Genomic DNA, 56101 nt, shown 5'->3' on the forward strand with positions numbered 1-56101 from the left:
ACCGATTGCGCCATCATGCTGGAGGCGATGGCCGGTTTCGATCCCAAGGATGCGACATCGCTGGACATGCCCGTCCCCGATTGGTCGGCGGCATTGTCGGCAGATCTGCGTGGCAAGAAGGTGGGCATTCCGCGCGAATACCGTCTGGATGGCTTGAGCGCGGACGTTGCCAAAAGCTGGGACGATGGGATCGCCTGGCTGAAGGACGCGGGCGCCGAGGTGGTGGATGTGTCGCTGCCGCATTCGAAATATGCGCTGCCGACCTATTACATCATCGCCCCGGCCGAGGCCTCGTCCAACCTCGCGCGCTATGATGGCGTGCGCTATGGCCTGCGCGATCTGCCCGATGGCGCCAACCTGCAGGACATGTACGCCGCCACCCGCGCCGCCGGGTTCGGGCCAGAGGTCAAGCGCCGCATCCTGATCGGCACCTATGTGCTCTCGGCCGGGTTCTATGACGCGTATTACACGCAGGCGCAAAAGGTGCGCACGCTGATCGCCCGCGACTTCGAGGAAGCGTTCAAGCAGTGTGACGTGATCCTTGCGCCGACCGCCCCTTCGGCGGCCTTTGCGCTGGGCGAAAAGAGCGCCGATCCGCTGGAGATGTATCTGAACGACGTCTTCTCGGTGCCGGCGTCGCTGGCTGGCCTGCCCGCGATGAGCGTGCCGGCAGGCGTTGACGCGCAGGGCCTGCCGCTGGGCCTGCAGATCATCGGGCGTCCGTTTGACGAACAGGGTGTGCTGAACGCTGGCCTCGCGATTGAACAGCGCGCCGCATTCAGCGCCAAGCCGGAAAAGTGGTGGTAAGATGAGCAATTATCGCATTCAGGGCGCAACCGGCGAATGGGAGGTCGTGATCGGCCTGGAAGTCCATGCGCAGGTCACCTCCAACGCCAAGCTGTTTTCGGGCAGCGCCACGGCCTTTGGCGCCGAGCCCAACAGCCAGGTCAGCCTGGTGGACGCGGCCATGCCCGGCATGTTGCCCGTGCCGAACATGGAGTGCATCCGTCAGGCCGTGCGCACCGGCATCGCGATCAACGCGCAGATCAACAAATGGTCGCGCTTTGACCGCAAGAACTACTTTTACGCCGATTTGCCGCAGGGTTATCAGATCAGCCAGTTATATCACCCGCTGGTGGGTGAAGGCAGCCTGACGATCGAGGCGGACGAGAAGGCCGGTATCCCCGAGCCCAAGACCATCGGCATCGAGCGCATCCATGTCGAGCAGGACGCGGGCAAGCTGATGCATGATCAGCACCCGACGATGTCCTATGTCGACCTCAACCGTTCGGGTGTGGCGCTGATGGAAATCGTCAGCCGCCCCGATATGGCCAGCCCTGCCGAAGCGGGGGCCTATTTGTCCAAGCTGCGGACGATCCTGCGCTATGTGGGCTCGTGCGATGGCAATATGGATCAGGGCAGCATGCGCGCCGACGTCAACGTGTCGGTCCGCCGCGCCGGTGAGGCATTGGGCACGCGTACCGAGACCAAGAACGTCAACTCGGTGCGGTTTGTCATGGCCGCGATCGAGCATGAGGCCAACCGTCAGGTCGACGTGCTGGAGGCGGGCGGCACCATCGTGCAGGAAACGCGCCTGTTCGATCCCGACACCGGCTCGACCCGGTCGATGCGGTCCAAGGAAGACGCGCATGACTATCGCTACTTCCCCGATCCCGACCTGTTGCCGCTGGAACTGACTGACGCTTTTGTCGAGGAATGCCGCGCGTCCCTGCCCGAACTGCCCGATGCCAAGCGCGCGCGCTATGTCGATGGGCTGGGGCTGTCGGCCTATAACGCCGCCGTGCTGACTGCCGAGGTCGAGACGGCGCGCTGGTTCGAGGCACTGCTGTCCGCCACCGCCGCCGCCCAGAGCAAGGGTGAGGCTGACGTGGCCAAGCAGGCGTCGAACTGGCTGACCAGCGAGTTCTTTGGCGCGCTGAACAAGGCGGGCAAGGATCTGGCCTCCAGCCCGATCAGCCCCGAAGGCGCGGCCGAATTGCTGGCGCTGGTGGGCAATGGCACGATTTCCGGTTCGATCGCCAAGGCGGTGCTGGAAAAGATGCTGGAGACCGGTGAAGGCGCCAACGCCATCGTCGAGCGCGAAGGGCTGAAGCAGAACAGCGACACCGGCGCGATCGAGGCGGTGATTGCCGATGTGCTGGCCAAGAATACCGACAAGGTCGAGCAGTACAAGGGCGGCAAGGAGGCGCTGTTCGGGTTCTTTGTCGGTCAGACGATGAAGGCCATGCAGGGCAAGGCAAACCCCGGCATTGTCAATGAATTGCTGAAGAAGGCATTGGCCTGATCGGCTGAAACTGAGCGGTATTATAGCCAAAAGTGAGGGAGTGAGCCGGTGGCTTGCTCCCTTTCTTGTTTTGGGCGTACCGGGCATTTGCAAAATGTAATGCGTTGACCGTGCTTTATATTTTTATATGTTTGGCGCCTTGGTAACTGGGGGCGACACCGGATGCGTTTGATGGGCTGGGGCGGCGCGCTGTGCGCGGGCCTGACGATTTTTGCTGTGCCGATGGGCGCGCAGGGGCAAACGGCGCCCGCGCCAGCGGCCCCGGTGGTGGTGGCGCAGCCACAGTTGCGGATCGCACCGGGGGCCGCGGCCAATGACTTTGTCATCCCCGAAACCCTGCCGCCGATGCCGGCGCTCGATTTCGTTGAAAAGCCGGACTATCCGGTAGACCCCGACAAATATTTCTATTTCCACCGCGACGCCACCACGCTGGAGGACGCGCTGGCCGACATCCGCGAATGCGATGCGCTGTCCAGTGGGGCGAATGTTTATGCCGGTAACAGCGCTGCCATGGCCGGCGCGATGGCGCAATATGGCGTGTTGGCGGGGGGCATCGGTGGCGCCATCGGCAGCGCGATGGCCGATGCCATCTTTGGCTCGGCCCGGCGGCGCAAGGAGTACAAGGTGAACATGCGCAACTGCATGGGCTGGAAGGGGTATCAGCGCTATGCCCTGAGTGCCGAGCGTTGGGAGGTGTTCAACTTTGAGGAAGGGTTGGGCCGCAAAAAGGAAGACGTGCGCAATCTGGCGCTGCTGCAGCAGGCGATGGTGGCCAGCGGGCCCAAGCCCAAGACCAAGGAGTTGGGCCAATGAACGGTGTGATCAAGGCGTTGACGATGGGCGTGGCGCTGAGCGCTGCGGCATGGGGCGAGGTGGCGCAGGCTGAGAAAAGCGACCGTCCCGAACCAGCCAAGGCCATCGAGGCGAGCGCCATGGCTGCAGGCGGCTACAAGTTCAAGCCCGAGCGCGGCTATATCCTGATGTCGGCGCACAGCCGCGTGGGGTTTGGCACGTTCCTGCGTCTGCCCGATGCCCGCGACTGGAAGGCCTATGAGGCGGATCTGCAAAAGGCGTTGGTGCGGGCGCAAAAGGCCTATCCTTCGCTGGTGTCGCAGTGGCAGTTCGATACACAATTGGCCAAGGACAACCACAAGCCCCTGCCGCCCAAGCCCGTCGAGCCTACGCTGGCCGATGTCTCGGCCGAGCGTCCCGAAACGCGGAACATGGCGACGCTGGGGCCGATGTTCGTCTTTGCCAAGGATAAGGACCGCTTCAATTATCTGAGCGAGGTTGAGCCGGGGACCTATGTCTTTTTCGGGATGCTGTCGCAGGTGGAGCAGTTGCCCAGCGTGTGCATGTGCATGGGCACGGTGTCCTTCACGGTCAAGGCGGGTGAGGTGACCGATCTGGGCAATATGCTGGAACGCTTGCCGCAACTGCCGGAAAAGCCGACGGCTGGCATGGGCTCCGCGGCGATGCAGGCCAAGTTGTGGGCCAAACAGCGCGAGCGCAGTCAAATGGGCGAATTGTGGGGCGCGCCGGGGCTGCCCGCCGATTGGCGGGTGACGCGCGCCGAATTGTTCGCCTATGGCAAGATGAACAATCTGACTGGCGCGCTGATTGACCGCGTCGCGCCGATTCCGGGCATTCTGGCCTATCGCCATGACACGGTGATCGACGCGCGCACCGGTCAGGATGTGCCCAGCCCGACAATCATGACCCGCGCAAAGTTGAAGCACTGAATACGGAAATTGGTCTATTTCCTCTGAATAACAAAGATTTAAATCGCGGAATTCACTGCCGCCATCCCCTGTCATAGGGGGGGCGGCCATTTTGGGGTGTGCAATGAAAAAGATCTATACCGCCGCTTTGTGCGCAGCAACGCTGGGCCTGTCTGGTTGCGCTTCGACGCAGGCTGTGTTGAGCAAGCCGGTGACGCAGGTATTCCATTCGGACAAGAGCCAGAATGAAGTCGCCTTTTGCCTGGCGAACAAGAACATGACCGCGGCATTGGATCGTGATGACGGGTCCAAGGTTGTGTTGATCAAGAATGGCTATGGCGGCGTTTCGATGGCCTTTACCGTGTTCAAGGAAGGCACGGGCAGCCGCACCGAATACCGGCTGGAATTTGGCACGGTGGGCGGCGTCTGGAAGCAGTGCGTCGGCACGCCCGAAGGCCCCAAGCCGGCTGGTGTGAAGTAAAACTTCCCAGCTTGCCTGAGATGTAAAAGGGCCGGAGCGGCGTTGCTGCTCCGGCCCTTTGTATGCCCATGTGCCCTGCGCGCTTATTGCCCCGGCGGTGTGGCGATTTCCACCGGCAGGCCGGCGTCCTTCAACTGGGGCTCCACCTTTGCCCGGTCGCCGACGATGACAAACACCATGCCATCGGGTTGCAGATGCTGGGCCGCCATCGCGTCCAACTTGGCCGCGGTCACCGCGCGCAGACGGGCGGGCTGCGTGGTGACGTAATTGTCCGGGCGGCCCAACAGATCATTCGTCGCGATCGTGCCCAGCACCTGGGCGTTGGTTTCATACGCGCTGGGCAGGGACAGGATGTTGCCTTCGGTCACGCGCTGCAATTCCACCGGGGTCACCTTGGCCTTGGCCGGGAACGCCTTCATGTCGGCGATCATGGCGCGCAGCGCATCGCCGGTGCGGTCGGTCTGGACCGGCGCCGACAGGATCAGGCTGCGCTGGCCGAGCGCCAGACGCACCCCGGTCGATACGCCATAGGACCAGCCCTTGTCCTCGCGGATGTCGGTGTTCAGGCGCGAGAGAAAGCCAGCGCCCAGCACCTCATTGGCCAGATCCAGCGCTTCCATGTCGGCAGTGCGGCCAGTGATCGGCAGCACCTTGCCTCCCAGAATGACCGATTGCGGCGATTGCGGCCGGTCGATCAGCACGATGCGCGGGACAGGCGCCGGGGCGGGGCGGTCGATCGGCTTGATGCTGCGCGGGGTGGCGGGGGCCTGCCAATGGCCAAAGGCGGCTTCCAGTTGCGGGATCAGGTGGTCCATGGTGATATCGCCCACCACCGTGATCCGCGCCGCGTCAGGCCGCAACCAGCGCTTTTGCGCCGCGCGCAAGGCGTCGGGGGTGATGGCGCTCAGGCTTTGCGCGGTGCCCAGACCATCGCCGGACATGCCATAGGGGTGCGCCGGGCCAAACAGGATCGGGGCCAGCGTCATCGCTGCGATGCTGCGCGGGGATTTCAGCGCCTGCGCCAGACTGGCCAGCCGCTGTGCCTTGACGCGGGCGACATCGGCATCGCTCAGCGCGGGGCGGCGCAAGATATCGGCCATCAGTCCCAGCGAAGGCGACAGATTGGCCGCCAGCGCGTTCAACGTCACGCTGGACGTGTCCAGCGAGGTGCCGAGGCTGATACTGGCCCCCAGCCGCTCCTGATCCTCCTGCACCTGTGTGGCGTTGCGGGTCTGGCCCACGCCATCCTCGGCGCGGGTGCCCTCGTCCAGCATGGCCAACAACAGGCCCTGCGTGCCGGGCGTGTCCAGCGCATCGGCGGCCAGCCCCGCGTCAAAACTGATATGGACAATCACCTTGGGCACTGCGGTGCGGCGGGCCAGCACCACAGGAATGCCGTTCGACAGCGTGGCCCGTTGCAGCGCGGGGAAAGCCAATCGGCCCACCGGCGCGACAGGCGGTGCCTTGCGGGCGGGGCCGGTCTTGACCGGCGGGACAGGCTTGCGCGGGTCGGGGGTGGGAGCCGGGCGCGTGGCCTCGTCACCCCAACCGCCCATCGTGTCGCCGTTTTGGGTGCGCTCACCGGGCGTCACACCGATGGCCAGCACCGGGCGGCCCAGCCATTTGCGCATCGCGTCGCGCACCTGTTCCGGGGTGATGCGGGCCAGTTCGGTCAGCTCGGCCTTGTAATGGGCCGGATTGCGCGAATAGAGCAAGCCTTCGGCCAGCGTGGTGCCCTTGCCGCCAAAGCCGCCGACCACCTCCAGCGCGTCGATCTCGTGCGAGAGCGTGCGCGTGGCCGAGCGGCGGACCTCGTCGGGCGTTGGGCCATCGCGCAGGAAGGTGGCGATCACCGCGTCCAGCGCGGCCTCTGCCTGCGCGCGGTCAACGCCGGGGCGGATGTCCATGCTGACCTGCAACACGCTGACCTGCTCATGGGCTTCGGCCTCGGCGCTGACCGAGATGGCCATTTCCTTGCCGCGCACCAACGCATTGTCCAGCCGCGACGAGGCCAACCCACCCAGCACATCCATCCCCACCGACAGCGCCACCGCATCGCGGTCATTCAGGCCGGGGCCGCTCCACACGCGCAACAGGCGGGTGTTGGCCACACGGTCGGTCATTTCGCGGCGGATGGGGGCGGGCAGAGTCACCGGCCCCGCCTGTACCGAGCGCACCACCGGACCAGAACGGATCGCGCCAAAATATTTCTCGACCAAGGGCCGGGCGGTGGCCGCGTCGACATCGCCTGACAGCACCAGTATGGCGTTGTTGGGGGCATAGTGATCGGTAAACCAGCGGCGCACATCGGTCAGGCTGGCCGCGTCCAGATCCGCCATCGAGCCGATCGTGCTGTGGCGATAGGGGTGGCCCACCGGAAACAGCCCATCGCCGATCACATATTGCAACAGGCCAAAGGTCTGGTTGTCGCCCTGCCGCTTCTCGTTCTGGACAACGCCGCGTTGTTTATCCAATTTGTCCTGCGTGACGGCGGGCAACAGATGCCCCATCCGGTCGCTTTCCAGAAACAGCGCCAGTTCCAGCGCGCCGCTGGGCACGGTTTCGACATAGTTCGTCCGGTCATACCACGTCGACCCGTTGGTCGATGCCCCCACCGCTTCGAGCGGGACGTCAAAATCGGGGACGTTGGCGCTGCCGCCAAAGAAGAGATGTTCGTACAGATGGGCAAAGCCGGTGCGACCGCGTGGCTCATGCTTGGACCCCACACGGAAATAGGTGGTGACACCGATGATCGGCGCCTTGCGGTCGGTGTGGACCAGAACGGTCAGCCCGTTCTTCAGCACGAACCGTTGATAGGGAATGTTGACCGAGGCCACCAGCGAGGACAGCGGCGCAGGCGCCACGCTGATCGCGGCGGGCGTGGGGGCGGGCGCCGTTTGCGCCCATGCCGGTGCCGCCGCCGCGCCCACCAGCGCCAGCGCCGAAACGCTCAGCCGGACGGATTGCGAAACAGAGGAGAGGATCGAATACATGGCCAAGTCCTTTGGCGGGCAAGGGGCCGCCTATGCCATGCAGGCTATGCGGATGCGCGGCGATTGCCAACCGGGCATTGTGGGCGGGGGTGGTGATAACGCGAGACGGCGGCAGGATCGCCCCTGCCGCCGTCTCGCGTTTGACCCAAGGGAAGGCTGGATCAGAAGCCGTAGAGCGCGCCCATCATCACCTGATGGCGTTCGAACGTGACCCCGGTGTTGACGCCGTTGATGTTCAGTTCGCCATAGTTCGAATAGCGATATTCCAGACGCAGCCGTACCTTGTTCACCAGATATTCGGTGCCCACCGCCGCACGAACGCCGCCCAGCTGCTGGCTGGCGTGATAGGTCCTGGCGCCGGTGGCGTTGTATTCGTCATAGGTGCCCAGCACGTTGGAATAGCCCGCCTTGACATAGGTGAGCAGCGTGGGCGTCACGGCATAGCCCATTTTGAGGCCGACAAAGATGTCGCGGCCAACGCCCACCTTGTAGGTGTCAGTGCCGTCGAACAACGACAGGGAGGTGCTGGCGCCGGTGATTTCGGTTTCAAAACCGACGCGCATTTTGCTGGTGACGCGGGTATCCACGCCCACCACGCCGCCATAGGTGATGCCGCTGCGGCTGTCCGAACCGATCAGCGGGTGGCTGGCGGTGACATTGTCATAGCCCACCACCGGCCCGGCATAGAACTGCATGTCCAGATTGTCGTAATCAATCCGCGGCGCACCACCGGCCAGCGCCGGGCTGGCGGCCAGCATTGCGCTCGCGGCCAGAACCATGGCGGCGGGGCGAGACTTGAGGGAAATCGGCATCAGTTCAGTCCAGTGCGTGGTTTCGAATTGGTTTCCTTCCTATCGGTGGGTTTCTTAATGAATTGATATTACGTTGATTTTCGGATTTCTTTGGCACGTTTGCCGAAAATTTGATCCATGCCCTTGTGTGGCGGATAGGCAACACTATCTGGTGTGGTGAATGGAGGAGGACATATGAACCTCGAAAAGTTTACCGACCGCGCCAAGGGTTTTCTGCAAGCCGCGCAAGTGGTGGCTATCCGCCTGAACCATCAGCGCATCACCCCCGAGCACATGTTGAAAGCGCTGCTGGAGGACGAGCAGGGGATGGCCAGCGGCCTGATCCAGCGCGCCGGCGGCACGCCCGCGATCGCGCTGGCCGATGTTGACCGCGCACTGGGCAAGATCCCAGCCGTGTCGGGCAGCGGCGCGCAGAACCAGCCCGGTCTGGACAATGACTGCGTGCGCGTGCTGGACAGTGCCGAGCAGATCTCGGCCAAGTCAGGCGACAGCTTTGTCACGGTGGAACGGATGCTGTTGGCGCTGGCGCTGGCGACGACCACCGCCGCTGGGCAGGCGCTGAAGGCCGCCAATGTCACCCCGGCCGCGCTGGAGGCGGCGATCACCGCGTTGCGCGGCGGGCGCACGGCCGACAGCGCGGGCGCCGAAAACGCCTATGACGCGATGAAGAAATACGCCCGCGACCTGACTCAGGCCGCCCGCGATGGCAAGCTGGACCCGGTGATCGGCCGCGACGAGGAGATCCGCCGCACGGTGCAGATTCTGGCCCGCCGGACCAAGAACAACCCCGCGCTGATCGGCGAACCGGGCGTGGGCAAGACCGCGATTGCCGAAGGTCTGGCGCTGCGCATCGCCAATGGCGACGTGCCCGACAGCCTGAAGAACCGCAAGCTGATGAGCCTGGACATGGGCGCGTTGATTGCCGGTGCCAAATATCGCGGTGAGTTCGAGGAGCGGTTGAAGGCCGTGCTGGACGAGGTGAAGGGCGCGGAAGGCGACATCATCCTGTTCATCGACGAGATGCACACGCTGATCGGCGCGGGCAAGGGCGAAGGCGCGATGGATGCCAGCAACCTGCTCAAACCGGCTTTGGCGCGCGGCGAATTGCACTGCATCGGTGCGACGACTTTGGATGAATACCAGAAGCATGTCGAAAAGGACCCCGCGTTGCAGCGCCGGTTCCAGCCGGTGTTTGTGGGCGAACCCACCGTCGAGGACACCATCAGCATCCTGCGCGGGCTGAAGGACCGGTACGAGTTGCACCATGGCGTGCGCATCACCGATGGCGCGATCGTGGCGGCGGCGACCCTGTCCAACCGCTATATCGCGGACCGTTTCCTGCCGGACAAGGCGATCGACCTGATGGACGAGGCCGCCAGCCGCATCCGTATGGAGGTGGAGTCCAAGCCGGAAGAGATCGAGGTGCTGGACCGCCGCATCATCCAGTTGAAGATCGAGGAAATGGCGCTGGCCAAGGAAAGCGACAGTGCCTCGGTCGACCGGCTGGCGGCGCTGCGCGAGGAACTGGCCAATCTGGAGCAGAAGTCGGCGGAACTGACCACCCGCTGGCAGAACGAGCGCGACAAGATCGCCGCCGAGGGCCGGATCAAGGAGCAACTGGACGCCGCGCGTGTCGAGCTGGAGCAGGCGCAGCGCAATGGCGATCTGGGCCGGGCGGGTGAGCTGGCCTATGGACGCATCCCCGATCTGGAGCGCCAGTTGGCCGAGGCCCACGCCCAGTCTGAAAACGCGCTGTTGCGTGAGGAGGTGACCGCCGATGACATCGCCGGCGTCGTCAGCCGCTGGACCGGCGTGCCGGTCGACCGCATGCTGGAAGGTGAGCGGGACAAGCTGTTGCGCATGGAACAGGTCATCGGCCAGCGCGTCATCGGGCAAAAGGACGCCGTTACCGCCGTTTCGAAGGCGGTGCGCCGCGCGCGTGCGGGGTTGCAGGACCCCAACCGTCCGCTGGGCAGCTTCCTGTTCCTGGGCCCCACGGGCGTGGGCAAGACCGAGTTAACCAAGGCGCTGGCCGAATTCCTGTTTGACGATGCCAACGCCATGGTGCGCATCGACATGAGCGAGTTCATGGAAAAGCACGCCGTCTCACGCCTGATTGGCGCGCCTCCGGGCTATGTCGGCTATGACGAGGGCGGCGTATTGACCGAGGCGGTGCGGCGGCGGCCTTATCAGGTCGTGCTGTTCGACGAGGTAGAGAAGGCCCATCAGGACGTGTTCAACGTGCTGTTGCAGGTGCTGGACGATGGGCGGCTGACCGATGGTCAGGGGCGCGTGGTCGATTTCACCAATACGCTGATCATCCTGACCAGCAATCTGGGCAGCCAGTATCTGGCCAATCTGGAGGACGGGCAGGACGTCGAGAGTGTCGAGCCGCAGGTGATGGATGTCGTGCGGGCCCATTTCCGCCCCGAATTCCTGAACCGTCTGGACGAGATCATCCTGTTCCACCGTTTGGGCCATGAACATATGGCGCCGATTGTGGAGATTCAGGTGGGCCGCGTGCAGAAACTGCTGAAAGATCGCAAGATCACGCTGGACCTGACCGAGGGCGCCAAGCGCTGGCTGGGCCGGGTGGGCTATGATCCGGTCTATGGCGCAAGGCCGCTCAAGCGCGCGGTGCAACGCTATTTGCAGGACCCCTTGGCAGAGCGGTTGCTGGCGGGCGGCATCCCCGATGGCGCGGCAGTGCGGATCGAGGAAGGCGACGGCGCGTTGCAGTTCGACGTGATCTGAACGTCAGGGCGGCGGGGGTGGTTGGTCCATCCCCGCCGTTTTGCCATTTGCACCGCTGGCGCATCCGCGATAGGTAGGCAGGGTTTAGTCGATCGGTTAAATTTGCCGGTCGCCGCCTTGCCGCCGGGATGTAGCGCCAGATCATGACCGATGCCCCACCATCCCAAACGGCCCCCGCCGCTCCGGTTCAGGCGCGCGATCAGTTGCTGGACACCGCCAGCCACCTGATGCGCGAAGGGGACACGGTCGACATATCGCTCTCGGAACTGGCATCGGCGTCGGGGCTGAATTCGGCGCTGGTCAAATATTACTTCGGGAACAAGGCGGGGCTGCTGCGCGCCCTGCTCGAGCGGGATTTTGCCGCGATCCTGCGCGCCGTCGACACGCTGTTGGCCAAGGATGCCGATCCCGAGACCAAGCTGCGGCTGCATATGTCGGCGGTGGTGAACACCTTTTTCCGCACGCCCTATATTCACCGCCTGTTGATGCGCCTGATCCGGGAATGCGCGGCGGACGAAGGGCAGCGGCTGGCCGACACCTATCTCAAGCCTTTGATGAACGCCTATGAACGCCTGATTGGCGAGGGTGTGGCGGCCGGCGTGTTCCGCCCGGTGGACCCGCAGTTCTTTTACTTCACCGTCATTGGCGCGGCCGACCGTTTCTTCACCGCGCGCTATGTCCTGCGCTATACCTCTGGCACGGACATTCTGGACGAGGCATTGCGCGACAAATACCGAGCCCATCTGAACGATTTCGTCGTCGCGGGCATTCTGGTCCAGCGTTAGGGCGCATGCGCCGCAAATCCGTCACAATCGGCTGGCAGGCGGCAGGCGATATATCGACAAAGGACGACAGATGAGCGCGAAGGCTTGGCATATCGGCGTGATCGGCGGATCGGGACTGACCGAGGGCGTCGGATTGGACAATGCGCAACAGATCGCCGTCGACAGCCCGTTCGGCGCGCCCAGCGGCCCGGTGACGCAGGGGACGATCAACGGGGTAAAGTTCACCTTTTTGGCGCGGCACGGGGCCGGCCATGTGATCCCGCCCGACGCCATCAATTACCGCGCCAATATCGATGTGATGAAGCGTTGCGGCGTGACTGATCTGGTCTCGCTGTCGGCCATCGGGTCATTGCGTGAGGAATTTGCGCCGGGGCATTTCATTACCGTCGACCAATTGATCGACCGGACGCAGGGGCGCGAGGGCAGCTTTTTTGGCACCGGCATGGTGGCGCATGTGTCGCTGGCCGATCCGACCTGCCCGCGCCTGCGTGAGTTGCTGGCGCTGTCTGCGCATCAATGCGGGGCGGTGGTGCATCCGCGCGGCTGCTATATTGCCATTCAGGGGCCGCAATTCTCCACCCGCGCGGAAAGCGTGATGTACCGCCAGTGGGGCGCCGATGTCATCGGCATGACCGCCATGCCCGAGGCGCGTCTGGCCCGCGAGGCCGAGCTGCCCTATGCCATTTTGGGCATGGTGACCGATTATGACGCCTGGCGCGAAGAAGAGGAGGGGGTGGTTGCCTCTGAAGTGTTCGCCACGATGAAGGCGAATGGCGACATGGCCAAGGCCGCGCTGCGCCATCTGGCCGATCTGTTGCCGCCCGAACGCCCCGCCAGCCCGATCGACACCGTGCTGGACCATGCCTTTGCCACAGCGCCGGCAAAGCGCGATCCGCACGTGGTGGCGATGCTGGATGCGGTGGCCGGGCGGGCCCTGCGCAATTCCTGAACGGTACAGCAAAAAGGCGGGGTGTGTAGCCCCGCCTTTTCTGTCTGGTCTGTGGCCTTACTTTGGGTTGGTCGAACCGCTGCCAAAGGCGTCGGCGATCGAACAGGCCGCCGGGCCAAGGATCACCACAAACAGCACTGGCAGAATGAACAGGATCAGCGGCACGGTCATGATCGCTGGCAGACGGGCGGCCTTTTCCTCGGCGCGCATCATGCGTTCGTTGCGGAATTCGGCCGACAGCACGCGCAGGGCGGACGCCAGCGGGGTGCCGTATTTCTCGGTCTGGATCATGGTGGTGACCACGCCGCGCACATTGTCCAGCGCCACACGATAGGCCAGATTTTCAAACGCCTGACGCCGTTCCGACAGGAATGACAATTCGATCGCGGTCAGCGCGAATTCGTCGCCCAGTTCGGGATAGGCCCGGCCCAGTTCCTTGGCCACGCGGTTGAAGGCGGCATCGACCGTCAGACCGGCCTCGGCGCAGATCACCAGCAGGTCCAGCGCGTCGGGCAGGCCCTTGCGGATGGCGACGGTGCGCTTGGTCACCAGGTTCTGGACATAGATGTCGGGCCCCTTGTACCCGGCGATCACCGCCACGGCAAAGCCCATGAACTTTTTGAAATCCGACCATTCGGGGAAATAGTTCAAGGCATAGATCAACAGCGCCGCCAGACTGCCCAGCACGATCGGGGCCACCAGACGGCCCAGAATGACCGCAACGGCCCATTCCTTGTTGCGGATGCCCGCCTGCGCCAGCTTTTGCTGCGCCTCGGCCAACTGGCTGTCCTGCAACACCTTCAGCTTGTTCAGGAAATCGCGGATGGCGTCCGTCGCCTCGTTGCGATGGACGATCTGCGTGCGCTTTTTGGGGTTGGTCGAGACAATGCCCGCCTTCAACTGCTCGCGCCTTTCGTTCAACGCCTTGACGCGCTTGGTCATCGGATCGCGGATGGTGATCGCGGTATAGATGACAAACAGCACCAGCAGCGCGGCAAAGCCGGCCAGCACCGATCCCAGCACAAAGACATCGATGCCAAAGATCATCGGGTGGGGGGCAGGTTGCATGTCGATATTCCCCCGTCAGATTTCGAAATTGACCATTTGGGCCATGATGAACACACCGATCCCCATCCAGCACAGCCCGCCAAGGCCGGCGATCATCAGGCGTTGATCGGCAAAGAAACCGCCCAGATATTGCGGGTTCACCCAATAGATCATCATGAACACCATGAAGGGCAGCGCGCCGACGATATAAGCCGAAGCCTTCGATTCCGAGCTCATCGCCTTGATCTTCAACTTCATCTGGGCGCGCTTGCGCAGCACGTCGGCCAGATTGGCCAGCGTTTCGGCCAGATTGCCGCCGGTCTCGCGCTGGATGGCCAGCGTGATGCAGAAAAAGTTGAATTCAGGCATGTTCAGGCGGTCGGCCGTGTCCTGCAGCGCGTCGTCCATCGACTTGCCGATGCGGATGCGCTCGCTCACCAGCTTGAATTCCTCGCCCACCGGGCCGGGGATTTCGCTGGAGACAACGTTCAGCGTTTCGGTCACCGGCAGGCCCGAGCGCAGGCCGCGCACCAGCAGTTCGATCGCGTCGGGGAATTTGGAGGTAAAATTGTTGATACGGCGCTTGATCAGATGGTTGACCACCATATGCGGCAGACCCGCGCCCGCGCCCACACCCACCAGCAGCGCCAGCGGGAAAAAGCCTGTCTTGATCAAAATGAGCAAAGCCACCACGCTGCCCAGCCCCAGCGAGCCATAGCCATATTGCTTGAGCGTCCAGCCCGTGCCCGACTGGTGCAGCCGCAGCGAGAGCGCCGCGATGCGCGATTCCGATCCGGCGATCTGATGGGCTTGCGGCTTGCGGGCGGCGACGGCGCGACGGATCTGCGCCTCCACCTTGTCGTCGGCGTTTTCGCTCAACCGGCTGCGGACCGCCTGCAGGCGTTTGGCGCCCTGTTTGCTGGATCCGGGGCCCGACATCGCCAGCACCAGCAGCACCAGCGTGGCCATGCCGCCGATCGAGAGCAAAAGGAACTGGGTGGTATCCAGATTGGCGAACATGGGTGCGGGCTCATCTCAGGGCCCGGCCAGCCCGTTGCGGGGCGGGCCGGGGAATGCGGGTCAGGCGCCGCCGGGCACCTTGTCCTTCTTGGGGCTCAGCAGCGACTTGAAGTCCAGCTTGCCCAACAAGGATTTCTTTTCGGTTTTCATCAAGCTATCGCCATCTGGCCCACTGCCGGCCGATCGCACCGTCTGGGCGATCTCGCGCAGGACGGCGCCAGCCTTGGTGGCGCGGTTGGCCTCGGCAAAGGTCTGGCCCAGCTTGGCGGCATGGGTGGCGGCCTTGATGTCAAAAGGCACCTGGAAATTGATGTTCCGCTCGATCGATGCCTCGAAATCGGCCTTGCTGATCTCGGACAGGTTGGGGTGGACCTTGTTGACCACCACCACCACGGCCGCATGGCTGGCGTTGGCCTTGAGCCACGAGAGGATGCGGATCGCATCGCGCGCGCCCGACAGCGTCAGTTCGCTGACCACCACGATCAGGTTCATGTCGTTCAGCACATGCGGAAAGTTGATCAGCATGTTGCGCGGCAGATCGACCACTGTCATCTCGAACGCCTGGCGGAATTCCTCCTCCAGTTGCACAAAGGCGGCGCCGTCGGTCAGCAGCGGCTTGTTGATCGGGGCCTCTGCCGACAGGATCGACAGATTGTCATTGGCGCGGATCATCGCGCGTTCGATGAACAGGCCGTCGATGCGGCTGGGGTTTTCGATCGCGTCTGTCAGGCCACGGCCCGGCTCCAGATCCATGGCCAGCGCATCGGTGCCGAAATGGATGTCCAGATCCAGCAGCGCGGTCGGCAGCTTGTGATCGACCGAAAACAGCCACGCCAGCGAGGTCGCCACCGTCGAGGCACCCACCCCGCCGCGCGTGCCGATCACCGCGGTTGAGATGTGGTTCTGGGTCTGCACGCCTTCGGTGGCGCGCGGGGCGGCAAACACGGCCTGCGCCTGTTGCAGCGCGTCGCGCAGGGCGGCGGGCGACAGCGGCTTGAGCAGGTAGTCATGGATGCCGCTGGACAGCAGGTCGCGGTACAGGCGGACATCGTTCACCTGACCCACGGCGATCACCACCGTGCCTGGCTCGCACACTTCGGCCAGAGCGTTGATGTCGTTAAGCGGATCGCCGCTTTCCGACAGATCGACCAGCAGGATCGACGGGCTGGAGGCGATGGAGAGCGCCTGCACCGCATTGCGCAAACCGCCGCGCGTGCATTTTTCCGGCGCCCAGCCCATATCGGCGGCCAACGGCCGGACAATGTCCAGCGAGGCATCATCACACAGAAACGCCGCGAAACTGTCGCGTCCGCCCTGGCTTCCCACTTTCCACGGAGCATTCATCGTCTTAGCTCCCGCTCTTCTTCAGGCCGCCCTCGCCGGTGGGCTTGGCGGCGCGATAGGTGGCGATCGCCTTGTCCGAGGTCGTCCCTTCGGAATGGCTGTGCCCGGTGGCACCGCTCAACAGGTGATCGGGGTTGGCCACCATCGCGGCCAGATTGCTGTTGATCGCACAGCCATAGTTGGATGCCGTGGCGTTGCGCGGATTGGCTTCGGCGTTGGACTGCCAGTCGGGGCAGTGCGGCACCGTTGCGGTCGAGCGCGAGAGCACCACGCGGGCCGTCCCGGCGCTGACATAGCCCTCGGTGGCGGGGGCGTCAGCGGCCAGTTGCAACCCGCGCTTTTCGACCATCGCCTGAATGGCGGCGCGGGTCTGCGGGCTGCGCAGCGGGTCTTCGACCGCAACGCTGTCGCCATAATGCAGGTTCATCGCGCTCAACCAGCCATCCAGCCGCTTGAGCTCGGCATAGGGCAGGCCGCCCGTGCCGGTGTTCAGATCCAGCGTATAGCTGGTGCGGGTGACGACAGGCTGGTGCACGCTGTCCAGCAGGCGGTTGTTCGGCATCCCGGCACAGGCCGACAGCGCCAGTCCCAGTGGCAACATCAGCGCCAGACCCAGCCGGCGGCTGGAAAGCGGGGCGCGCAGCGAACGGATCATCGATTGGCTCATCTTCGTCTCGCTTACTGGATGCTGAAACCGGGGGCAGCGGCGGCCGCGCCGACCTTGCCCGGCGCGGGGGCTGGAATGGCGGGCGCGGGGGCCGGAGCCTGCGTCGGGCCGGGGCGCTGCTTGCCGCTGCGGCCGTCCGACAACATGTTGCCCAGCACGCGCTGCACTTCGTCGGGGTTCTGGAACCCATCGGTGGGCAAAGCGATGCGCGCATCATCCACCGGCTGCACCAGATAGGGGGTGATGATGATCACCAACTCGGTCTCGTTTTTCTTGAACGCGGTCGATTTGAACAGCGCGCCCAGCACCGGCGTATCACCCACGCCCGGCATCTTGCTGATCGAGTTGCTGCCGTTGTTCTGCATCAGCCCGGCGATCATGAAGCTTTGGCCCGAGCCCAGCTCGACGGTGGTTTCCGCCCGGCGCACCGTCAGCGAGGGCACCGTATAGCCGTTCAGCGTCACCGAATTCTGCGACGAGATGTCCGAAACCTCGGGGCGCACGCGCAGCGAGATGCGGCCATCGGCCAACACGGTGGGCGTGTACGACAGGCTGACGCCGTATTTCTTGAACTCGATGCCCACGGTGCCCAGGCTGCCGGCCAGCGGGATGGGGATTTCGCCACCGGCCTGAAATTCGGCCGTTTCACCCGACAATGCGGTCAGGTTGGGCTGAGCCAGCGTCGTCACCAGACCGGCCGTTTCGCCAGCGTCCAGCGCTGCCAGCATGTCCAGACCAAACAGCTTGCCCGCCGCCGCCAGCGTGGTCGAGCCCGACAATTGCGACACGGTGGTGTTGCCGCTCGAGGTCGCCGTGCCCATGCCCAGCGCGCCGCCCGGCGTGTATTGCGGATAGAACGAGCGGCCTTGCGCGATGCCGAACTTGAACCCGCTGGTTGAATCCGCGCTGGTCAGGTTGACGCCCAGGTTCTTGGAGAACGAGCGCGAGACTTCGGCAATGCGCACCATCAGGTTCACCTGCAAAGGCGTGGCCGTGCGGATGCGGCTGATGACGTTGACTTCCTTGCCCATATAGGCGGTGACCAGACGGGTCGCCTCGGCCGAATCCTCGGGGTTGCGGACGGTGCCGGTCAACAGCACCGTGTTGCCGCCGATCGTGGCGATCTGCACCTTGGCATCGGGCAGGGCCACGCGCAGCATCTGGTCGACGCTGTCGATATTGCTGCCCACGCGCACATTGGCCGACCACACCACTGCGCCGCTGGGGCCGCTGGCATAGATCGTCGTTTCGCCGCTGCTGCGGCCATAGACGTACAGCTGACGGTTCGATTTCACCTGCACGTCGGCGACCTTCTCGTCGGCGACGAACACGTCCTTCATGCCGGTGGGCAGGTTGATCAGCTGACCACGCCCGATCGCCAGGATCATGGTGTTGGTCGCCTCGATCGCGCCTGCCGGGCCTGCGGCGGCCGGCGGGGCCGGATGTGAGGGCACGGCCAGAACCGTGGCCGCCGCGCGCGCGCGAACCTTGCGGGCGGGGGCAGAGGTGGCGGCGTGCGGCACCATCAAGGCGCCCACGCCAATGGCGGTGAAGCAAAGGGTGGAAAGGCGGCTCTTCATCATTGTGGCCCCTGCATTCACTGCTGTGCGGTCGAAACGGGGGCACCCGAAGGCGCGCCGCTTGCGGCTGCGGACATCAGGCCACCCATCAGGCTGGCCAGCGGATTGCCATTGGCTGCGCCCCCATTGGGGTTGACCGTCGTGCTGCTGCTGCCGCGCATGACGCGCACGCCCGCATCGGGACGCGGCGCACCGGTCAGCCCGGCAAAGGCACCTGCGGCCGAGGGGCCAGCGGGCGGCACATTCTTGCGCTGAAAGCGCGAGACTTCACCGCCGGTGGTCAGCGAACCACCACCTTCGGAGGGCATGTAGAAGCTGCGGCGAGTCGCCCCGCCGGCCGGTTGGGCCGAGGCCGGGCCACCGGCATCGCCACGGGCGATCGCGCGGTCCAGTTCCTGCGGCGTATCGGCCAGCGCGCGCAGCGTCAGGCTCAACGAGCCGACCTGCTGGGCCACCTCGATCTTTTCAGCGATCTTGGGGGTCACTTCCAGCGTGACGGTGTTGAACTGGCGCACCAGCGTCTTGCCGTTGGCCGATTCGCTTTCGGTCGACTGGTCGGTGGCCAGCACCCGGACATTGCGCAAAACCGTCTCGGTCACGTTCAGCCCCTGGCTGTCGGCGCCGGTCGATTTGACGTTTTGCGAGAGCATCACGTCCACATGGTCACCGGGGAAAATGAACCCCGCGACGCCCGATTTGGCCGATACGGTGATCGTCACCGCGCGCATCCCCGGCCCCAGTGCGGCGGCCAGAAAGCCCCGGTCGCCGGGCGCCACCAGTGCGCCCTGGGTCAGCGGTTGCCCTGCCGTGATCGGATAGCGCACAACCGTGCCTACCAGCTTGTTCATGTTGACTTTTCCGTCAACAAAATACGCATCGCGCACCATGTTGTCGGGCCAGTCCTGAAAGCTGATCGCGTCAGCCGTGATGATCGTGCCGGGCGGCAGCGCGCGTTGCGCCACCAGCACCTTTGGCCCCTTGGGCGCGACGATCGGGATGGTTGCCTGCACCGAAGGCGCGGCAGAGCCGGCCAGCATGCTGCGGGCGGCGAGCGCTGTTCCGACCGCGATGACCATCGCGCCCATCAGCAACATCAGCTTCTTCTTATCCATGGCTTGACAAGCCCCTTAAGACACACCCGCAAAACACCGAGAATAATGAGGTAAATTGGTTAAGATCTGGTCACCCGATCAGGCCGCCTGAATGCGCAGCCGGCCAATAGTGATCAGCCAGCACGCACAGCCCGCCAATCGCGATCGCAATGCCATATGGCACCGCGATTCGGTCGCGCTGGCGGCGGGCGATGTGCCAGAAGGCCACCACCACGGTCAGGATGCCGCCGGTGATCGCCATGATCGTCAGCAGCTTTACAAACCACAACGGCTTGATCCACAGCGCCAGAACGGCCAGCAATTTGACATCGCCCCCGCCCATCACGCGCAGCGCGAACAGCACCGCCAATGCGGCAAAAGTGCCAATCGCCAGAGCCACTTGCCAGCCGATGTCGGTCCAGCCCATGCCACTGGCCCACCAGAAAACGGGGGCGGCCAGGGCAATGCCGGCATTCAGCCAATTGTGGATCCGCCGTGTGCGCAGATCGGTATAGGCGGCAATCAACAGGGCGATCGCCAGACCGGCCACCAAGACGTAGGAAAGGATGCCCTGCATAAAACCCCCTAATCGGAATGGGGATTTGCTGTAACGAATCAGGCTTACCAAATAGTAACCAACGCAGGCGGCGCAAAAACGGGATCGAGGGGGATTTGGCGTGACGCAGGGGGTATTGCGGGCCGGGCAGCGGTTGCCGGCGGGGGCGGTCGAGGGCTGGTGGCAGGCCACAGATGGCCACCAAATCCGCCGGATGGACGTGCCTGCGGGTGGTGATGGGGTGCTGGCGGCGCGTGGGCGTTTGCTGTTTTTGCCGGGCCGGGGAGACACTTACGAAAAATACGTAGAATCGCTTAGCCGGTGGCAGGCCGAAGGCTGGGCGATTACCGCGCTGGATTGGCGCGGACAGGGCGGATCGGGGCGGCTGGGAGACGATTCGACCACCGGCCACATCACCGACTTTGCCATATGGGTGCGTGATCTGGCTGATTTCTATGGGCAATGGGCCGGGCAGGCGGCGGGGCCAGTGGCGCTGATCGGCCACTCGATGGGCGGGCATCTGGCGCTGCGGGCGGTGGCCGAAGGGGCGGTGCGGCCCGATGCGCTGGTGCTGTCGGCCCCGATGCTGGGGTTTTACGCGCCCGGTGTGCCATGGGTGGCGCAATATGGGCTGGCGCGGCTGGCCGAGGCGGTGCTGGGCCCCACCCGCGCCGCGTGGTCGGGTTCGGAAAAGCCTTTTTCCTCAGCCTCTTCGCGGAGGCATTTGTTGACGCATGACGCCGATCGTTACGCCGATGAGGCATGGTGGATCGCTCAGCGGCCGCAACTGCGCATGGGTGGGGCCAGTTGGCACTGGATGGCACAGGCATTGCTGTCGATGCGCGGGCTGATGGCGGCGGGTGTAATGGAACGTGTTGATTTACCCGTACTTTTGTTAAGCGCCCCGCGTGATCGGCTGGTGTCGCACCGCGCCATCGTACAGGCCGCCACCCGTTTGCCGCAGGGGGAACTGGCGCTGGCCCGCGCTGACGCCGCACACGAATTCCTGCGCGAGGTGGACGCCATTCGTGACCCGGTAATGACCTGTATCTCCAGCTTTTTAGACCGCTTTACCGTCCCTGCCGCCGCCATGGGGTGATCACTTTTCGCACCTCTCCCCTTTGTCCGGGGTTGACCCGGCGGCCCGCTGCGGCTTGGGAAAGGGAATGGATCGGGCATACGACATCGTGATCGTGGGCGCAGGCATGGCGGGCGCCTCATTGGCGGCGGCGCTGGTGTCGCGCGCCCGTGACGCGGCGCAGGACATGCCCTCCATCCTGTTGATCGAGGCCGAAAAATTGCCCGGCTACCACACCACCGGGCGCTCGGCCGCATTCTGGATGGAAAGCTATGGCGGGGCGGGGGTACAGCCGTTGACCAGCGCCTCTGGCCCGGTGCTGCGGGCGTTGGGCGTGTTGCGGCGGCGGCAGGCGATCACACTGGCCCGCGCCGATCAGATTGTTGTCATTGATAGCTTTATCGACGCGTTTAAACGTGCCCAAGTCGACATCCGGCGCATCGATCGCGCGACCATTGAAACCATGGTTCCCGGTATCGGCGCGCAATGGGTGGCTGGCGCGCTGGAGCCGGAATGTTGCGACATCGATGTGGCCGCGCTGCATCAGCATTACCTGACGGTGGCGCGGCAGGGTGGTGTGGTGCTGGCCTGTGATGCGGGGCTGATCGCGGCGCGGCGTCAGGGCGATCAATGGGCGCTGACCCTGACCAATGGCCAGACCACACAGGCGGGCGTGCTGGTCAACGCGGCCGGGGCGTGGGCTGATGACGTGGCGCGGCTGGCGGGCGCCGCGCCGATCGGCATTCAGCCCTATCGCCGCACCATGGTGCAGGCCCGCGTCGCGCCGGTGGTGGGGGATGATCTGCCGTTGGTGCTGGATCTGGACGGCAGCTTTTACCTCAAGCCCGAGAGCGGGCGGCTGTGGCTGACCCCGCATGACGAGACGCCCAGCGCCCCCTGTGACGCCGCGCCCGAGGAGATCGACGTGGCCACCGCCATCGCCCGGATCGAGGCTGCGGGCGATTGGCGCATCACCCATGTCGAGCACAAATGGGCGGGCCTGCGCAGTTTCGCGCCTGACCGTCTGCCGGTGCTGGGCTGGGACGCGGCGCGGGGCGGAGGCGTGCCGGGGCTGTTCTGGTGCGCGGGGCAGGGCGGTTTCGGCATTCAGACCGCGCCTGCCGCCGCCGATCTGGCCGCCCGCCTGTTGCGGGGCGAGGGGCAGGGCGCCATCCCGGCAAAGCCCTATGATCCGGGGCGTTTTGGCTAAGGCGCGGCGGATCGGGCGGGGCTTGCGGTGGGGCGCAGGGACGCCCTTATTGCGGGGGCGCGGCGGTGGTTGCATGATGCCCCCTCGTGCCTTGCCTAATGGGAACCGCCATGCGCGTTTTTGCCGCCCTGTTTGCCCTGTTGTTCAGCGCCGCGCCCGCCCATGCGCAATATGCCGAAAAGCAATCGGCGCTCAGCCCGCCGCGCGGCTGCACCATTACCTTTCACGCCGGGCCAGAGGTCAAGAGCGTGATCGACACGCGCGGCTTCAATTTTCTGTATTACAGCGAATTGTGCAACTGGCTGCGCGACCGGTCGCTGGGCGTAGAGGTGGTGGGCGTGCCCAGCGTGCAGCAGGGCAGGGCCATTGGCTGGGTGACGGTGCGATTGCTGGATCTGAACACCTGGACGATCTCGCCGGGCTATCGCGCCACCACCTATGCGCGGATCGACACCACCACCTATGGCGCGCAGGGCGAGTTGATGCGGGCGGTGAACGCGGCGATGAACGACATGTACACTGACCGCGCCGGACAGCACCGCGAATTGCTGGACCGGATGAACCGCATCCGCAACACTATCCGCTGATCCGGGCCGCTTAACCCCGCTGCTTGGCGATGTCGAGGGCGGCGTCGCTGGCCAGTTTGTCGACGCGTTCGTTTTCGGCATGGCCATTATGGCCGCGCACCCATTGCCAGTCGATCTTGTGCGGTTTGGCCACGATCAGCAATTCGCGCCACAGGTCCTCGTTGGCGACGGGCTCCTTCTTGGCGTTGACCCAGCCCTTTTTCTGCCAGCCGAACACCCATTTGGTGATGCCGTCGATGACATATTTGCTGTCGGTGCAGACCGTTACCGCGCAAGGCTGGTTCAGTGCCGCCAGCGCGCGGATCACGGCGGTCATTTCCATGCGGTTGTTGGTGGTTTCCTTTTCGGCGCCCACCAGCTCCTTTTCATGGGTTTTGCCGCCCTGTTCCAGCCGCAACAGAGCCGCCCAGCCGCCCGCGCCGGGGTTGCCTTTGCACGCCCCGTCGGTGAAAATCGCCACCTGTTTCATGCCGCAGCAAAGATCGCGGCGTTACCCGGATTGGCGTAAAATTCCAGCCGCCGGGCAAAGGCCATCGGGTCCTTTTTCGTCACCATCGCATCGGGCGGGGTGTTGATCCAGTCATAGGCGCGGGTGGACAGGAAGCGCATCGCCGCCCCGCGCGCCAGCACCGGCAAGGCGGCGCGTTCGCCTTCGGTCAGCGGGCGCACGCTTTCATACCCCGCCAGCAGCGCGGCCGACACGCCCGCGTCAAACCGCCGCCCATCGGACGAGAAGCACCACGCCGCATGGGTTACCGCCACATCATAGGCCAGAATGTCATTGCAGGCGAAGTAGAAGTCGATCAGCCCGGCGACCGCGTCATCCTTCATCAGGACGTTGTCGGGGAACAGATCGGCGTGGACGATGCCGGTGGGCAGGTCGGCGGGCCAGCGCCGTTCGATCACGGCCATTTCGCGGGTGATCAGCCCGGCCAGTTCGGGGTGGATGTCATGCAGCGCGTCCGGGCCGCAAGCATCGGTCAATTCGCGCCACCCGGCCAGCCCCAGCGTGTTGCGCCGTGCCGCCGGAAAAGTCGCGCCCGACACATGCACCCGCGCCAGCGCCGCGCCCACGGCGCGGGCCTGCGGGGCGGTGGGGGTGCTGATCGAGGCGCCGTCCAGAAACTCGATCAGCGTCGCGGCCTTGCCCTGCACATTGCGGAACATCGCGCCATCGCGGTCATGCACGGTGCGTGGCACGGGGCATCCCTGTGCCGCCAGATGGTCCAGCAGGCCCAGGAAGAAGGGCAGCTCGGCCACTTCGGTGCGGCCCTCGAACATGGTCAGGATGAAGCGCGTGGCAGGCGCACCGCCCGCATCCAGAAACGCCCCGCCAGTGGTGTGGACGATCCAGTTGCTGTTCGACACGCCCTCGGCGATGCCCTTGATCGTGGTCAGTTGCCCGACGTCATATTGGCCGATCAGGGCGCGCGCGTCTTCGAAGGTCAGTTGGGTGTAAACGGCCATGTCGGCTTATTCCGTCAACTGGCGGGGCAGTTTGAACACCATCTTTTCCTCGGTGGTGACAACGGTTTCCTGCGCCACCTGACGGAAAGTGCCCAGATGCTCGATCACCTCGCGCACCAGTTCCTCGGGCGCGCTGGCGCCGGCGGTCAGGCCCAGCGTCTCGACGCCGTCAAACCATGCCTGTTCGATATCGGTCGCGCGCTGCACTAGACGGGCGGGTGTGCCGCCACGGTCGGCCACCTCGACCAACCGCATCGAGTTCGACGAATTGGGCGCGCCGATCACCAGCAACAGGTCGCATTGCGGGGCGATCGCCTTGACCGCGGCCTGCCGGTTGCTGGTGGCGTAACAGATGTCCTCGGCCTTGGGGCCGATGATTTGGGGGAAACGTTCGCGCAAGGCCGAAACGATCTCGCGCGTGTCGTCCACCGACAGCGTGGTCTGCGTCAAAAAGCCCAGCTTGTCCTCGGCCCCAAAGGTCAGGCCCGCCACATCGTCCAGCGTTTCGACCAGCGTCATGTTGCCCTCGGCCACTTGGCCAAAGGTGCCGATCACCTCGGGGTGGCCGCGATGGCCGATGAACAGGATGTGCAGGCCCTGCTCGATATGGCGTTCGGCCTGACGGTGCACCTTGGAGACCAGCGGGCAGGTGGCGTCCAGCCAGTCCAGCCCGCGCGCGTCAGCCGCCGCTGGCACCGCCTTGGGCACGCCATGGGCCGAGAAAATCACCGGCGCGCCATCGGGCACCTCGTCCAGTTCCTCGACAAAGATCGCGCCCTTGGCCCGCAATCCGTCCACCACATAGCGGTTATGCACGATTTCATGCCGGACATAGACCGGGGCGCCATATTTGCGAATCGCCCGCTCGACGATCTCGATCGCGCGGTCGACACCGGCGCAAAACCCGCGCGGGGCCGCGATCAACAGGCGCAGCGGCGGGAGGTTGGCGGGGGCGCCATCGGGCGCCTGCTGGGCGGTGGGACAGGAAGCGTTCATACATGCGCCTCTAGCGCTTTGCGCAGCGGCCCGCTAGGGCAGTTGCCAAGGATTCCCCCTTGGGGCATTCACCAAGGTAGTTCGAGGACCCGATATGCCATTTCGTTTCCGCCCGTTCACTGCTTCGCGCGCTGGCCTGATCGTGGCCGCGCTTGCCTCTGTCGCCTTGGCCGGGTGCAAATCCACCGGCGAGTTGGTGGTCGAGGAAGGGGTGGGCATCACCGCGATCCGCTCGGCCTGTCCGGCGGTGGGCATCGCCGATGGCACCGGAGAGGTGACGCTGTTCAAGGTGCCGGGCAACACCAGCGCCGACAACATCGATGTCACCGCCGCGATCACCGACGTGCGCAGCACCTGCGATCCCAAGGCCAGCCCCGTCAACGCGCAGGTCAGCTTCAAGGTGCTGGCCAGCCGCCGCGATGGGCGCGGCGCGCGCGATGTGACGGTGCCCTATTTCGTCACCGTGATGCGCGGCGGCAATGTCGTTGTGGCCAAGCGGATCGCCATGGCCACCGTCCATTTCGAGGATGGCCAGACCCGCGCGCAGGGCAACGGCACCGGCACGGCCAGCATTGACAAGAAGGAAGCGACGCTGGACCCGGCGATCCGCAACCGCATCACCCGCGCGCGCCGTGGTGGTGATGCTGATGCGGCGGTCGATCCGCTGTCCGATCCGCAGGTCAAGGCGGCCATTGCCCGTGCCTCGTTCGAGGTGCTGGTCGGCTTTCAGCTGACGACCGAGCAGTTGGGCTATAACGCCACGCGCTAAACCCGCGCGTTGCGTGATCTCCCCGGATTGGCGCGTGGATGGCCAATCCGGGCTTTCGCTTGGGCGCTAAACGCGCTAACCGGCGCGGCATGTCTGATATTGCCGCAACACCCGCCGTTCCTGTCTTTTCCGCTTTTGCCGCGCATGTCGATGCCGCGCTCGACGCGCTGGTCGCGGCTGGCACGCTGCCCGCCGGGCTGAAGCGCGCCGCCGTCACGGTCGAGCCGCCGCGCGATCCTTCGCATGGTGATCTGGCCACCAACGCCGCGATGGTGCTGGCCAAGCCTGCGGGCACCAATCCGCGCGCGCTGGCCACCGCCTTGGTCGCGGAGCTGGAGAAGCTGGACGCTGTCACCAGCGCCGAGATCGCCGGGCCGGGGTTCATCAACCTGCGGCTGGCGCCTGCGGTGTGGCTGGAGGAATTGCGCACGATCGCGGCGGCGGGCGGGGCCTATGGCCGCTCCAACGTGGGCGGCGGCACGACCGTCAACGTCGAATATGTCAGCGCCAACCCGACCGGCCCGATGCACATGGGCCATTGCCGTGGCGCGGTGGTGGGTGACGCGCTGGCCAGCCTGCTGGAGGCCGCCGGCCACAAGGTGGTGCGCGAATATTACGTCAATGACGCGGGCGCGCAGGTGCAGGTGCTGGCCCGTTCGGCCCATGTCCGTTACCGTGAAGCGCTGGGTGAGGCGGTGGGCGAGATCCCCGAAGGCCTCTACCCGGGCGACTATCTGGTCCCGGTGGGTCAGGCGCTGGCGGCTGAATTTGGCGACCGTTACGCCACCGCGCCGGAATCGGAATGGCTGGCCCTGTTCCGCACCCGTGCCGTTGCCGCGATGATGGTGATGATCAAGGCCGATCTGGCCTTGCTGGGCATCCACCACGATGTCTTCAGTTCCGAGGCGGAATTGCAGGCATCGGGCAAGGTGGACGAGGCCGAGGCTTGGCTGCGCGCGCAGGATCTGGTCTATGACGGCGAGCTGGAAGCGCCCAAGGGCAAGACGCCCGAGGATTGGGAGCCGGTCGCCCTGCCGCTGTTCCGCAGCACCAAATTTGGCGACGATCAGGACCGTCCGATCAAGAAATCGGATGGAACCTGGACCTATTTTGGCGCGGATCTGGCGTACCATTACCAAAAGGCGCAAGGCGCGGACGCGCTGGTGGACATTTGGGGCGCCGACCACGCCGGCACGGTCAAGCGGATCAAGGCCGCTGTTGCCGCCATGACCGGGAACGATGGCCGCGAGGTGCCGTTCGAGGTCAAGCTGGTGCAGATGGTCAAGCTGCTGCGCGATGGCGAAGAAGTGAAGATGTCCAAGCGTTCGGGCAACTTTGTCACGCTGGCCGACACCGTGCGCGAAGTGGGCAAGGATGTGGTGCGTTTCACCATGCTGACCCGCAAGCCTGACGCGATGATGGACTTTGACTTTGCCGAAGTGATCGCGGCGAAGAAAGAAAATCCCGTGTTTTACGTGCAATATGCCCATGCGCGTATTTGCCGGAACATGAAAAAGGGCGCTGACGAGGGCTTTGCCCCCTCGGCCGCGAATCTGGACCTGCTGGGCGCGGAAGAGCTGGATTTGGTGCGTTTGCTGGCGCAATTCCCGCGTCAGGTAGAGGCCGCCGCCGCCGCGCGTGAGCCGCATCGCATCGCGTTTTATCTGCATGATGTGGCTTCGGCCTTCCATTCCTACTACAATTTGGGGAATGACCGCCCGGATAAGCGTTTTATCGTGTCCGAAAACGAGACAATTACTGCGGCGCGACTTTTCCTTGCGGCGCAAATAGGGCAGATTGTCCGGAATGGGCTGGCCTTGCTGGGCGTGGCCGCCGTTGAGGAGATGTAGCCATGAGCGGGGATGGTGGCGAAGAGGGTTTGGGCGATGGCGTGGTCAACCGGCTGAAAAGCCGCGCCCGCGCCACGATGAACGATCTGGGCGCCGGGGACATGGCGGGGCAGGTGGATGCCGCCTTTGACCATGCCGCCTCGACCGCCGGACATTGGGGCGACAGCGCCGGTGTCTGGATCGAGGATCACGATCCCACCGGTTTCGTCCGCGATTCCGGGCTGACCCATGGTGGCGATGTGGCGCAGCAGGCCCATGCCCTGTTCGGCGCGGCTTCGGCACAGGCCGGTGATGGGGTTGATCATCTGATGGATCAGGGCAGCGCCGCCTTTTCGGGCGCTGTGGCCGGTGTCACGGGCGCGGTTGAAGAGCCGCTGGCCGCGCTGGGCGCGCGTGCGCAGGATGCCATGACGCAGGACGATCAGGCGCTGGAACTGAATGAGCGCGACCATCTGCCGTGGCTGGAATCGGACGATGACGGCCAGTATGAGGGCGTCGATACCAAGCGGGTGATCGGTCTGGCGGCAGGCGGTCTGGGCCTGCTGGGGGCGATTGTCGGCGGCATTTTCTGGCTGACGCACCGCACGCCTGCCGATGCGCCGGCGGCCGATGGCAGCGTGGTGGTTGCTCCCTCCGATCCGGTCAAGGTGGCGCCCAGCGACGCCGGGGGCAAGACCTTTGCCGGGACGGGCGACACCAGCTTTGCCGATTCGCAGGGGCGCAGCGCGCCGATGGATGTGCCGCATGCGGCCGCGGCTGGGGCTGCGGCTGCGGCGGCTTCGGTCGCGGCGGCAGAGGGTGGCGCGGTGATCGGCACGACCGGCGGCGTGACCAAGGTGGCACCGCCAGCGCCGGTGGCGGCCGCTCCGGTGGCCGCGCCTGCCGCGCCCGCTGCTGCTGCGGTGGCGGGTCCGGCCGGTGGCGTGGTGCAGATCGCCGCCTATTCCAGCCGCGCGCTGGCGCAGGCCGGATGGGATCGCCTGTCGGGTCAGCACGCCATGCTCAAGGGCATGAACCACCGCATCGTCGAGGCGAAGATCGATCTGGGCACGGTGTATCGTCTGCAACTGGTGACCAATGCCGGTGGCGGCGCGGCGCTGTGTTCGCGGCTGCGCGGCGAAGGGCTGCCCTGTCAGGTCAAGAACTGAGCGCGGCCACGGCGGCGCGCGGCAACAGGGGCCGGGGCGGGAACGCTCTGGCCCTTTTGCTGTGGTGAAGGGGCGCGGGCGGACTTGCCCAAATGCCGCCGATAATGGCAAGGATGGGCGATGATACCGGTGATTTTCGGCCTTTCGGGCCTGACCCTGACGGCGGATGAGCGCGCCTTTTTCCGTGATGCGGACCCGGCGGGCTATATCCTGTTTGGCCGCAACGTGCAGACCCGCGCGCAATTGCGTGCACTGACGGATGAGTTGCGGGCGATCCATGGGCGGTCGGACCTGTTCATCTGCATCGACCAAGAGGGCGGCCGTGTCGCCCGGATGAAGGCGCCCGAATGGCCCAAATACCCCGCTGGTGAGCCTTTTGCGCGGGCGTGGGACGTGGCCCCCGCGACAGCGATTGCGGCGGCGCGGGCGAACGCGCATGCGCTGGGGCTGGATTTGGCCGAGGTGGGGATTACGGTCGATTGCTGGCCTTCGCTGGATGTGCGCACGCCGGGCGCGCATGACGTGATCGGTGACCGCGCGCTGGGTGAGGAACCGCGCCGGGTGGCGGCGCTGGGGCGGGCGATTCTGGACGGGTTGGCCTCGGCCGGGGTGGCCGGGTGCATCAAACACATCCCCGGACACGGCCGCGCCATGGCTGACAGCCACAAGGAATTGCCCACCGTCGACGTCCCCGCCGCGCAGTTGGAGCAGGACATTGCCCCGTTCCGCGCATTGTGCCGCGAATCGCCCTTCAAGCCGACCATCGGCATGACCAGCCACATCCTGTTCCCCGCATGGGACGCAGCATGGCCCGCGACGCAAAGCCCGTCGATCGTGGCGGATATCATCCGGGGCGAGATCGGCTTTGACGGGCTGTTGCTGACGGACGACATCGATATGCAGGCTTTGTCTGGTTCGATCCCCGAACGGGGCGCGCGGGCGCTGGCTGCGGGTTGTGACATCGTGCTGAATTGCTGGGCAAAGATGGAGGATATGGTGGGGTTGGCCCACGCCTGTCCCGACATGCCCGATGGCGCGGCGGCGCGTTTGGCGCGGGCGCTGGCCGATACGCGGGTGGCCTTGCGCGGGGATCCGGCGTTGCAGGCAGAGCTGATCGCGCGGCGCGATGCGTTGCTGGCGCAGGCGGTGCCGCAACCGGCATGAGCGAGCCTGCCGCCCTGACGCCGCCCGCCGACGCGCCCGCAGAGGGGCGCTTGGTGGTGGCGCTGGACGGGTGGGAGGGGCCGCTGGACCTGTTGCTGGATCTGGCGCGGCGGCAAAAGGTGGATCTGCGCCGCCTGTCGATCCTGCAACTGGTTGACCAATATCTGGCCTTTATCAACGCGGCAGAGGCGTTGCAGCTGGAGGTGGCGGCCGATTATCTGGTGATGGCGGCGTGGCTGGCCTACCTGAAATCAGCCATGCTGTTGCCCAAGGAAGAGCAGGAAGACCCCAGCCCCGAGGAAATGGCGCTGCGGCTGCAATTGCGGCTGCAACGGTTGCAGGCCATGCGCGAGGCGGCGGCGCGGCTGATGGCGCGCGACCGGTTGGGCCGCGATGTGTTCGCGCGCGGCGCGCCCGAAGGCCTGCGCGTGGACAAGCGGGCGCAGTGGCAATGTGAATTGTTCGATCTGATTCAAGCCTATGGTCAGGTAAAGGTGCGCACAGCGCCGGTGGTGCACATGGTGCGCGATCGCATGGTGATGACGCTGGATTCGGCGTTGGCGCGGGTGTCATCGATGCTGGGCGTGACGCTGGACTGGATGGAGTTGCGCGATTTTCTGCCCGGTTACGGGGGCGAGTGGGCCGATCCACGTCTGCGCCGCTCGGCATTGGCCAGCAGTTTTGTCGCGGCGCTGGAACTGGCCAAACAGGGCAAGGCCGAGATCGTGCAGCACGAGACCTTTGGCCCGTTGCATGTGCGGGGGGTACGATGATGGACGAGTTGACGCGCGCGGTGGAGGCCAGCCTGTTTGCCGCAACCGAACCGATGAGCGCCGAGGCTTTGGCCGCGCATCTGGGGGCGATGGCGCCAGGGCCGGGGGCGGTGCGCGCGGCCTTGGCGGCGTTGGCCCAGCATTACGCCGGGCGTGGGGTGCAATTGGTGGAGCGAGGGCGGCGTTGGCATTTCCAGACCGCGCCCGACATGGCGCATCTGTTGCGCCGCGCGCATGAGGAACCGCGCCGCCTGTCGCGCGCCGCCACAGAGGCATTGGCGATCATCGCCTATCACGAGCCGGTCAGCCGCGCCGAGATCGAGGCGATTCGCGGGGTGCAGACCGCCAAGGGCACGATCGACGTTTTGCTGGAGGCGGGCTGGGTGCGCATTGCCGGGCGGCGCGAGGTGCCGGGGCGGCCGGTGATCTATGCGACGACTCCCGCGTTTCTGGCGCATTTCGGGCTGGAGGCGCGGCGCGACCTGCCCGGACTGGAGGAATTGCGCGCGACCGGCCTGCTGGAGCCGGTGGACAGCGCGCTGGAATCGCTGATGGGCGGGGGCGAGGCAACGTCCGAACCGGACGAAAACGCCCCCGATGCGGCAGGGCGCCCGGCGATTCCCATGACCGACAGGTGAAAATCGGCGCAATGTCTGGCGCGCGGCGTGGAAAGTGCCTAAATATGTGCCGGAGAAAGCCTTGCGCTGCGCTCGCTCGGCGGGCAAACAGCGGCAAGTTTAGGAGTTAAGCGTCATGGGTTTCGGGTCTGTCTGGCACTGGGTGATTGTGCTGATCGTTGTACTGGTGCTGTTCGGGCGCGGTCGCGTGTCCGAAATCATGGGCGATTTTGGCAAGGGTATCAAAAGCTTCAAGGAAGGCATGGCTGACGAGGCCAAGGCCGCTGACGCGCCGCCGCCGCCTGCTGCGCAAATCCCGGCCCAGCCCGCAGCTCCGGTGGAGCCGCAGACCACCACCGACGCCACCAAGCAATCGTAAACGCGGCGCGACCAGCAGCGGCATTGACCAGAACGGGACGCGCGCGTGTTTCTTGATATTGCTCCATCCGAATTCCTGCTGACGGCCGTGGTGGCGGTGGTGGTGATCGGGCCAAAGGACATGCCGCGTGCCATGCGCGGCGTTGGCCGCTGGATCGCCAAGGTGCGGCGCGTGTCGGGCCATTTCCGCAGCGGCATTGAAACCATGATCCGCGAGGCGGAGATGGAGGATATGGAGAAGAAGTGGCGCGAGCAGAACGAGGCGATCATGAAAACGCATCCGCCTGCCGCGACCTTGGCTGAACCGGCCGCTTTGCCGGCGGGGGATGCGGCGGTGGCGCAGGCTATGGCGGCCGATCCGGGCTATGCCCCGATGCCCCAGCCCGAACATATGGCGGCCGATCATGTGGTGGCCGACGCCGTCCCGGCCGAGATTGCCGCCCACGCCCCCACCGCGCCTCTGGCCGAGGGGGAGGCCAAGCCCGCGACCGCAAGCCCGATTCCGGGGGCGGGTCCGGCGTGATGCGCCGCGCCACCTCTTTCACATTGCAGGTACAGAGCCGCCAGCATGGCCTTTGAAATCAAGGATATCGACGACACGCAGGCGCCGCTGCTGGATCATCTGATCGAGCTGCGCGGGCGTTTGATGCGCTGTATCGGCGCGCTGGCGGTGGGGTTTGCCATCAGCCTGTATTTCGTCGACGACATTTTGGGGATGTTGGTGCGCCCCTTGCGCGATGCCTATCCCAATGGTGAGGCGGGCAAGCTGGTCTATACCAAGCTGTATGAGGCGTTTTTTGTCGAGCTGAAGGTGGCGCTGTTCGCCGGTTTCCTGCTCAGCTTTCCGGTGATCGCCAACCAATTGTGGGCCTTTGTCGCGCCGGGCCTGTATGCCAAGGAAAAGAAGGCGTTTCTGCCGTTTCTGCTGGCCACGCCGGTGCTGTTTTCGGCCGGTGCCGCGCTGGCCTATTTCGTGGTGATGCCCACCGCCTTCCACTGGATGCTGGGTTTTCAGGGCGCGCGCGGCGGCATGCAGATCGAGGCGCTGCCCAATGTCGGTGACTATCTGGGGCTGGTGATGCAGTTCATCCTGGCCTTCGGGATCAGCTTTCTGCTGCCGGTTTTGCTGCTGCTGCTCAACCGCGCCGGCATCGTCAGCCGCACCCAATTGGCCGAGGCGCGCCGCTATGTGATCGTTGGGATCACCGTGCTGGCCGCCGTCCTGACGCCGCCCGATGTCGGATCGCAATTGATGCTGGCGGTGCCGCTGTGGCTGTTGTTCGAAGGCTCGCTGGTGGTGATGTGGTTTGGCGAAAAACGCGCCGCGCGTGAGGCGCAGGTGCCCGCCGTCGTTACCGAACCGGAACTGCCGTAACCGCCGATCAGGGGGCGCGCTCGGCAGCCTGCCAGACGCGCACTCCGCCGATCCATGTCGAGAGCAGGCGCAGCGAGGCGCCGGGCTGGAATGGATCGCCCTCTGCCAACAGAAAGTCCGCCATCAGCCCCGGCGCGATGCGGCCCAGCCGCGCTTCGGCCATGGCGGCATGGGCGGCCTGCGCGGTGCGGGTGGGCAGTGTTGCCGCGTTCACCCCATCGGGCAGCGTTTCGACTGGTGGCGCAGGTTCCACTCGCCAGCGGCGGTCCCCCTGATAGGTCTGGGCCAATTCGACGATCGCGGCATCGGCAATCGCCTGCGCGCCCGGCTCGGCGGCCAGCACGGCGGGCTGGAAATGGTCCATCGCGGCGCGGCTCATCATGTTTTTCAACTGCACATCGCTGATCGCGCCAGCGGGCAGGGCAGGGACAGGGGCGACCCGCGCGACGCCGCGTACCGGCTTTGCCACAGGCCGCGCTACCGGCGGCGGCATCACCCGCGCCCCAACCCACAGCCCGCCCATGTACAGCCGGTCCTGATACAGCCAAGGCGTGGGCCCGGGGCCGCCGATCAGGATCATGTTGGCCAGCCCATCGGCATAGGACACCACCCGCAGCCGCAGCCGCCCGGCGTCGCCCGCGCGGCGATAGGTCTGCCAATCCTCGATCGTGGTGCCCATGTCGACCACGGTGGTGATCCCGCGCGCCAGCAAGGCGGGCTGGATCGTGCCCAATGCGGTGTCGCGGTCCTCTGGCCGAGGGTTGGGCATGGGGGCGGGCACGGCCACGCCGCCGACCGACACCGCGCTATCCTGCGCCGCAGCAGGCAGCAACAGGCGCAGACCCGCCGGGATCAGCCGCATGGGCGGGCTGATCAGACCGGGCAACATCGTCGCGCCCTTGGCATCCAGAATATAGTCGGGGCGGGCAGGGCGCGGATCGCCCGCGCGCAGCACTTGCACAATGCGCCCCTGATCGGACACCACCACCCCGGTAAAGCGCATGGCATTGCCCGACAGGTCATAGGTCACGCCGTTGACATGGTCGATCAGCGTATCGGCATGGGCGGGGGCGGCGCAGATCAGCGCTGTCACCACCGCCAGGGCCGAAACCGGCCCCAGACGCAGCCTCATTTCCCGCCCTTGCGCGGCAGGCGGCGGATCAGCGCCGAGGTGTCCTGACGCCCGCCGCCCAGCGCCTGAATATCGGCATAGAACTGATCGACCAGCGCCGTTACCGGCAGCGACAGGCCAAGCCCGCGCCCTTCGTCCAGCGCCAGCCCCAGATCCTTGCGCATCCAGTCCACCGCAAAGCCAAAGTCAAAACTGTCGGTCGCCATCGTCTGCCAGCGGTTGTCCATCTGCCAGCTTTGCGCCGCCCCGCCAGAGATCGCCTCATACACCTTGTCCAGATCCAGATGCTCGGCCTGCGCCAGACGCAGCGCCTCGGACAGGCCGGCGATGATGCTGGCGATGCAGATCTGGTTGGCCATCTTGGTGGCTTGGCCCGTCCCGGCCTTGCCCACATGGACGATCCGCCGGGCATAGGCGCGCATCACCGGGGTCGCCTGCGCGATCGCGTCGGCCCGCCCGCCACACATCAGCGTCAGCGTCCCCGCCTCGGCCCCGGCCTGCGCGCCGGTCATGGGGGCGTCGACGCAATGCACCTCCTTGTCGCGCGCCTCGACCGCGATCTGGCGGGCGATGCGGGCCGATACGGTGGTGTGGTCGATGAACACGCCGCCCTTGGGCAAGGTGGTGAACACCCCCTGCGGGCCCAGCACGACATCGGCCAGATCATCGTCATTGCCAACGCAGGTGATCACCACCTCGGCGTTCTGGGCGGCTTCGGCAGGGTTGTTGGCGATGGCCGCGTTCAGATGGGGGTTGGCCTCGCGCCATTTGGTCAGGCGGGCGGGGGTGCGGTTATACAGCGTCAGGACATGGCCCGCATTGCCCAGATGGCGCGCGATCGGCCCGCCCATCACGCCCAGCCCGATCACCGCGATGCGGCGCGGCTGGACAGGGGCATCGGTGGCGGCGGGTTCGGCGGCGGGCGAGGTCTGATTGGTCATGGCGGTCCTTTTAACCGCTTTGCCGGATTTGCAAACCGGCCAATCGCGCGATCGCGGATCGGCATCGCACGATGCTGGCCCCGTGCGGGTGCAAGGGGCGCTTTCTTACTGTCCGCTTTTCGGCTAGGGGCAGCCGATCATGACGCAGAACAGCAACGATCTCGCCACGGCTGTGGAACCGGCCCGTTTGACCATCGATGACGTGCGTGCGGCCGCCGGCCGTATCGCGGGCAAGGTGGTGCGCACCACGACCGAACATTCGCGCACTTTGTCAAAGATTTGCGGCTGCGAGATTTGGCTCAAGTTTGAAAACCTGCAATTTACCGCCGCCTATAAGGAGCGCGGGGCGCTGAACGCGCTGTTGCACTTGACCCAAGAGCAGCGCGCGCGCGGCGTGATCGCGGCCAGCGCTGGCAACCACGCGCAGGGGTTGAGCTATCACGGCACCCGTCTGGGCGTGCCCGTCACCATCGTCATGCCCAAGCCCACCCCCACGGTAAAGGTCATGCAGACCGAGAGCGTGGGCGGCAAGGTGGTGCTGGAGGGCGAGACCTTTGACGAGGCCTATGCCTATGCCCGCGCCATGGAAAAGCAGTTGGGCCTGACCTTTGTCCATCCGTTTGACGAGGCGGCCGTGGCCGCCGGGCAGGGCACCGTCGCGCTGGAAATGCTGGAAGATGTGCCCGAACTGGATATGCTGGTGCTGCCGGTGGGCGGTGGCGGGCTGTCGACCGGCATGGGCACGGCGGCGCGCGCCATCCGCCCGGACATCGGCCTGATCGGGGTTGAGGCGGAACTGTACCCCTCGATGTACAACCTGCTCAAGGGCACCAGCTATCCCATCGGTGGCGACACGCTGGCCGAGGGCATCGCGGTCAAGGAGCCGGGGCAGTACACCTCGGCGCATCTGGCCGATCTGCTGGACGATTTCGTGCTGGTCAGCGAATCGGCGCTGGAACACGCGCTGGCGCTGTTGCTGAACATTGAAAAGACCGTGGTCGAGGGCGCGGGCGCGGCTGGTCTGGCTGCCGTGCTGTCGCACCCGCACCTGTTTGCCGGGCGCAAGGTGGGCATCGTCCTGTCGGGTGGCAATATCGATCAGCGCTTGCTGGCCAATGTGTTGCTGCGCGATCTGGCGCGGTCGGGCCGTCTGGCGCGGCTGCGGCTGACGTTGCAGGACCGCCCCGGCGCCCTGTTCAAGGTGGTCGAGGAATTCAACCAGCATCAGGTGAACATCATCGAGGTCTATCACCAGCGCATCTTTACCCACCTGCCTGCCAAGGGCCTGACCGCCGACATCGAATGCGAGGCCCGCGATGGCGAGCAGATCGACGCGTTGGTCAAGGCGCTGCGGGCCAAGGGCTATGAGGTGGTGCAGGCCGAATTGAACTGACGCGCGGCCGGGACGGCAACCCGATCCCGGCCATACGTTAACACATACGTAGAGCGCATGTCCGGGAATGGGGCGCGCGCCAACACGGCGCTCCCCGATCCGCGCCAGATCGCGATTTTGCCAAGACAGATGCGTCCAGATATTGGTTAATACCCTTTTACACGGCATAGGGTATCGGCATATTCGCAGACAAGTGAGAGCGGCCCGCCACGGCAGGCCGCCGCCACGCCAGAACATTCGCCCATAAGGATCGCCGCGCGCCGTGACTGCCCCCGTTCGCTTTCCCCGGTTCTTTGTCACCGCTCCGGCGCCGTGCCCCTATCTGCCCGGCAAGACCGAGCGCAAGGTGTTCACCGAGCTGAAGGGGCCGCACGCCGATTCGCTGAATGACGCGCTGGGCCGCATCGGCTTTCGCCGCAGCCAGACGGTGGCCTATCGCCCGTCCTGTTCCGATTGCACGGCCTGTGTATCGGTGCGGGTTGTTGCCAATGAATTTCAGCCCTCGGCCACGCAAAAGCGCAATGCCCGGCGCAACAGCGATCTGGTCACCACCATGTGCCACCCTTGGTCCACGGCCGAGCAGTTCCAGTTGCTGCAACGCTATCTGGCCGCGCGCCACCCCGGCGGCGGCATGGCCGGCATGGACGAGGTGGATTTTGCGGACATGGTGGAACACACGCCCGTCACCAGCTATGTGGTGGAATATCGTGAGCCCACGGCGGATGGTTCGCTTGGCCGTTTGGTCGGGGCGTGCCTGACTGACCGGCAGGGCGACGGGTTGTCGATGATCTATTCCTTCTACGATCCGGAACACAAGGTGCGCACCGGGCTTGGCAATTACATCATCCTTGATCACATCCGGCGCGCGGCGGACGAGGGGCTTCCTTACGTCTATCTGGGCTATTGGGTCGATGGATCGGACCGGATGCAGTACAAGGTGCGCTATCGTCCGCTGGAAAGGCTGGGCCGTGATGGCTGGCACCGCATGTCACCCGAGGAACAGGACAGTCTGGTGTCCGCCACTGCCGGGCGCATGCGCGCAGATCGCGCCGCGCAGGGGGGCGATGCCGGTGCCGACAAATCAGGGCTGGGCGGTGGCTTTGCCGCTGCGGCGCAGGATGGGCGGCGGCCGGTCTGAACACGCTTTGCCCGGTGTTGATCTGACAGGGGGCGGGACGGGGCTTCATCGCCTGACCCGATGGTTGCTGGGCACGGCGGGGCTGTGTCTGGGGCTGATGGCCGGTGCCGATGGCGCGGCGGCGCAGGCGGTTGCCGGGGCGGTCCCGGCTGCCCCGGTGCTGGAGGCCGCGCCTGTGGTGCCTGTCGTGCCCGCGCCCACGCCTGCTCCGCGCAACGATGAGGACGAGTTGCGCGCGCTGGTGCCTGATTCGGCGATGGCCGCGCCAGAGGCATGGGCGCGCAGCACCGGGGTCGGGGATACGCCCGCACAGACCGTTGCCCCCGCGCCTTTGTCGGCCGAAGGGGCGGCGGCTGTGCCGGGCGGCGCGCCCGAGTTGGCCGTGCCCGCCGCGCTGCGACCTGATTCGCCCTTGGCCGACATGCCCGATTTTGCCGTCGACTGGCCCGCGCTGGCCATGGCTTTGCCCGATGTGCCGCAATTGAGCGCGCAGGACGATCCGGCCGCGCAGGCGATGCGCACCGCGATGGGCGATCTGAGCGAAAGTGACGGCACACGCCCGGCGCGCCAGGCGACCCAGGTGGGCCGCAACGTGCAATTGCGCTGGCCCGACAGCCAGTCCCGCGAAGAGCGCATGGGTATCGAAATCCGCTTTCGCCAGTCGTCCACGCTGAACACCACGCCGATCCGTGAAGGTGATGATCTGGCGCAGATCAGTGTGCGCGCGGCGGCCGATCGGGCGCTGTTGCTGCGGCTGATGCGCATCTATGGCTATTACGATGGCGAGGTGATCCAGAACCTGTCGGGCGGCACAAATGGCGCGGCGATCAGCCTGCGGTTTGACATGTTGCCCGCCGACCGTTTCCGGCTGGGTGCGGTGGATCTGGGGCAGATCGATGCGGCGGGGGCCGACGCGCCGGCGCTGCGTGCGGCGTTTGGGCTGAAATCGGGCGACTATCTGGATTCGTTCCGCATTGTGAATGCCGTCACCGCGCTGGATAGGGCTCTGGGGCAGATGGGGTATCCCTTTGCCGTGACGGGTAAACCGGCGCTGAGCGTCGATCATGCGCGGGCCGAGGGCGATCTGAGCCTGTCGGTCGTGCCGGGTGGCAAATATGTCTACGGCCCGATCACCAGCAGCAGTCCGCGTTATTTGTCGGGGCGGCATTTGCAAAAGATCGCCCGGTTCCGTCCCGGTCAGCCGTGGAAGCGCGAGGATGTCGATGATCTGCGCCGCGCAATTCTGGCGACAGGGCTGGTGGCCAACACCGCCGTCACGCCCAAGGAGATCACCCCGCCCCGTGATGGCCAGCCCGGTGTGGTGGGGCTGGATATCGCGCTGACCCGCGCGCCGCGCCATACGGTCTCGGGCGAGATGGGCTATGACACGGGCGAGGGTTTCCGCATCGGCGCCGCGTGGGAAGACCGCAACCTGTTCCCGCCCGAAGGATCGTTCCGCGTGCGCGGCGTGCTGGGCACCGAGGAGCAGTTGGCCGGCATCACTTTCAAGCGGTCGAATTTTGGCGGGCGGGACCGCGTTTTGACCGTGGACCTGTTTGCCGACAACGCCACGCTGGACGCCTATGCCGCGCGCAAGGTGGCCTTTGCCGCGACCTATGAGCGGCAGACGACATTGCTGTTCCAAAAGCCGTGGACATGGTCGATGGGCGCCGAGGTGCAGGCCTCGGAAGAGCGCGAGGGGGTGCCCAGCGGCATCACCAAGGGGCGCACATTCTATCTGACCACAGCGCTGCCGTTGCGCGGGGCGTTTGACGGCAGCAACAATCTGCTGGACCCGGCGCGGGGCCACCGCGCGGCGTTGCGGGTCAGCCCGGAAATCAGTTGGCGCGACGACCAAAACCACCAATATGTCCGCATTCAGGGCGATGCCAGTTGGTATCAGCCATTGGGCGACACAATGGTGCTGGCAATGCGGGCGCGGATGGGTAGTCTGGTGGGCACGCAGATCGACAATGTCGCGCCTTCGCGCCGGTTTTACGCGGGCGGGGGTGGGTCGATCCGTGGCTATGGCTATGAACTGGTTGGCCCGCGCAATGCCTTGGGCGAGCCCAAGGGCGGGCGCTCGCTGTATGAATTCTCGATCGAGGCGCGGGTGAACACCGGCCTGTTTGGCGGCAATCTGCAACTGGTGCCGTTCCTGGACATGGGCGGGGCCGAAACCGGCGTGTTGCCGCGCTTTGACGACACGCGTTTTGGCGCAGGGCTGGGCATTCGTTACCGCACCAATTTCGGGCCGATCCGTATCGATCTGGGCACGCCGCTCAACCCGCGCAGTGGCGACAGCCGCATCGGCGTCTATGTCGCGCTGGGTCAGGCGTTCTGATGCCGGCGGAGGCCGACACGCAGGTGGAAACGCCGGTAAAGCCGCCGCGCCCGTGGTTTTCGGGCTGGCGCAAATATGGCGTGGTGCTGCCGCTGATGGTGCTCAGCGCGCTGGTGATGGCGCTGGCGGGGCTGGACACGCCGATCGGTCACCGCCTGATTGCCGATGTGTTGCGCTCCAACCGGCTGGACAATGGGTTGGGGATCGAGGTCGGCCGGATCGAGGGGTCGATCTATGGCGCGGCGCGGTTGCAGGGGGTTGCCTTGCGCGATCCCCATGGCGTGTTCCTGCGGGCGGGCGAAATGACGCTGGATTGGCGGCCGCTGGAATGGTTTTACGGCCTGCTGGATGTGCGCGAACTGGCGCTGCGGCGGGGCACTTTGCTGCGGGCGCCGCAGTTGCGCGACACCGGGCGGCCGCTGACATGGCCTGATGTCGATATCCGCATCGACCGGCTGACGGTCGAGCGGTTGGTGGTGGCGCGCGGACTGGCCGGGCAGGAGCGGCGGGTGGACCTGACGGGACGCGCGCGGCTGAATCCGGCCGAGGCGCGGCTGGACATTCTGGGGCGGTTGGGCGGTGGTGACCGTTTGGCGGTGCATCTGGATGCGGCGCGCGCGACCGATCATTTCCGGCTGGGCGTGGACTATGCAGCGCCCAAGGGCGGGCTGTTGGCGGCGCTGAGCCATGCGACGCAGGACCGCGTGTTGGTGGCCAATGGCGCGGGCACATGGGCGCGTTGGTCCAGCCGGATTGTGGCGACACAGGGCGCGCAGCCCGCGCTGGACTTGCGGTTGAGCCGGGTCGATGCGCAGGTGGGGGTGCGCGGGACATTGCACACCGCCCCGTTGTTCTCGACGCAGCGGGCGGCGCAATTGGGCGCGCGGCTGGAGGTGCTGGCCAGCGGCACATGGGACAAGGGGCGGGTCAACGGGCAGGCGCGGCTGGGCTCGGACCGGATGGACATGCAGGCCAGTGGCGGCGTTGACCTGACCGAGGCGCGGTTTAACGCGCTGAGCTTGCGTTTGACCGCGCATCAGCCGTTACGCGCCAGCGCGACCGACACGCTGTATGGCCTGCGGGCTCAGGCGCGGCTGGACGGTGATTACGCCGCGCCGCGCGTGATCTATGCCGCACAGGCCGACCGCTGGGCCAGTGACGATACCGCAATGCTGGGGCTGGCGCTGAAGGGTGAGGCACTGGTCGACAAGGGCTTGTGGCGTTTGCCGATGACCGCGCAGGCCAGCGCGGTGGTGACTGGCGATATTGCGCTGGACCGGCAGTTGCATGACCTGCGGGCCACCGGCACGCTGATCCGCCGCGCCGGCGCGTTGCGCGCGGATGACATCCGCCTGACCATCCCCCACGCCCACGCCGCGCTCAGGCTGCGCGGTGATCTGCTGCGTGGCAGCTATGCCTTGGCGGGTGATTTGCAGGTGCGGGGCTGGCCGTTGACGGTGGGGCCGGGCGATGCGCAGGCGGGGGTGCAGATACGGTTTGACCGGGGCCAGCCATGGCGCGCGCAGGCACAGGTGCGCGATGGCACGATCAGTCTGGCCAACCCCACCTTGGCCAATCTGGCGGGCGACCGTTTGCGGCTGCATGGGCGGCTGGAACTGGGCAAAAATCATCATCTGGTGGTGTCTGACGCGGTATTGACCGCCCCGCGCCTGACGATGAACCTGACTGCGATGCGGCAGCGCAATGGCGATCTGGCGGTGGATCTGCGCGGGCGGCAGGCCACTTGGGGTGCGTTTGACGCGGTGCTGCGGTTTGACGATATTGCGCCCTATGGTGTGGTGCGTCTGGCCAATCCTTTGCCAGCGGCGGGGTTGCGCGATGTGACGCTGGATCTGTCGGGCGATGACGGGGCGGCCCGGCGCAGCGATATGGAAATGGCGATGCGCATTCTGGCGCGTGGGCAAAGCAAGCTGGGGCCGTTCAGCGGCGATCTGGCGTTGATGCTGGCGCGTGGTGGGGTGGCTGATGGCCGTACCGCGCCGCCTCGGGTAGAGGTGCGGCGGTTGGCGTTGTCGAACACGGTGGTGTCGGGCGCGGTCAGCCTGGGCCAGGACGGCGCCAGCGGCCGTTTGGCGGTCAGTGGCGGCGGAGTGAGCGGCACGCTGGACCTGACGCCGCAGGCCGGGGGGAACGGGCAGGGCATCGATGTCCGGCTGGAGGCGCGCAACGCCCGGTTCGACGCGGTCCGTCCGATCACCATCGGCAGCGGACGGCTGACGATGCGCGGGCTGATCCAGAAACAGCACACAACGTTGAGCGGCGACATGCAGGCGCTGGGCGTGGGCCAAGGCCGCCTGTTCATCGGCCGGGTGGCGGGCAAGGCCAATCTGACCGACGGGCGCGGCCGCGTTTCGGTCGCGATTGGCGGGCGGCGCGGCAGCCGGTTTGACGTGCAGGCCATCGCCGATGTCGCGCCTGACGGGATTGCGATGCTGATCAACGGCGATGTCGCCGGGCAACCGCTCTCGATGCCGCGCCGGGCGATGCTGACGCCGGTCAGCGCGGCCAATGGCGTTGCCGATGGCTGGACGCTGGCCCCCACGCAGATTGACTATGCCGGAGGGCGGGTGGTGACATGGGGCCGCGTGGCGGGTCAGGAAACCAGCCTGCATCTGGGCTTGGTCGACATGCCGTTGTCGCTGGCCAATGTGGTGGTGTCCGATCTGGGGCTGGGTGGGCGCGCTTCGGGCGTGATGACCTATGACCAGCCGCGCGAGGGCCTGCCCCGCAGCGAGGCGCGGCTGTTGATCCGGGGCATGTCGCGTTCCGGCCTGACGCTCAGTTCGCGGCCGGTGGATGTGGCGGTGACCGGGCGTTTGGCACAGGACACGCTGGAATGGCGGGCGCTTGCCAGCGAGGCCGGGCAGGCGCGCGGGCGGATGCAGGCGCGGATCAGCGCCATGCCCGCCAGTGGCGATCTGGGCGAGCGGCTGCGGGCGGGGGCTTTGGTGGCGCAGATGCGCTATGCCGGGCCGGCTGACGCGCTGTGGCGGCTGATGGCGCTGGAGGCGTTTGACCTGACAGGGCCGGTGGAACTGGCCGCCGACATGACCGGAACGCTGGAAAATCCGGTGATCGTCGGCTCGCTGGCGGGCAACAACCTGCGGCTGCAAAGCGCGCAATCGGGCACGGACATCACCGGCATCACCGCGCGCGGCGCGTTTGAGCGCGGCACGTTGCGCCTGACCCGGCTGGAGGGGCGCGCGGCCAATGGCTCGGTCAACGGCAGCGGGCGGGTGGATTTTTCGGGCATGGATGGCACGCGCGGCCCGGCCATCGACATCACGCTGGCCGCGCGTAACGCGCAATTGTTCGGGCGGCCGGACATGGCGTTCACCGTGTCGGGGCCGTTGCGCATTCTGTCGGACGGGGTGGCGGGTACGATCGCCGGGCGGGTGACGATTGATGGTGCGCGCTGGCGATTGGGGCAGGCGGCCAGCAGCGTGGGTCTGCCCGATGTTGCCGTGCGCGAGGTGAACCGCCGCGCCGATGTCGCCCCCGCCAGCGAGCGGCAGATGCCGTGGCGCCTATTGCTGGACGCGGCGGGGGGCGGCATCCGCATTCAGGGGTTGGGGCTGGACAGTCAGTGGCGCGCCAATGTGCGCCTGCGCGGCGCTTTGCTGGAGCCGGCGATCACGGGCTATGCCGAGCTGGTCGATGGCGCGTATGAATTTGCGGGCAAACGGTTTGACGTGACGCGCGGGCGGATCACCTTTGACGGCACCTCGCCGCCCGATCCGCGACTGGACATGGTGGCCAGCGCCAGCATCAACAACATCACCGCCACGGTGACGGTGCGCGGCACGTCTTTGCGGCCGGAAATCGCGTTCTCGTCAGTGCCGGTGCTGCCCGAGGAGGAGCTGTTGGCGCGCATCCTGTTCGGATCGTCGATCACCCAGATCTCCGCGCCCGAGGCGTTGCAACTGGGCGCGGCGCTGGCGTCACTGCATGGCGGCGGCGGGCTGGACCCGATCAACAAGCTGCGCACGGTGATCGGGCTGGACCGGCTGCGCATTGTGGACGCGGACGCGACGCAGAACCGCCAGACGGGCGTTGCGGTGGGCAAATATCTGGGCCGCCGTTTCTATGGCGAGATCGTCACCGACGGGCGCGGCTATTCGGCCACCAATCTGGAGTTCCGCCTGACCAGCTGGCTGGCGCTGTTGGGCAGCATCGCCAGTACCGGCCGGCAAAGCGTCAACGCCAAGATCCGCCACGATTATTGACGGTGGGCGGCGGCGACCTTGGCCTCGATCGTGGTGGGTTTCAGGCCCAGCGCGGCGGCGACCACGGGCAGGGGCGTGGCGTTGGTCCCGTCCTTGAACACCCGCCAATTGCCGCGGTAAAAGCCGAGCTTCGCGCCGCCCCGGTCGGGCCACAGGTTGATCAGCAACCAAGGCGTCCACGGCAAGGCGCCCACCTGTAGAGCGCGGACGGTGACAGGGCGCTGGTCGGGGGCGTTGATCGTCATGTCCTGCGTGATGCCCTCGACCAGCCCGCCGATGCGTTGCACCGGGGCGGCCACCACATCCACCACCGGGCCGGTGGGTTCGGCCGGGCCGGACCATGCGCAGACGCCGGTGATTTTGTGGAACGGCTGGGTGGTGCCATAGCCGCCGCGCCAGACCATGCTCCATTGCCGTTCATCGTCGGTCGAGCCAATACCCATCGGGCCGGGGCAATCGCGGTATTCCAGCCATGACGCCCCACTGGCGCCCCAGCGCGTGCCGCCGGCCGGCGCGCGGCGAAAGGCGCGGTCAATGGGATAGGCCTGCACGGCAAAGCCCGGCTCCAGATCCAGCCCCCAAAAGGTGCCGCTGTCGTCCATATGGTCAAAGCGCAGCGCGGTGGTGGCCGGATCCCAGCGCACATGGGCGGCGGCGTTTTGCGCGGCGGCGGCGGCGCGCATCTGGTCGGCCTGCATGTGGCTGATCAGCGCGACAAAGCCATAGCCGCCAAACCACAGCAGCGGCCAGACAAACAACAGGCGCGATTGCGGCCGCAGCGCCGCCTCCAGCGCCATGGCGGCAAAGCCCATGTTGATCAGCAGAGCGATCAACAGCGACAGGCCAAGGATCGTCAGCAGCCAGCCCAGCAGCGGGATCGCCTGCACCAGCACCAGTGCAAAGGCCAGAATGAAACAGCCGATCCATGGGCTACGGATAAAGCGGGGGAAGGGCCGGGGTTCGCGGGGCATCGCGGCCAAGATTAGCGCGCGGGGTTTAAGAACAGATGCACCGTGCGCCGCTACCCAGCAAAAAGGGCGCCCGGTTTCCCGGACGCCCCCTTTGTTCGATTGTCTGTCGACAAATTCCCGTTGGGAATTAGGCCGAGTAGTACATGTCGAATTCGACCGCCGACGGCGTGGTTTCCCAACGCAGAACTTCGGGCCACTTCAGTTCCAGATAGGATTCGATCTGGTCCTTGGTGAACACGCCGCCTTCCAGCAGGAAGTCGTGGTCAGCAGCCAGCGAGTCCAGAGCCTCACGCAGCGAGCCGCACACGGTCGGAACCAGCGCCAGCTCTTCGGCGGGCAGGTCGTACAGGTTCTTGTCCATGGCTTCGCCGGGGTGGATCTTGTTCTTGATGCCGTCCAGACCAGCCATCAGCAGAGCCGAGTAGCACAGGTAGGGGTTGGCCATCGCGTCGGGGAAGCGGAATTCCACGCGCTTTGCCTTGGCACCGGCGCCGTAAGGAATACGGCACGAAGCCGAACGGTTGCGGGCCGAATAGGCCAGCAGCACGGGGGCTTCGTAGCCCGGCACCAGACGCTTGTAGCTGTTGGTGGTCGGGTTGGTGAAGGCGTTCAGGGCCTTGGCGTGCTTGATCACACCACCGATGAAGTACAGGCACATGTCCGACAGACCGGCATAGCCGTTACCGGCGAACAGCGGGTTGCCCTTGTCCCAGATCGAGATGTGGGTGTGCATGCCCGAACCGTTGTCCTTCATGATCGGCTTGGGCATGAAGGTTGCGGTCTTGCCATAGGCCTGCGCGACCTGATGGACGACATACTTGTAGACCTGCATACGGTCAGCGGTCTGCACCAGCGTACCGAAGGTCAGGCCCAGTTCGTGCTGTGCCGAGGCCACTTCGTGGTGATGCTTGTCGCAGGGCAGGCCCATGTCCAGCATGGTCTTGACCATTTCGCCACGGATGTCGACGCAGCTGTCGACCGGAGCGACGGGGAAGTAGCCACCCTTGGCGCGCGGACGGTGCGCCAGGTTGCCGCCTTCATACTGCTTGTTCGAGTTGGTCGGCAGTTCGATGTCGTCGATTTCGAAGCCGTTGCCGTTGTAGCCGTCGTAGAAACGCACGTCATCGAACAGGAAGAATTCGGCTTCGGGGCCGACATAGACGGTGTCACCGAAACCGGCGGCAACGACATAGGCTTCGGCGCGCTTGGCGGTCGAACGCGGGTCGCGGCCATACAGCTCACCGGTCGAGGGCTCGACGATGTCGCAGTTGATGATCAGCATCGGGGTGGCCGAGAACGGATCGACATAGACCGAGTCCAGATCCGGCTTCAGGATCATGTCCGACTCGTTGATCGCCTTCCAGCCTTCGATCGACGAACCGTCGAACATCAGGCCCTGCTCCAGTTCGTCCTCACCCAGCACGGTCGAGACCATGGTCAGGTGCTGCCACTTGCCCTTGGGGTCGGTGAAGCGCAGATCGACCCACTCGATTTCCTCGTCCTTGATGCGCTTGAGGATATCCGCTGCAGTAGCCATTACCATTTTTCTCCGAATAGTCCCAAGACCGGTCAGGGCCAGGGCAAAAGGGGGTAATCAAAATGTGTGAGCCTTGTCCGGACCCCCGCCCGGGCTTGGCCAATAGGTTGGCGTCACCGCGCGCGGGCCAGGCCGGCGCGCGGTAACTGCCCGATCAGACCGCGTCGTTGCCGCGTTCGCCGGTGCGGATGCGCAGCGCGCCGTCCACCGGAATGATAAAGATCTTGCCATCGCCGATACGGCCGGTCTGGGCAGCGGCCGCGATCGCTTCGACCACGCGCTCGGCGACGTCATCGGACACGACCACTTCCAGCTTCACCTTGGGCAGGAAATCGACCACATATTCGGCGCCGCGATAGAGTTCGGTGTGCCCCTTCTGGCGGCCAAAGCCCTTGGCTTCGGTCACGGTGATGCCCGAAACGCCGACTTCATGCAGCGCTTCCTTCACTTCATCCAGCTTGAACGGCTTGATGATCGCTTCGATCTTCTTCACGCCTGCCACATCCCTTTTCCGGGGGAGCCCCCGCCAAAAATGTCCGTCTGTCCGGCAAGGAAAAACAAGTTCCGTGCCAGAGTCGCGTGACACGAATAGGACAAACATCGCCAGAGGAAAACCACGGAAATGGGGCGAATGTAGGCGCATTCACCGGGTTTTTGTGGGCAGATGGCCACTGTCCGGGGAAGGATGGTAGGGGTGTGCCTAAAAACAGTGCAGAGGTTGCTGCATTATTGTGCAGTGCGGTGGTGAATGCCGCATTTCGGCTCCAATCGCGCGAATCACCCGGCAAAGGGCTCGCGGGCATACAGAAAACCGCCGCCCGGACAGGGCGACGGCTTTCTTGCGCCATTGCGGCGGGTGTTAGAGCGCCAGACCGGCCGTTTCGGGCAGGCCCGCCATCAGGTTGAGCGACTGCACCGCAGCCCCGCTGGCGCCCTTGCCCAGATTGTCCAGCACCGCCACCAGCCGCGCCTGCGATCCGTCGGCAGATCCGAACACATGCAGGGTCAGCGCGTCCGACGGCGCCATCGATCCGCGCAGCAACAGTTCTGCGGGCGTTTCCATCGGCGCAACGCGCACGATCTGGCTGCCTTCATAAAATTCGGCCAGCTTGGCATGCAGATTGGCCGGGGCCTGCGCACCTGCCAGCTTGCCCAGCATCGACATGGCGGCCAGCGGCAAAGGCACCTCGACCCACATGCCGCGATGGGCGGGGATCACGCTGGGGGCGAACACGGGGTCATGCGCCAGCCCGGCATAGCGCTTCATTTCCGGCACATGCTTGTGCCCCATGCCCAGACCATAGGCGCGGAAAGCGATGTCGCGGTCTTCCTCGAACCGCTCGATCAACGCCTTGCCCCCGCCCGAATAGCCCGAGACGGCATTGACCGTGTACGGCCAGTCGGCAGGCAACATCTTCGCACGCACCAGCGGCGCCATCAGCGCGATAAAGCCAGTGGGATAGCAGCCCGGGTTCGACACGCGGGTGGCGTTGGCCACGGCCTCGGGCCCCGAAATTTCCGGGAAGCCATAGGTCCAGCCATCGGCGACGCGGTGCGCGGTGCTGGCGTCGATGATCCGCACCTTGCTGCCCTGCGCCATGGCCACCGCCTCGATCGCGGCGTCATCATGCAGGCACAGCACGGCAAAGTCCGCCGCATGCAGCGCTTCCTTGCGGGCGGCGCTGTCCTTGCGGCGCGCATCGTCCAGAATGATCAGATCAAACTCGGCCCGGCCGCCCAGCCGGTCGGCGATTTCCAGCCCCGTGGTGCCCGCCGCGCCATCGATGAAAACGCTGATGCTCATGCCGCGTTCTCCAGCGCGTCAGCCGCCACATAGCCGATCGCGCCGCCGGGCACTTCGCCCCACGCATGGCCAGAGGCCACGTCCAGCACGTCAAACACCGCGCCCGCCGGCAGGGTGGCAATCACCTCGCCGCCGATTTTGGCCAGCACGGGCGTGTCGGCGCGCGCGGTGTGCGGCATCGGGATGATATAATGCGGCACGAACACGCGGCCCGCCATGCGGATATGCGCCAGATCACCGCGCACTGGCACGGTCATCGGATCGGGACGTGCGCAAGGCCCCGACAAAAAATAGCTGGCGCCCGTCAGATGGGCGAAGTCATGCGTATCCTGCGCGGCCAATGTCGTTGTGCCCCTGTGCCTAGAAAGCGGCGCGCTTAGCCAAACTTGCGCGTTTCTGCAAGAAACAGCGTGCGCGCCGCCGCCCTCAGCCCGCGTAGCGCGCCTGTAGCATCGCCCATGCCGCGCGCAGGCCCATCGCGTCGCCGCCCTTTGGCCGCCCCGGCTTGGCCGCCGGACGCCAGGCGAATGTGTCGAAATGCGCCCAATCGATGCCTTCGCCGACAAAACGGTCAAGGAACAGTCCCGCGACACTGGCCCCGGCAAAGCCGCTGGTGGGACTGTTGTTGATGTCGGCGATGTCGGACTTGAGATAGTCGCGATAGGCCTCGTGCAGCGGCAGGCGCCAGACGGGATCGTCCTGGGCGATACCGCCGTCGATCAGCGCCTGTGCGGTGGCGTCCTGCCGCGTCATCAGCGCAGGCAGATCCGGGCCCAGCGCCACCCGCGCCGCGCCCGTCAGCGTGGCGAAATCGATGATCAGGTCAGGCTTGACGCCCTCCACGCCCTCGCTGGCGCGGGTCAGCGCATCGCCCAGAATCAGGCGGCCTTCGGCATCGGTGTTGCCGATTTCCACGCTGATCCCCGCCCGGCTGCGCAGCACGTCGCCGGGGCGAAAGGCATTGCCCGACACCGCGTTCTCCACCGCCGGGATCAACAGGTGCAGCCGCACCTTCAGCCCGGCCTCCATCACCAGCCGGGCCAGCGCGATGGCATGGGCCGCGCCGCCCATGTCCTTTTTCATCAACAGCATGGCGCTGGAGGGTTTGATGTCCAGACCGCCGGAATCGAAACACACACCCTTGCCGACAATCGCCACGCGCGGGTGGGCGAAATTGGCATCGGCCGGGCCCCATTCCAGCTCGATCATGCGCGGGGCATGGCTGCGGCCCGCCGCGCGGCCCACCATATGCACCATCGGAAACTCGCGCTCCAATGCCTCGCCACGGGTGACGCGCAGGGTGGCGCGGTGCAGCTTGGCCAGACGCTCGACCTCATGCTCGATCTCGCCTGGGCCAAGGTCTTCGGCAGGGGTGTTGACCAGATCGCGCACCAGCGTGATCGCGCCTGCCTCGGCGATGGCGGGGGCGATGGCCTTGGCCTGCGCGGTCAGCAGGATGCGGGCGCCCTCGGTCGGGGCCTCCTTGCGATAGCGGTCGAAACGGTACTGACCCAGCGCCCAGCCGATCAGCGCGCGCGCGACATTGCAGGCCGGATCGGCGGGCGCCAGACGATAGGTGCCGCCGGGCAAGGTTTCGGCCAGACGGGCCAGCGCCCAACTGTCCAGATTGGTGCCCGCCACACCCGCCACCACGGCATAGTCATCACCGCCCTCGGCCGGGATGATCGCGTGGGCGCCCGCCTCACCCTTGAACTTTTGCCCGGCGATGGCGGCGCGGGTGGCGGCGCTGCGCGGTTTCAGCCATGCCTCCAGCCCATCCTTGGTGACCAGATGGATGGTGGTGGCGGCCTGTCCCCGGTCGGGCTGGATCAGGTCGCTCAGGGGAACATCGGCGGAGGGCTTGTCGGATCGGGTGCTCATGGATGGATATATCGGAGCAACTGACGCCTTGCGCAATCCCGGCGATTGCGGTGTTGTGGATGGCGCGCGGATGGATCGCGCAGGGATGGGGGACGTGATGGGACTGGGCAGGTTGCGGACAGGTGCGATGGCGCTGATGGTGGCGATGATGGCGGGGCAGGGCGTGCTGGTGACGCCAGCCTTGGCGGTTCCGGCCAAACCCGCCCCGGTCAAGATCCACCGCGCCAGCCCGGTCTATGTCTTTGATTACAGCTATCCGGCGGTCGCGGGGGCGATTCCCGGCCTGCGGGCGTGGCTGTTGGCTGATGCCGCCAAACGGCAGCGCGAGGTGGCGCAGGGCGGCCGTGAGGGCAAGGCTGATTCGCGCACCGCCGACATCCCGTTCATGCGCTACACCCATTCCACCGACTGGCAGGTGGTGACCAACCTGCCACGCTGGCTCAGCCTGTCGGCGACGGTGTCGGAATTTGCCGGGGGCGCGCATCCCAACCATGCCTTTGCCGCGCTGTTGTGGGACCGTCAGGCGGGTCGCGCGGTCAAGGCGGTGGACCTGTTCACCAGCCCGGCCGCGCTGAACGGCGTGATCCGCGACAAATTCTGCGCCGCATTGGACAAGGAACGCGGCCGCCGCCGGGGTGAGCCGGTGGTGCGCTCCAGCGAATGGCCGAACAATTGCATCGACCCGCTGGCCTCCACCGTCATTCTGGGCAGCGGCGACCGGGCGCATTTCACCCGCATCGGCGTGCTGATCGCACCGTATGAGGCCGGGTCCTATGCCGAAGGGGCGTTTGAAGTGACTTTGCCCGTCACCCCGCAAATGATCGCGGTCGTAAAGCCCGAATATCGCGACCAATTCGCGCCTCAGCCCTGACAGAAACGTGGATCGGATCAAGCACCCCCTCGCCATCGGGCGGGGGGAGCGCTATATCGAGCCGCATGACACAATATCAGACCGTTGCCGATGGCGACACGGTGCTGCGCGATGGCACCATCAAACTGCACGGCCCCGCCGCGTTCGAAGGCATGCGCAAGGCGGGCCGTCTGGCGGCCGAAATTCTGGACGCGCTGACCGATGTGGTGCAGCCGGGCGTGACCACGGGTCATATCGATGACATCGTGCGCCAGATGACGCTGGATGGTGGCGCGGTGCCGGCGACACTGGGCTACCGCGGCTTTGCCCATTCGTGCTGCACATCGATCAACAATGTGATTTGCCATGGCATTCCCGGTGATCGCGCGCTGAAGGATGGCGAGATCGTCAATATCGACGTCACCCCGCTGCTGGATGGCTGGCACGGCGATAGCAGCCGCATGTATCTGGTGGGCGATGTCCCGCTCAAGGCGCGGCGGCTGGTGGATGTGACGTATGAGTGCCTGATGATCGGCGTCGAGATGGCCCGCCCCGGCGTGCGTCTGGGCGATATCGGCCATGCGATCCAGCGCCACGCCGAAGGACACCGCTATGGCGTGGTGCGCGATTTCTGCGGCCATGGTCTGGGCCGTCTGTTCCATGACGCGCCCGAGGTGGTGCATGTCGGCCACCCCGGCACCGGGCCAGAGCTCAAGCCGGGGATGTTCTTTACCATCGAGCCGATGATCAATCTGGGCAAGCCGGGGGTCAAGATGCTGGACGATGGCTGGACGGCGGTGACGCGCGACCGCTCGCTCTCGGCGCAGTTTGAACATTCGATCGGCATCACCGATGATGGCTGCGAGATCTTTACGCTCAGCCCCAAGGGGTTACACAAGCCGCCGTATTAAAAGGGGCGACCATGACGGGACGGGTGCGGATCACGCGCGGCAAGCTGATGGCCGCGCTCGGTGTGGTAGTGGCGATCGTCGCGATGGCCTTGCTGATGATTGGCGGGGGCTATGCCCGCGCCGCCTTCATCGTCATGGCGCTGTGGTGGATCGGGTTCAGCGTGGCGCTGTTCCTGCGCCAGATGCGCCGCGCGGGGCAGGCGGGCGTTGCTGATAGCGAGGGCGCGGATTAACGCCCCACTCGCTTAACGCCCGACCCGCAGGGCGCCCGCTCCGGCAAAGGGAGCCATGGCGATCAGCACCAGACTGACCGCGCCGGTCAGCGCCAGCCCTGTTTCGCCACCAATGGCCAGCGCGCCCGCGCCAAACACCAGAATGGGCACCGCCATCGGGATCACCAGCAGCCCGGCCAGCGCCGCGCCGCCCTTTAGCCCAGACGTGATCGCCGCCACCATCACGCCCAGCGCGGCCAGGCCCGGTGTGCCGACCAGCAGGCCCAGTTCCACCAGTTCCAGCGTGCGTTGATCCAGCCCCAGCAGCGCGCCCGCAGGCAGCGTCGCCAGCATCAGCGCTGGGGCGAACGAGAGCCAATGCGCCACCACGCGCACCGCCACCACCCATTCGCCCGAAATGCCGCGCAGCGCCCATTGGTCGAACATGCCCAGATCGCGGTCGGGATCGATCAGCCTGTCCAGCGGCAGGATCGCGGCCAACAGCGCCGCCACCCAGATCACGCCGCCGCCCACGCGGCGCAGCAGGTTCGGGTCTGGCCCCACGGCAAAGGGAAAGATCATCGCCACCGCCAGAAAGAACAGGATCGGCAGCACCACGCCCCCGCCGCTGCCATGCCCCAGCAGCAACAAGCGCAGATCGCGGCGCAGGATGGTCCACAACGCGCGGGTCACAGCGCAAACTCCTCAAGTTCGAGCCGGATCAGGCCGGGCAGATGGAAATGCTGGTGTGAGGCGATGATGCAGGTGCCGCCCGCCATGACATGCTCCATCACCATTTCTTCGACCAGACCGCAGGCCTGTTGGTCCAATCCGTTGAAAGGTTCGTCCAGCAGCCAGTTGGGCGCGGCCTGACCGATCAGGCGGGCCATGGCGGCGCGCTTTTTCTGGCCGGTGGACAGGTAACGCACCGGCACATCCATCAGCCCGGCAATGCCCAGCCGCTGCGCCGCATGGGCGCGCAGGTCAGGATCGGTGCCATCGATCGCCGCCCAGAAATCCAGCGCCCGGCCCAAAGGCTGCGCCGGGTCCAGCGCGGGGCGTTCATCCAGCAGGCCAACGCCGCCGGTCCACGCCACGCCGCCCGGCTTGGCACCTTCCTCCAGCCCGGCCGAGACCGGCAACAGCCCCGCCAGAATGCGCATCAGGCTGCTTTTGCCGATGCCGTTGGCGCCCACCAGATGCAGCACTTCGCCCGGGGCCAGTTCCAGCCCCACGCCCGCGAACAGCCAACGGTCGCCACGACGGCAACACAGATCCCACGCTTTGACACCCGATGCTTGCATGGGCGGCGCCTTAGGGGAAAATTACGGGGTCTGCCAGTGGGCTGGATCAGATCGGCTGGGGATGGGCGGGGTTACAGCGCGGCGTTGTTATAGCAGTGCCATGTAAATATCGCCGCCGCGCCGCGGTGGGGGCGCCAGCCTTCGGCCAGTTCGCGGGTCTGGCGTTCCTTTGGCCGGTCGGGCAGGGCCAGCAATTTGCCCAATCCCACCTGCACCGCCAGATCGCCGGCAGGCCAGATGTCGGGGCGGCCTTCGGCAAACAACAGATAGATTTCGGCCGACCAGCGCCCGATGCCCTTGATCGCGGTCAGGGCGGCGATGGCGGCTTCGTCGTCATGGGGCAGGGCGCTCAGGTCCAGCCCGCCCGACACCACCGCCTGATACAGCGATTGGGCATAGGCCACCTTTTGCCGCGACAGGCCACAGGCCCGCAGGGCGTCCTCCTGGGCGGCCAGCACGGCCTCGGGCGCGATGTCGTCGCCCAACAGCGCCTGCATCCGCGTCCAGATGCTGGCCGCCGCGGCAACGCTGACCTGTTGCCCGACAATCGTGCGCAGCAAAGTGGCCGCGCCACGCGGGCGGATGCGCGGTTCGGGATAGCCCGCCCGTTCCAGCGCCCGCGCCACCCCCGGTGTAATGGCGGCCACGGCATCGATGCCGGCCTGCAATTGTGCTGCGCTCAAACCCATGGCTGGCCTCCTGTGCCTGTGCGCGCATTGCGCTTTTATGCAGGCAATTGACCGAAACGTCCGGTTGCCAAACGCGCCGCGTACCGATAGCAGCCTGCCAAAGCCTGTGGGAAGGCGCAAAGAAAGGATGACAGCAATGCCGAAGCTGGTTGTGATCGATCTGGCAGGTGAGGAAAAGGAAATCGAGGCGGGCGTTGGCCGCACCGTGATGGAAGTGATCCGTGACGCCGGTTTCGACGACATGCTGGCGCTGTGCGGCGGCTGCTGCTCTTGCGCCACCTGCCATGTGCATATCGACCCTGCGTTCGCGGCCAAGCTGCCTGCGATCAGCGCCGATGAGGACGATCTGCTGGACAGCAGCGACCACCGCGACGGCAATTCGCGCCTGTCGTGCCAGCTGCCCGTGACCGAGGAACTGGACGGTCTGCGCGTGACTCTGGCCAAGCCGGACTGATCGCGCGGCCCAGGGCCTGCGCATATGTTGAACGGGAGGCGGCCTTGGGGCTGCCTCCCGTTTGGCGTTTCTGGCGGGTGTTCGGGTGCGTGCGTGGCCGTTGTTTACCCCCATAAAGCGCAATTGCATTGCAGCCGCGCGGGCCAATCCCTATTGCATTGCGCATGACTGTTGTTTCCGCCCGCTCGTCCTCGATCGATCTGATCGGCAATACCCCGCTTGTCCTGCTGCAAGGCCCCAGTGAGGCCGCCGGTTGCGAGATCTGGGGCAAGTGTGAATTTGCCAACCCCGGCGCCAGCGTCAAGGACCGCGCCGCGCTGTGGATCCTGCGCGACGCGATCGAGAGCGGCGCATTGCAGCCGGGCGGCACGATTGTCGAGGGCACGGCGGGCAACACCGGCATCGGTCTGGCGCTGGTGGCCAATGCCTATGGTTTCCGCACGATCATCGTCATGCCCGAAACGCAAAGCCGGGAGAAGATGGATACCCTGCGCGCGTTGGGGGCCGAACTGGTGCTGGTGCCGGCCGCGCCTTTCAGCAATCCGGGCCATTTCGTCCACACCAGCCGCCGTCTGGCCGAAGAGACCGAGGGCGCCGTCTGGGCCAACCAGTTTGACAATATCGCCAACCGCCGCGCCCATATCGAATCGACTGCGCCCGAGATCTGGGAGCAGATGGAGGGCCGCATCGACGGTTTTACCTGCGCCGCTGGCACGGGCGGCACGATCGCTGGCGTCGGGCTGGGGCTCAAGGCGTTTGACGAGAGCATCCAGATC

The 56101-nt window shown here is 65.8% G+C and carries 52 protein-coding genes (2 of these 52 only partly in view); 29 read left to right on the forward strand and 23 right to left on the reverse strand.

Features of this window, described 5'->3' with window-relative positions; all coding sequences use genetic code 11:
* The 5 genes from gatA to GTZ99_RS09490 form a co-directional block, all read left to right on the forward strand.
* Positions 1-807 carry the 3' portion of an Asp-tRNA(Asn)/Glu-tRNA(Gln) amidotransferase subunit GatA gene (gatA, locus tag GTZ99_RS09470; RefSeq protein ID WP_161718175.1) on the forward strand. The gene continues 678 nt to the left of window position 1, outside the view, so 807 of the gene's 1485 nt are visible here — the last part of the coding sequence; the start codon falls outside the window, past its left edge; it ends in the stop codon at positions 805-807.
* Position 808: 1 nt separating this feature from the next.
* Positions 809-2305, forward strand: coding sequence for an Asp-tRNA(Asn)/Glu-tRNA(Gln) amidotransferase subunit GatB (gene gatB / locus GTZ99_RS09475; RefSeq protein ID WP_161718177.1), 1497 nt, complete (start codon positions 809-811; stop codon positions 2303-2305).
* Positions 2306-2467: 162 nt separating this feature from the next.
* Entirely contained in the window at positions 2468-3118 is a 651-nt protein-coding gene (locus tag GTZ99_RS09480) for a hypothetical protein (protein ID WP_161718179.1), read from the forward strand.
* Entirely contained in the window at positions 3115-4047 is a 933-nt protein-coding gene (locus GTZ99_RS09485; RefSeq protein ID WP_161718181.1) for a hypothetical protein, read from the forward strand. Before GTZ99_RS09480 ends, GTZ99_RS09485 begins: the two co-directional genes overlap by 4 nt.
* A gap of 103 nt (positions 4048-4150) precedes the next feature.
* Complete coding sequence (locus GTZ99_RS09490; RefSeq protein ID WP_227711218.1) at positions 4151-4507, forward strand: YajG family lipoprotein; 357 nt, start codon at positions 4151-4153, stop codon at positions 4505-4507.
* An 83-nt stretch (positions 4508-4590) separates the two neighbouring features.
* Here GTZ99_RS09490 and GTZ99_RS09495 read toward each other — a convergent pair whose 3' ends face one another.
* Positions 4591-7500, reverse strand: coding sequence for a M16 family metallopeptidase (locus tag GTZ99_RS09495; RefSeq protein WP_161718183.1), 2910 nt, complete (start codon positions 7498-7500; stop codon positions 4591-4593).
* A 161-nt stretch (positions 7501-7661) separates the two neighbouring features.
* The gene (locus GTZ99_RS09500) at positions 7662-8312 is read right to left on the reverse strand and encodes an outer membrane protein (RefSeq protein WP_161718185.1); all 651 of its coding nucleotides are present in this window, start codon (positions 8310-8312) and stop codon (positions 7662-7664) included.
* 174 nt (positions 8313-8486) lie between these two features.
* Between GTZ99_RS09500 and clpB the strand changes: the two genes are divergently transcribed.
* From clpB to mtnP, 3 genes are all read left to right on the forward strand, one after another.
* Positions 8487-11066: an ATP-dependent chaperone ClpB gene (gene clpB / locus GTZ99_RS09505; protein WP_161718187.1), complete on the forward strand. Its 2580-nt coding sequence runs from the start codon at positions 8487-8489 to the stop codon at positions 11064-11066.
* Between the two features lie 143 nt (positions 11067-11209).
* Positions 11210-11851, forward strand: a complete 642-nt coding sequence (locus GTZ99_RS09510) for a TetR family transcriptional regulator (RefSeq protein WP_161718189.1) — start codon at positions 11210-11212, stop codon at positions 11849-11851.
* 70 nt (positions 11852-11921) lie between these two features.
* Positions 11922-12800 (forward strand): S-methyl-5'-thioadenosine phosphorylase, encoded by an 879-nt coding sequence (gene mtnP, locus GTZ99_RS09515; protein WP_161718191.1) that lies wholly within the window; start codon positions 11922-11924, stop codon positions 12798-12800.
* 57 nt (positions 12801-12857) lie between these two features.
* On the opposite strand, the gene GTZ99_RS09520 is transcribed toward mtnP, so the two are convergent.
* The 7 genes from GTZ99_RS09520 to GTZ99_RS09550 form a co-directional block, all read right to left on the reverse strand.
* On the reverse strand, positions 12858-13868 hold the full coding sequence (locus GTZ99_RS09520; protein WP_161718192.1) for a type II secretion system F family protein: 1011 nt from the start codon (positions 13866-13868) through the stop codon (positions 12858-12860).
* Positions 13869-13883: 15 nt separating this feature from the next.
* On the reverse strand, positions 13884-14867 hold the full coding sequence (locus GTZ99_RS09525) for a type II secretion system F family protein (RefSeq protein WP_406818587.1): 984 nt from the start codon (positions 14865-14867) through the stop codon (positions 13884-13886).
* Between the two features lie 60 nt (positions 14868-14927).
* Positions 14928-16211 (reverse strand): pilus assembly protein CpaE, encoded by a 1284-nt coding sequence (locus GTZ99_RS09530; protein WP_161718194.1) that lies wholly within the window; start codon positions 16209-16211, stop codon positions 14928-14930.
* Positions 16212-16215: 4 nt separating this feature from the next.
* Complete coding sequence (locus tag GTZ99_RS09535) at positions 16216-16878, reverse strand: CpaD family pilus assembly protein (protein ID WP_227711219.1); 663 nt, start codon at positions 16876-16878, stop codon at positions 16216-16218.
* Between the two features lie 11 nt (positions 16879-16889).
* Positions 16890-18404 (reverse strand): type II and III secretion system protein family protein, encoded by a 1515-nt coding sequence (locus tag GTZ99_RS09540; RefSeq protein WP_161718513.1) that lies wholly within the window; start codon positions 18402-18404, stop codon positions 16890-16892.
* A gap of 71 nt (positions 18405-18475) precedes the next feature.
* Positions 18476-19570 (reverse strand): Flp pilus assembly protein CpaB, encoded by a 1095-nt coding sequence (gene cpaB, locus GTZ99_RS09545; RefSeq protein WP_161718196.1) that lies wholly within the window; start codon positions 19568-19570, stop codon positions 18476-18478.
* A gap of 70 nt (positions 19571-19640) precedes the next feature.
* Positions 19641-20126, reverse strand: a complete 486-nt coding sequence (locus GTZ99_RS09550; RefSeq protein ID WP_161718198.1) for an A24 family peptidase — start codon at positions 20124-20126, stop codon at positions 19641-19643.
* 100 nt (positions 20127-20226) lie between these two features.
* Between GTZ99_RS09550 and GTZ99_RS09555 the strand changes: the two genes are divergently transcribed.
* The 3 genes from GTZ99_RS09555 to GTZ99_RS09565 all read left to right on the forward strand — a co-directional run bounded on the left by GTZ99_RS09555 (position 20227) and on the right by GTZ99_RS09565 (position 22980).
* Entirely contained in the window at positions 20227-21204 is a 978-nt protein-coding gene (locus tag GTZ99_RS09555) for an alpha/beta hydrolase (protein WP_320076664.1), read from the forward strand.
* 67 nt (positions 21205-21271) lie between these two features.
* Positions 21272-22393 carry an NAD(P)/FAD-dependent oxidoreductase gene (locus GTZ99_RS09560; protein WP_161718200.1) on the forward strand — a complete coding sequence of 374 codons (1122 nt, stop codon included), beginning with the start codon at positions 21272-21274 and terminating at the stop codon, positions 22391-22393.
* A 110-nt stretch (positions 22394-22503) separates the two neighbouring features.
* Positions 22504-22980 carry a hypothetical protein gene (locus tag GTZ99_RS09565; protein WP_161718202.1) on the forward strand — a complete coding sequence of 159 codons (477 nt, stop codon included), beginning with the start codon at positions 22504-22506 and terminating at the stop codon, positions 22978-22980.
* 10 nt (positions 22981-22990) lie between these two features.
* Here GTZ99_RS09565 and rnhA read toward each other — a convergent pair whose 3' ends face one another.
* Genes rnhA through ispH form a run of 3 tightly spaced genes read right to left on the reverse strand, consistent with a single transcriptional unit; the run spans position 22991 to position 25443 of the window.
* On the reverse strand, positions 22991-23449 hold the full coding sequence (gene rnhA, locus GTZ99_RS09570; RefSeq protein WP_161718203.1) for a ribonuclease HI: 459 nt from the start codon (positions 23447-23449) through the stop codon (positions 22991-22993).
* Entirely contained in the window at positions 23446-24447 is a 1002-nt protein-coding gene (thrB, locus tag GTZ99_RS09575; protein WP_161718205.1) for a homoserine kinase, read from the reverse strand. The genes rnhA and thrB overlap by 4 nt, the downstream gene beginning before the upstream one ends.
* Positions 24448-24453: 6 nt before the next feature.
* Positions 24454-25443 (reverse strand): 4-hydroxy-3-methylbut-2-enyl diphosphate reductase, encoded by a 990-nt coding sequence (gene ispH / locus GTZ99_RS09580; RefSeq protein ID WP_161718207.1) that lies wholly within the window; start codon positions 25441-25443, stop codon positions 24454-24456.
* Between the two features lie 94 nt (positions 25444-25537).
* On the opposite strand from ispH, the gene GTZ99_RS09585 reads away from it, so the two are divergent.
* From GTZ99_RS09585 to tatC, 9 genes are all read left to right on the forward strand, one after another.
* Positions 25538-26212, forward strand: a complete 675-nt coding sequence (locus GTZ99_RS09585; RefSeq protein WP_161718209.1) for a hypothetical protein — start codon at positions 25538-25540, stop codon at positions 26210-26212.
* Positions 26213-26301: 89 nt separating this feature from the next.
* Positions 26302-28062: an arginine--tRNA ligase gene (gene argS / locus GTZ99_RS09590; RefSeq protein ID WP_161718211.1), complete on the forward strand. Its 1761-nt coding sequence runs from the start codon at positions 26302-26304 to the stop codon at positions 28060-28062.
* A gap of 2 nt (positions 28063-28064) precedes the next feature.
* Complete coding sequence (locus tag GTZ99_RS09595; protein ID WP_161718213.1) at positions 28065-29210, forward strand: SPOR domain-containing protein; 1146 nt, start codon at positions 28065-28067, stop codon at positions 29208-29210.
* A gap of 120 nt (positions 29211-29330) precedes the next feature.
* Positions 29331-30374: a beta-N-acetylhexosaminidase gene (gene nagZ / locus GTZ99_RS09600; RefSeq protein WP_161718215.1), complete on the forward strand. Its 1044-nt coding sequence runs from the start codon at positions 29331-29333 to the stop codon at positions 30372-30374.
* Entirely contained in the window at positions 30371-31147 is a 777-nt protein-coding gene (locus tag GTZ99_RS09605) for a segregation and condensation protein A (protein WP_161718217.1), read from the forward strand. The genes nagZ and GTZ99_RS09605 overlap by 4 nt, the downstream gene beginning before the upstream one ends.
* The gene (gene scpB, locus GTZ99_RS09610; RefSeq protein WP_161718219.1) at positions 31144-31785 is read left to right on the forward strand and encodes an SMC-Scp complex subunit ScpB; all 642 of its coding nucleotides are present in this window, start codon (positions 31144-31146) and stop codon (positions 31783-31785) included. Before GTZ99_RS09605 ends, scpB begins: the two co-directional genes overlap by 4 nt.
* 115 nt (positions 31786-31900) lie before the next feature.
* Complete coding sequence (locus tag GTZ99_RS09615) at positions 31901-32143, forward strand: twin-arginine translocase TatA/TatE family subunit (RefSeq protein WP_161718221.1); 243 nt, start codon at positions 31901-31903, stop codon at positions 32141-32143.
* A gap of 45 nt (positions 32144-32188) precedes the next feature.
* Positions 32189-32665 carry a Sec-independent protein translocase protein TatB gene (gene tatB, locus GTZ99_RS09620; protein ID WP_161718223.1) on the forward strand — a complete coding sequence of 159 codons (477 nt, stop codon included), beginning with the start codon at positions 32189-32191 and terminating at the stop codon, positions 32663-32665.
* A 45-nt stretch (positions 32666-32710) separates the two neighbouring features.
* Positions 32711-33517 (forward strand): twin-arginine translocase subunit TatC, encoded by an 807-nt coding sequence (tatC, locus tag GTZ99_RS09625; RefSeq protein ID WP_161718225.1) that lies wholly within the window; start codon positions 32711-32713, stop codon positions 33515-33517.
* 7 nt (positions 33518-33524) lie between these two features.
* Here tatC and GTZ99_RS09630 read toward each other — a convergent pair whose 3' ends face one another.
* Positions 33525-34649: an amidohydrolase family protein gene (locus GTZ99_RS09630; protein ID WP_161718227.1), complete on the reverse strand. Its 1125-nt coding sequence runs from the start codon at positions 34647-34649 to the stop codon at positions 33525-33527.
* Positions 34646-35590, reverse strand: a complete 945-nt coding sequence (locus tag GTZ99_RS09635) for an NAD(P)-dependent oxidoreductase (protein WP_161718229.1) — start codon at positions 35588-35590, stop codon at positions 34646-34648. The genes GTZ99_RS09630 and GTZ99_RS09635 overlap by 4 nt, the downstream gene beginning before the upstream one ends.
* A gap of 139 nt (positions 35591-35729) precedes the next feature.
* On the opposite strand from GTZ99_RS09635, the gene GTZ99_RS09640 reads away from it, so the two are divergent.
* From GTZ99_RS09640 to GTZ99_RS09655, 4 genes are all read left to right on the forward strand, one after another.
* A complete protein-coding gene (locus tag GTZ99_RS09640; protein ID WP_161718230.1) occupies positions 35730-36983 on the forward strand; it encodes a threonine ammonia-lyase in 1254 nt (417 codons plus the stop codon).
* Between the two features lie 262 nt (positions 36984-37245).
* Positions 37246-38121, forward strand: a complete 876-nt coding sequence (locus GTZ99_RS09645) for an arginyltransferase (RefSeq protein WP_161718232.1) — start codon at positions 37246-37248, stop codon at positions 38119-38121.
* Positions 38048-40465 (forward strand): autotransporter assembly complex protein TamA, encoded by a 2418-nt coding sequence (locus tag GTZ99_RS09650; protein WP_227711221.1) that lies wholly within the window; start codon positions 38048-38050, stop codon positions 40463-40465. Before GTZ99_RS09645 ends, GTZ99_RS09650 begins: the two co-directional genes overlap by 74 nt.
* Positions 40465-44712, forward strand: a complete 4248-nt coding sequence (locus tag GTZ99_RS09655) for a translocation/assembly module TamB domain-containing protein (RefSeq protein WP_161718234.1) — start codon at positions 40465-40467, stop codon at positions 44710-44712. Before GTZ99_RS09650 ends, GTZ99_RS09655 begins: the two co-directional genes overlap by 1 nt.
* Here GTZ99_RS09655 and GTZ99_RS09660 read toward each other — a convergent pair.
* The 6 genes from GTZ99_RS09660 to GTZ99_RS09685 all read right to left on the reverse strand — a co-directional run bounded on the left by GTZ99_RS09660 (position 44706) and on the right by GTZ99_RS09685 (position 50905).
* The gene (locus tag GTZ99_RS09660) at positions 44706-45683 is read right to left on the reverse strand and encodes a hypothetical protein (RefSeq protein WP_161718236.1); all 978 of its coding nucleotides are present in this window, start codon (positions 45681-45683) and stop codon (positions 44706-44708) included. The genes GTZ99_RS09655 and GTZ99_RS09660 overlap by 7 nt on opposite strands.
* A 127-nt stretch (positions 45684-45810) precedes the next feature.
* Positions 45811-47220, reverse strand: a complete 1410-nt coding sequence (glnA, locus tag GTZ99_RS09665; protein WP_161718238.1) for a type I glutamate--ammonia ligase — start codon at positions 47218-47220, stop codon at positions 45811-45813.
* A gap of 154 nt (positions 47221-47374) precedes the next feature.
* The gene (locus GTZ99_RS09670) at positions 47375-47713 is read right to left on the reverse strand and encodes a P-II family nitrogen regulator (protein ID WP_161718240.1); all 339 of its coding nucleotides are present in this window, start codon (positions 47711-47713) and stop codon (positions 47375-47377) included.
* A 366-nt stretch (positions 47714-48079) separates the two neighbouring features.
* Positions 48080-49024 carry an N-acetyl-gamma-glutamyl-phosphate reductase gene (argC, locus tag GTZ99_RS09675; RefSeq protein WP_161718242.1) on the reverse strand — a complete coding sequence of 315 codons (945 nt, stop codon included), beginning with the start codon at positions 49022-49024 and terminating at the stop codon, positions 48080-48082.
* Complete coding sequence (locus GTZ99_RS09680; RefSeq protein WP_227711222.1) at positions 49021-49281, reverse strand: SH3 domain-containing protein; 261 nt, start codon at positions 49279-49281, stop codon at positions 49021-49023. The genes argC and GTZ99_RS09680 overlap by 4 nt, the downstream gene beginning before the upstream one ends.
* Positions 49282-49450: 169 nt before the next feature.
* Entirely contained in the window at positions 49451-50905 is a 1455-nt protein-coding gene (locus tag GTZ99_RS09685) for a leucyl aminopeptidase family protein (protein WP_406818588.1), read from the reverse strand.
* On the opposite strand from GTZ99_RS09685, the gene GTZ99_RS09690 reads away from it, so the two are divergent.
* From GTZ99_RS09690 to GTZ99_RS09700, 3 genes are all read left to right on the forward strand, one after another.
* Positions 50904-51776, forward strand: a complete 873-nt coding sequence (locus GTZ99_RS09690) for a DUF4163 domain-containing protein (protein WP_161718244.1) — start codon at positions 50904-50906, stop codon at positions 51774-51776. The genes GTZ99_RS09685 and GTZ99_RS09690 overlap by 2 nt on opposite strands.
* 65 nt (positions 51777-51841) lie before the next feature.
* Positions 51842-52666, forward strand: coding sequence for a type I methionyl aminopeptidase (gene map / locus GTZ99_RS09695; protein WP_161718246.1), 825 nt, complete (start codon positions 51842-51844; stop codon positions 52664-52666).
* Positions 52667-52677: 11 nt separating this feature from the next.
* Positions 52678-52899, forward strand: coding sequence for a hypothetical protein (locus tag GTZ99_RS09700; protein WP_161718248.1), 222 nt, complete (start codon positions 52678-52680; stop codon positions 52897-52899).
* A gap of 12 nt (positions 52900-52911) precedes the next feature.
* Here GTZ99_RS09700 and GTZ99_RS09705 read toward each other — a convergent pair whose 3' ends face one another.
* The 3 genes from GTZ99_RS09705 to GTZ99_RS09715 all read right to left on the reverse strand — a co-directional run bounded on the left by GTZ99_RS09705 (position 52912) and on the right by GTZ99_RS09715 (position 54871).
* Positions 52912-53571: a heme exporter protein CcmB gene (locus GTZ99_RS09705; RefSeq protein WP_161718250.1), complete on the reverse strand. Its 660-nt coding sequence runs from the start codon at positions 53569-53571 to the stop codon at positions 52912-52914.
* Complete coding sequence (gene ccmA / locus GTZ99_RS09710; RefSeq protein WP_161718252.1) at positions 53568-54182, reverse strand: heme ABC exporter ATP-binding protein CcmA; 615 nt, start codon at positions 54180-54182, stop codon at positions 53568-53570. The genes GTZ99_RS09705 and ccmA overlap by 4 nt, the downstream gene beginning before the upstream one ends.
* Positions 54183-54253: 71 nt before the next feature.
* The gene (locus GTZ99_RS09715) at positions 54254-54871 is read right to left on the reverse strand and encodes a DNA-3-methyladenine glycosylase family protein (protein ID WP_161718254.1); all 618 of its coding nucleotides are present in this window, start codon (positions 54869-54871) and stop codon (positions 54254-54256) included.
* Between the two features lie 136 nt (positions 54872-55007).
* Between GTZ99_RS09715 and GTZ99_RS09720 the strand changes: the two genes are divergently transcribed.
* Both GTZ99_RS09720 and GTZ99_RS09725 read left to right on the forward strand, forming a co-directional pair.
* Positions 55008-55325, forward strand: coding sequence for a 2Fe-2S iron-sulfur cluster-binding protein (locus tag GTZ99_RS09720; RefSeq protein WP_161718256.1), 318 nt, complete (start codon positions 55008-55010; stop codon positions 55323-55325).
* Between the two features lie 164 nt (positions 55326-55489).
* Positions 55490-56101, forward strand: partial view of a cysteine synthase A gene (locus tag GTZ99_RS09725; protein WP_161718258.1) — the 5' portion only. It continues 393 nt past the right edge of the window; 612 of the gene's 1005 nt are visible here — the first part of the coding sequence; the start codon lies at positions 55490-55492; its stop codon lies off the right edge, out of view.

The organism is Novosphingobium ovatum, from assembly GCF_009909235.1.
GTDB classification, from domain to species: Bacteria; Pseudomonadota; Alphaproteobacteria; order Sphingomonadales; family Sphingomonadaceae; genus Novosphingobium; species Novosphingobium ovatum.

What these genes read in the sequence shown, in the direction of transcription:
- tatC (WP_161718225.1), top strand. Translation starts at nt 32,711, where the DNA reads ATGGCCTTTGAAATCAAGGATATCGACGACACGCAGGCGCCGCTGCTG.
- clpB (WP_161718187.1), top strand. Translation starts at nt 8,487, where the DNA reads ATGAACCTCGAAAAGTTTACCGACCGCGCCAAGGGTTTTCTGCAAGCC.
- glnA (WP_161718238.1), bottom strand. Translation starts at nt 47,220, where the DNA reads ATGGCTACTGCAGCGGATATCCTCAAGCGCATCAAGGACGAGGAAATC.
- GTZ99_RS09640 (WP_161718230.1), top strand. Translation starts at nt 35,730, where the DNA reads ATGACGCAGAACAGCAACGATCTCGCCACGGCTGTGGAACCGGCCCGT.
- nagZ (WP_161718215.1), top strand. Translation starts at nt 29,331, where the DNA reads ATGATACCGGTGATTTTCGGCCTTTCGGGCCTGACCCTGACGGCGGAT.
- GTZ99_RS09650 (WP_227711221.1), top strand. Translation starts at nt 38,048, where the DNA reads ATGCCGGTGCCGACAAATCAGGGCTGGGCGGTGGCTTTGCCGCTGCGG.
- ispH (WP_161718207.1), bottom strand. Translation starts at nt 25,443, where the DNA reads ATGAACGCTTCCTGTCCCACCGCCCAGCAGGCGCCCGATGGCGCCCCC.
- GTZ99_RS09720 (WP_161718256.1), top strand. Translation starts at nt 55,008, where the DNA reads ATGCCGAAGCTGGTTGTGATCGATCTGGCAGGTGAGGAAAAGGAAATC.
- GTZ99_RS09685 (WP_406818588.1), bottom strand. Translation starts at nt 50,905, where the DNA reads ATGAGCACCCGATCCGACAAGCCCTCCGCCGATGTTCCCCTGAGCGAC.
- GTZ99_RS09525 (WP_406818587.1), bottom strand. Translation starts at nt 14,867, where the DNA reads ATGTTCGCCAATCTGGATACCACCCAGTTCCTTTTGCTCTCGATCGGC.
- GTZ99_RS09500 (WP_161718185.1), bottom strand. Translation starts at nt 8,312, where the DNA reads ATGCCGATTTCCCTCAAGTCTCGCCCCGCCGCCATGGTTCTGGCCGCG.
- GTZ99_RS09490 (WP_227711218.1), top strand. Translation starts at nt 4,151, where the DNA reads ATGAAAAAGATCTATACCGCCGCTTTGTGCGCAGCAACGCTGGGCCTG.
- GTZ99_RS09660 (WP_161718236.1), bottom strand. Translation starts at nt 45,683, where the DNA reads ATGCCCCGCGAACCCCGGCCCTTCCCCCGCTTTATCCGTAGCCCATGG.
- GTZ99_RS09585 (WP_161718209.1), top strand. Translation starts at nt 25,538, where the DNA reads ATGCCATTTCGTTTCCGCCCGTTCACTGCTTCGCGCGCTGGCCTGATC.
- GTZ99_RS09520 (WP_161718192.1), bottom strand. Translation starts at nt 13,868, where the DNA reads ATGCAACCTGCCCCCCACCCGATGATCTTTGGCATCGATGTCTTTGTG.
- GTZ99_RS09540 (WP_161718513.1), bottom strand. Translation starts at nt 18,404, where the DNA reads ATGGTGCCGCACGCCGCCACCTCTGCCCCCGCCCGCAAGGTTCGCGCG.
- GTZ99_RS09510 (WP_161718189.1), top strand. Translation starts at nt 11,210, where the DNA reads ATGACCGATGCCCCACCATCCCAAACGGCCCCCGCCGCTCCGGTTCAG.
- rnhA (WP_161718203.1), bottom strand. Translation starts at nt 23,449, where the DNA reads ATGAAACAGGTGGCGATTTTCACCGACGGGGCGTGCAAAGGCAACCCC.
- GTZ99_RS09560 (WP_161718200.1), top strand. Translation starts at nt 21,272, where the DNA reads ATGGATCGGGCATACGACATCGTGATCGTGGGCGCAGGCATGGCGGGC.
- GTZ99_RS09550 (WP_161718198.1), bottom strand. Translation starts at nt 20,126, where the DNA reads ATGCAGGGCATCCTTTCCTACGTCTTGGTGGCCGGTCTGGCGATCGCC.
- argS (WP_161718211.1), top strand. Translation starts at nt 26,302, where the DNA reads ATGTCTGATATTGCCGCAACACCCGCCGTTCCTGTCTTTTCCGCTTTT.
- GTZ99_RS09700 (WP_161718248.1), top strand. Translation starts at nt 52,678, where the DNA reads ATGACGGGACGGGTGCGGATCACGCGCGGCAAGCTGATGGCCGCGCTC.
- gatB (WP_161718177.1), top strand. Translation starts at nt 809, where the DNA reads ATGAGCAATTATCGCATTCAGGGCGCAACCGGCGAATGGGAGGTCGTG.
- GTZ99_RS09480 (WP_161718179.1), top strand. Translation starts at nt 2,468, where the DNA reads ATGCGTTTGATGGGCTGGGGCGGCGCGCTGTGCGCGGGCCTGACGATT.
- GTZ99_RS09715 (WP_161718254.1), bottom strand. Translation starts at nt 54,871, where the DNA reads ATGGGTTTGAGCGCAGCACAATTGCAGGCCGGCATCGATGCCGTGGCC.
- GTZ99_RS09595 (WP_161718213.1), top strand. Translation starts at nt 28,065, where the DNA reads ATGAGCGGGGATGGTGGCGAAGAGGGTTTGGGCGATGGCGTGGTCAAC.
- GTZ99_RS09655 (WP_161718234.1), top strand. Translation starts at nt 40,465, where the DNA reads ATGCCGGCGGAGGCCGACACGCAGGTGGAAACGCCGGTAAAGCCGCCG.
- GTZ99_RS09485 (WP_161718181.1), top strand. Translation starts at nt 3,115, where the DNA reads ATGAACGGTGTGATCAAGGCGTTGACGATGGGCGTGGCGCTGAGCGCT.
- thrB (WP_161718205.1), bottom strand. Translation starts at nt 24,447, where the DNA reads ATGGCCGTTTACACCCAACTGACCTTCGAAGACGCGCGCGCCCTGATC.
- argC (WP_161718242.1), bottom strand. Translation starts at nt 49,024, where the DNA reads ATGAGCATCAGCGTTTTCATCGATGGCGCGGCGGGCACCACGGGGCTG.
- cpaB (WP_161718196.1), bottom strand. Translation starts at nt 19,570, where the DNA reads ATGGATAAGAAGAAGCTGATGTTGCTGATGGGCGCGATGGTCATCGCG.
- GTZ99_RS09630 (WP_161718227.1), bottom strand. Translation starts at nt 34,649, where the DNA reads ATGAGGCTGCGTCTGGGGCCGGTTTCGGCCCTGGCGGTGGTGACAGCG.
- mtnP (WP_161718191.1), top strand. Translation starts at nt 11,922, where the DNA reads ATGAGCGCGAAGGCTTGGCATATCGGCGTGATCGGCGGATCGGGACTG.
- ccmA (WP_161718252.1), bottom strand. Translation starts at nt 54,182, where the DNA reads ATGCAAGCATCGGGTGTCAAAGCGTGGGATCTGTGTTGCCGTCGTGGC.
- GTZ99_RS09535 (WP_227711219.1), bottom strand. Translation starts at nt 16,878, where the DNA reads ATGAGCCAATCGATGATCCGTTCGCTGCGCGCCCCGCTTTCCAGCCGC.
- GTZ99_RS09530 (WP_161718194.1), bottom strand. Translation starts at nt 16,211, where the DNA reads ATGAATGCTCCGTGGAAAGTGGGAAGCCAGGGCGGACGCGACAGTTTC.
- scpB (WP_161718219.1), top strand. Translation starts at nt 31,144, where the DNA reads ATGATGGACGAGTTGACGCGCGCGGTGGAGGCCAGCCTGTTTGCCGCA.
- GTZ99_RS09565 (WP_161718202.1), top strand. Translation starts at nt 22,504, where the DNA reads ATGCGCGTTTTTGCCGCCCTGTTTGCCCTGTTGTTCAGCGCCGCGCCC.
- GTZ99_RS09680 (WP_227711222.1), bottom strand. Translation starts at nt 49,281, where the DNA reads ATGACCGTGCCAGTGCGCGGTGATCTGGCGCATATCCGCATGGCGGGC.
- GTZ99_RS09605 (WP_161718217.1), top strand. Translation starts at nt 30,371, where the DNA reads ATGAGCGAGCCTGCCGCCCTGACGCCGCCCGCCGACGCGCCCGCAGAG.
- GTZ99_RS09635 (WP_161718229.1), bottom strand. Translation starts at nt 35,590, where the DNA reads ATGACCAATCAGACCTCGCCCGCCGCCGAACCCGCCGCCACCGATGCC.
- map (WP_161718246.1), top strand. Translation starts at nt 51,842, where the DNA reads ATGACACAATATCAGACCGTTGCCGATGGCGACACGGTGCTGCGCGAT.
- GTZ99_RS09615 (WP_161718221.1), top strand. Translation starts at nt 31,901, where the DNA reads ATGGGTTTCGGGTCTGTCTGGCACTGGGTGATTGTGCTGATCGTTGTA.
- GTZ99_RS09690 (WP_161718244.1), top strand. Translation starts at nt 50,904, where the DNA reads ATGGATGGATATATCGGAGCAACTGACGCCTTGCGCAATCCCGGCGAT.
- GTZ99_RS09495 (WP_161718183.1), bottom strand. Translation starts at nt 7,500, where the DNA reads ATGTATTCGATCCTCTCCTCTGTTTCGCAATCCGTCCGGCTGAGCGTT.